This window comes from Paenibacillus tengchongensis, assembly GCF_008973665.1.
GTDB lineage: Bacteria > Bacillota > Bacilli > Paenibacillales > Paenibacillaceae > Paenibacillus_AQ > Paenibacillus_AQ tengchongensis.
This window is the reverse complement of record NZ_WACP01000022.1, coordinates 1-54,613: the sequence shown is the minus strand read 5'-3', so window position 1 is coordinate 54,613 and position 54,613 is coordinate 1. Positions and strand designations below refer to the sequence as shown.

Genomic DNA, 54,613 nt, shown 5'->3' with positions numbered 1-54,613 from the left:
CGGTACGATGATTGTTGTGGAGGGCGGCAGGGATTATATTGGCACGACGATGGAGGTTCTGGTAACCAGCGTGCTGCAGACCTCTGCAGGACGGATGATCTTTGCCAAGCCGAAGCTGCTGGAAAAGGCGCAGTGATGCTCCCGCCGTTCTCCCGGCTTCCGTGAACAGGGCCTTGGAAATGCCCGGCAAACAGGGTATGATGGGGATATACGGAAAGACAGGAGCCTATAACGAATGTCAAACAGTGTGGGAGCCGTCATTGTAGCGGCGGGCAGAGGAACGCGCATGGGAACGGCGGAGAGCAAGCAGTATCTAAGGCTTGCGGACAAGCCGATCATCGTCCATACGCTCGAAGTATTCCAGCGGCATCCGCTCATCACTGAGATCGTGCTGGTAACGGGAGCCGAGGATGTGGAGCGTTGCCGGGAGTGGGTGCACACCTACGGAATGGACAAGGTCAAAGCGATCATCCCGGGCGGCTCCGAACGGCAATACTCCGTGCACCTGGGATTGCGTGAACTGGACACGGAGTGGGTAATGGTGCATGACGGTGTAAGGCCGTTCGTGGCCGCCGGGGAAATTGATGCATGCTATACAAAAGCCAAGGAAACAGGAGCCTCCGTGCTCGCTGTTCCGGTCAAAGATACGATCAAGCAGGTGGACAAGGACGGAATGGTCGTGTCCACTCCCGATCGGCGAAGTCTGTGGGCGATCCAAACCCCGCAGACTTTTCGTCTGTCCGACCTGCTTGCGGCGTATGAGGCCGCCGAGCGGGACGGATATCTGGGGACGGATGACTCCAGTCTGGCCGAACGCAGTGGAATTCCGGTGGCCGTGGTGGAAGGCAGCTACCGGAATATCAAGATTACTACGCCGGAAGATCTGGAATTCGCAGAGTTTACACAAGCACAACAGAGGAGAGGTTAAAGCATGATTGCAGTGGGGCAAGGGTTTGACGTACACCAACTGGTGGAGGGGAGACCGTGCATCATCGGCGGTGTAACGATTCCCTATGAGAAAGGGCTGCTGGGACATTCCGATGCGGATGTGCTGCTGCACGCGGTCAGCGACGCTATACTGGGGGCGCTGGGACTCGGCGATATCGGCCGCCATTTTCCGGATACCGACCCGGCCTTTAAGGATGCCGACAGCTTGAAGCTGCTGGAGCATGTATGGAGTCTGGCCCGCGAACGCGGATACAAGCTTGGTAACATTGATTCGACCATTATCGCCCAGAAGCCGAAGATGGCACCATATATACCGCAGATGGTGGAGGTGATTGCCCGCGCGCTCGGGGCGGAGGTCTCCAAGGTCAATGTGAAGGCGACAACGACGGAGCAGCTTGGCTTTGCCGGCCGCGGCGAGGGAATCGCTGCGCAATCTATTGTCTGCCTGGTTCAAGATGTGATATCATCTTGAGATGGCATGGCAGCATCCTGAATTAACCATTACGGAAGCGGAGGGAATGAAATGGCGGATCAAGTCCGGGTGCGTTACGCACCGAGCCCTACGGGACATTTACATATCGGCAATGCCAGAACGGCAATATTCAACTATCTGTTCGCCCGCAATCTGGGCGGCAAGTTCATTATCCGGATTGAGGATACGGACATCAAGCGTAACATCGCCGGCGGCGAAGAAAGCCAGCTGAAGTACTTGAAATGGCTGGGTGTGGACTGGGATGAGAGCGTCGATGTCGGCGGCGGATACGGCCCTTACCGCCAGACCGAACGTCTGGACCTGTATAAGGTATACTGGCAGGATTTGCTGGACCGCGGACTGGCTTACCGGTGCTACTGCACAGAGGAGGAACTGGAAGCGGAACGCGAAGAGCAGACGGCGCGCGGTGAGACTCCGCGTTACTCCGGCAAGCATCGCAACCTGACCAAGGAGCAGCAGCAGGCCTTTGAGGCTGAAGGGCGCGTTGCCAGCATCCGGTTCCGGGTGCCGGAAGACCGCACTTATACCTTTGATGACATGGTGAAGGGAACCATTTCTTTCACCACCCAGGATATGGGTGATTTTGTCATTGTGAAGAAGGACGGCATCCCGACGTATAACTTTGCTGTGGCCGTGGACGATCATCTGATGGAGATCAGCCATGTGCTGCGCGGCGAAGACCATATCTCCAATACCCCGCGCCAGCTCATGATTTATGAAGCGCTGGGCTGGGAGCCGCCGCTGTTCGGGCATATGACACTGATCGTCGGAGAGGACCATAAGAAGCTGAGCAAGCGCAATGAATCGATAATTCAATTCATTGAGCAGTACGAGCAGCTCGGCTACCTGCCGGAGGCCTTATTCAATTTCATAGCCCTGCTGGGCTGGTCACCCGAGGGAGAAGAGGAAATCTTCACCCGGGAGGAACTGATCGCGATCTTTACTGCCGACCGGCTGTCGAAGAGTCCGGCCTTCTTCGATGCGAACAAGCTGGCGCATCTCAACAACCACTACATTAAGAACGCCGATCTGAAGCGGATCGCCGGCCTGGCCATTCCGCATCTGCAGAAGGCCGGCCGTCTGCCGGCTGAGCTGGACGCCGAACAGCAGGCCTGGGCCGAAACGCTGGTGGCGCTGTACCAGGAGCAGCTGACTGCCGCTTCCGACATCGTGAAGCTGTCGGAGCTGTTCTTCCGCAGTCATGTGGAGCTGGATACCGAAGCCGCCCAGATTCTGGCGGAAGATCAGGTAAACGTGGTGCTCTCAGCTTTCCTCGCCAAGGTGGAAGCAACCGCGGATTTCAGCGCCGCGAACATGGCGGTGCTGATTAAAGAGGTGCAGAAGGAGACCGGGCATAAAGGCAAAGCGCTGTTTATGCCGATCCGTGTCGCACTGACCGGCCAGATGCACGGCCGCGATTTAAATGCAACCATTGCCCTGCTGGGCCGCAGCCGCGTCATTGAACGGCTGAAATCGCAGATTAAAGGTGCTTAGGCTGCCTAGATCGCCGGAGAGCCTCTTGTCAGTCTTTGGTCTTTTCGCTAAGATAGAAGATATTCAACAGCTGTGATCAGGAGAAGTACGCGATAACAGGGCAATTCCCAGAGAGAATAACCGCCGAAGGATTTCCCAGGCAGGCTGAAAGTTATTCATTTGTCCGCGCCGAACATGCACCTGTGAGCTGCGGGGCTGAGCCTTCTTCCAGAGGTTAGGCGTCGCCGGAACGTTGCCGTTATAGACGATCAAGTGGGATGAGTGTGCCTGAGTCCGGTAGATTTGCCGGGTTTCTGGGATCATCCAAGCAGAGTGGAACCGCGGTTACACGCCTCTGCAGCCTTATGCTGCAGGGGCGTTTTTTGTTGCTTAAATCTTCATCCGTATAAAGACTGCACTTTGTGAGACGTTTACCGGGGTCCCCGCAAAGTACCTGAATAAACATCTATGCAAAGACTGCACTTTGTGGGGTGAATTTTGGAACCGGCCATGGCCTGCGGCATACAAATAGAGAGAGCGGGCCGGTGACAATACCTTCCCTGGCGCACCTGTTCACAGGAGGCGGGAAGCTGAAAGAAGAGGGGAACCGTGATGTTTAAGCATATCAAGTCGGACATTCGGGCAGTATTCGACAACGATCCTGCCGCCCGCAGCACGTTCGAGGTTGTTTTTACCTATGCCGGGCTTCATGCGATCTGGGCGCACCGGATTGCCCACCGCTTCTTCAAGCGCCGGTGGTTTACGCTGGCCCGCATGATCTCCCAGTTCAGCCGTTTTATGACCGGGGTGGAGATCCATCCCGGCGCGGTCATCGGCAAACGGTTCTTTATTGACCACGGCATGGGTATCGTAATCGGGGAGACCTGTGAGATTGGCGACGACGTTATTATTTATCAGGGGGTAACACTCGGGGGAACAGGGAAGGAAAAGGGCAAACGCCATCCCACGATCGGAAACAATGTGGTCATAGGCTCGGGCGCCAAAGTACTGGGATCGTTCAGGATCGGCGATAATTGCAATATCGGCTCGAATGCGGTCGTGCTGCGCGAGGTGCCGAACAACTCGACGGTCGTCGGCAACCCGGGCCGTGTCGTGAAACGTAATGGAGAACGGGTATCCGACCGGCTGGATCATACCAAGATGCCGGACCCGGTTATCGATACACTGCGCTTCCTGCAGAAGGAGATAGAGGAAATCCGCGAGCAGCTTGGCAGCGAGGACAAGCAGAAGGCTGAACAGCGCAGGCTGGAAAGCCTGCAATATCTCGGCGATTATGAAATATAAGGAACAGATCTGAACCGGATAACCGGACAACAGAAAGGATTGGGAAAGCATGGCATTGCAAATCTATAACACACTGACACGCAGCAAGGAACCGTTCGTCCCGCTGGAACCGGGGAAAGTAAAGATGTACGTATGCGGACCAACCGTTTACGGATATATGCATATCGGGAATGCCCGGCCGGCCATCGTATTTGACACTGTCCGCAACTACTTGGAGTCTACCGGTTATGATGTGCGGTATGTGACGAATTTTACGGATGTGGACGACAAAATGATTCGCAAAGCCGAGGAAATGAACATCACGGTGGCGGAAGTGGCGGAAATGTTTATCAAAGCCTACGAAGAGGATATTGCGGGGCTTGGTGTAAAGCCGGCAACGCTGAATCCGCGCGTCACGGAGAGCATGGATCAAATTATTGAATTTATCAAGGAGCTTGAAGATAAGGGCTACGCATATGAGAGCGGCGGCGATGTCTTCTACCGTACAGCCAAATTCGCCGATTACGGAAAGCTTTCCCGCCAGAATCTGGAGGAACTGCAGTTCGGTATCCGGGTAGAGGTGGATGCGCGCAAGGAGAATCCGGAAGATTTCGTGCTGTGGAAAGCTGCGAAGCCGGGTGAAGTGCACTGGGATAGTCCGTGGGGACAGGGACGCCCGGGCTGGCACATCGAATGCTCGGCCATGGCCCGCGAGTATCTCGGAGACACGATGGACATTCACGGCGGCGGCGTGGATCTGCAGTTCCCGCATCATGAGTGCGAATGCGCCCAGACGGAAGCGTTGACAGGCAAGCCGCTCTCCAACTACTGGATGCATAATGCATTTCTCAATATCGGAGACGAGAAAATGTCGAAGTCGCTGGGCAACGGCCTGCTTGTGAAGGATATCCGCCAACGCTTCAAGCCGGGTGTGCTTCGCTACTTTATGCTGTCCACCCATTACCGTAATCCGCTGAATTTCACGGAAGAGGCGCTGCTGTCCGCAGAAAAAAGCGCCGAGCGCATCGCATCGGCGGTAAGCAATGTGCAGCACCGGCTGGAGCTGGCCGGTGCGGCGGAGGCAGGAGCGGCAGTTCGTGCCGACGTGGCAGGTAAGATCACCTCCATTCTTGACGTCTACCACAGCAAGCTGCAGGACGATTTCAATACGCCGGATGCCATTACCGCTGTATTCGATTGGGTTAAGCTGGCCAATCATACCCTTGCGGAGGAGGGGGCGGTTCAGGCCGACTTCGCGGCACTGCTTGAGGCATTTACAGAGATGAACCGGGTGCTTGGCCTTGTTGCTGAACAGGCAGGGGAAGCTGCCGGTGAGGAGATTGAGCGGCTGATTGCAGAACGGACGGAAGCGCGCAAGAATAAGAATTGGGCACGCTCAGATGAAATCCGCGATCAGTTAAATGCAATGGGCATTGTGCTGGAAGATACGCCGCAGGGTATCCGGTGGCGGCGCAAATGAGCGGGGGATTCAAGCCGGAGGAGGTCTGGTTTCCTTACAGCCCCTCCAAACCAGCCCACCTTCTCCCGCCGATTGTGCTGGCTTACGCCGGGGATGCAATTTATGAAATAGCTGTACGCCAATATCTGATTTCGCTGCCCAATCTCCGGCCGAACCATCTGCACCGTTCGGCGACCGGGCTTGTCTCGGCCAAAGCGCAGAGTACAATCCTCTCCTTTCTGGAACCGCAGCTGACCGATGACGAACGGGAGGTTGTCCGCAAAGGGCGCAACGCTAAGTCGGGGACCATCCCCAAGAACGCCGATGTGCTGGAATACCGCCACGCCACTGCGTTTGAATGCCTCATGGGGTATTTATATTATACGGGGCAGCTGGCACGAATCCGGGAGCTCGTTCAGGGCAGTATAGAGCATATGATGAACCGGCCCAAATAAGGCCTTGAAGATAGAACAGGAGGTAGGACATGGAAGAAATAAGATCGGAAGAAGAAGTGCTGGCCGGTAAGCATTCGGTGCTGGAGGCGCTGCGCGCCGGCCGGACCTTGAATAAAATTTGGGTGGCCGAAACGGCACAGAAGCATTTGACCGCGCCGATTGTCGCCGAAGCGCGCAAGGCAGGCATCATTATTCAATATGTGGACAAGCGGAAACTGGATCAGCTGGCGCCAGGAGTTCAGCATCAGGGCGTTGTCGCTCAGGCGGCGCCGTTCGCCTATGCCGAGGTGGAGGATTTGCTGGCCGCCGCAGAAGCCAAAGGTGAGCCAGCGTTTCTCATTTTGCTGGATGAAATTGAAGATCCGCATAATCTGGGCTCTATTCTGCGTACTGCAGATTGCACCGGTGTGCATGGAGTCATTGTCCCGAAACGCCGCTCCGCACAAATTACAGCCACGGTATCCAAGACCTCGGCTGGCGCGGTGGAGTATGTACCCGTTGCCCGCGTCACTAACCTGGGGCAGACCATCGACCGCCTGAAGGAGCTGGGAATCTGGGTGGTGGGCACCGATGTCGCTACCGACCAGAACCTGTACGAATCGGATATTTTCAGCGGGCCTGTTGCGGTTGTCATCGGCAATGAGAACAAAGGCATTGGCCGGCTGATCCGCGAGAAATGCGATGTGCTGCTGAAGCTGCCGATGGCGGGAAAAATTAATTCCCTCAATGCCTCTGTCGCAGCCGGCGTGGTCATGTACGAAGTGCTCCGCCGCCGCCAACGGCAGGCATAACGATGGCTGACTGGCGGGACGTGCTGCTTGTAGACGGATACAATATGATCGGCGGATGGTCCGAGCTTGCAGAGTTGTCCCAGGTCGGCATGCAGGAGGCGCGTGACCGGCTGCTGGATCTGCTGGCTGACTATCAGGCGTTCTCCGGGCGGCGCGTCATTGCCGTGTTCGACGCCTACCGGGTTCCGGGACTCGGCCGGTCGTTCGTCCAAGGCAAAGTGCAGGTCTACTTTACCAAGGAAAAGGAAACCGCAGATGAATGCATCGAACGGCTTGTGGGGGAATACAGCCACCGGCGCCGGCAGATTTATGTGGCTACCAGCGATTTTGTAGAGCAGCATGTCATCTTTGCCCAGGGCGCATTGCGGATATCGGCCAGAGAACTGAAGCTGGAGATCGAAGAATCCCAGAAGCAGGTGGCCAAAGCATTGGAGCCAAAAAGCATCGGCCAGAAGCGCCATTCACTGGGTGATAAGCTCCCGCCGGAAATGCGCAGGCGGCTGGAAGATTGGCGCAGGCAATGAACTGCCATATAATGTTATTGAAGATTGTTTTTGGACAATTCCGGTTGACTGTGTAAGGTGACATAATATATACTAATTTTATATTTCGCGAAGTAACGGGATGTCTTGCGTTGCAGCCGGGGGGATTCTTGGTGAGTGTCGACCTCAAGGAAATAATGCTTTCCGAGTATGATTTCATAAGTGATGAAGAAATTGTCGAGATCTTCCGTGGTGGCGACAGTGGCGCATTGGAGCATTTGATCAACAAATACCGTAATTTTGTCCGTGCCAAGGCACGTTCTTACTTTCTGATCGGAGCTGACCGTGAGGATATCGTTCAGGAAGGCATGATCGGATTGTACAAGGCAATCCGTGATTATAAGGGAGATAAGCTCTCATCTTTTAAAGCGTTTGCCGAACTCTGTATTACACGGCAGATTATTACCGCGATTAAGACGGCTACCCGCCAGAAGCACATTCCGCTCAATTCTTATGTCTCTTTGGACAAGCCGATCTATGATGAAGATTCCGACCGGACGTTGATGGATGTTATTTGCGGAACTCAGGTGCTTGATCCGGAAGAACTGATTATCAACCAGGAAGAATTCATCGGGCTGGAAGATAAGATGGCGGAGATTCTGAGCGATCTGGAACGCAAGGTGCTGATGCTGTATTTGGACGGACGCTCTTACCAGGAAATTGCCGTCGATCTGAAGCGGCATGTGAAGTCGATTGACAACGCTCTGCAGCGGGTGAAACGGAAATTGGAAAGATATCTGGAAGTGCGTGACAATTGATGCTATAATAGACGGGAAAGGCTCGGATTTCGAGTCTTTTTTTAATTGTCTGATAGTGAAAGTTTGCATCTGTCCCGGCCGTAAGGCTGTAATTGGAAAGCGGCAGGTTTATTCAAGACAGGAATGCTCAATAATGGAAATTAGAACAGCCGGCTTAGGGAATAGTGTGGGCAAAGACATTAAGTTTGACGGTAAGTTGTACAACCCGAAATCACCCCGTGCGATGGGAATTCTTTTCGTTGACATTGGCGTTGACATTATGCTAAAGTGTTTTAGGTAGGCCTAAATTCGCAGGTTTTTTTAGGATCAATATTTGCGTCTTCTAATTTCATGATTAGAAGGACGTCTTCGGGAGGTGCAAATCGTGCGGGTAATTATTACATTGGCTTGTACAAGTTGTAAGCAAAGAAATTACGCAACTACCAAGAACAAGCGCAATCACCCAGACCGCTTGGAGATGAAGAAATTTTGCAAGTTCTGTAACGCGCAAACTCCTCATCGCGAAACCAGATAGTTTTTGGGAGGTGTAGTCGGGTGAAACGTAGCTTCAAGTCTTTGTTTTCCTTTTTCACTGAAAGCTGGAGCGAGCTTAAGAAAGTTCGCTGGCCTAGCCGTAAAGAGCTGAAGAACTACTCGTTGATCGTATTCGGTACAATTGTAGTGATTGCTGTTTATTTCTGGGTTCTGGACATCGGTATTTCCGCTGTTATTGAAGCGATTATTTAGAGAGGTCCCAGGTGGCTTGATATGGAAAAAAGATGGTACGTTGTTCATACCTACTCCGGGTATGAGAATAAGGTCAAGGCCAATTTGGAGAAACGCGTTGAGTCCATGGGCATGGAAGACAAGATATTCCGGGTTCTTGTTCCGATGGAAGAAGAGCTGGTAAACAAGGATGGCAAGAAGAAAACTGTCATGCGTAAGGTTTACCCCGGATATGTTCTCGTCGAAATGATTCAGACCGATGATTCCTGGTATGTAGTCCGCAATACGCCGGGCGTGACCGGATTCGTAGGTTCGACAGGTTCCGGGTCCAAACCGACCCCTCTGCTTCCGGAAGAGGTTGAACAAATCTTGAAGCACATGGGCATGGTTGAGCCTAAAGCGAAGATCGATTTCGAAATCAAGGAATCCGTACGCATTATGGTTGGTCCCTTTGCGAATTTTGTGGGCTCCGTGGAAGAAATTTTGGCTGACAAGAGCAAGATCAAGGTTCATGTCAACATGTTTGGACGGGAAACCCCGCTGGAGTTGGATTTCACTCAAGTGGAGAAAATATAACAGTATCTGAGGGTTTCTTGTGGGAGGACGCACCTATGCGTTCGAATACCACTACTTTTGCAAGGAGGTGTCACTCATGGCTAAAAAAGTTATTAAAATGGTGAAACTGCAGATTCCTGCAGGGAAAGCGAACCCAGCCCCTCCAGTAGGTCCGGCGCTCGGTCAAGCAGGTGTCAACATCATGGCATTCTGTAAGGAATTCAATGCTCGTACTGCCGACCAGGCTGGTCTGATCATCCCGGTTGAAATCACAGTATTTGAAGACCGTTCCTTTACCTTCATCACCAAAACTCCTCCGGCTGCCGTTCTGCTCCGCATTGCTGCGAAAGTAGAAAAGGGATCCGGTGAACCAAACAAGAAGAAAGTTGCCAAGCTGAACCGTGCCGCTGTGCGCGAAATCGCTGAGCAAAAAATGCCTGACCTGAATGCTGCCAGCGTAGAAGCTGCTATGCGTATGGTTGAAGGTACTGCCCGCAGTATGGGCATCACAATCGAAGACTAATTGTCTCGGTTGCACTGGTCTTTGATAAAGACCGCAATATGTGGGAGGAACTTCCGCTATCACCACAAAGGAGGAACAATTTCATGGCTAAACATGGTAAGAAATACCTGGAATCTGCCAAGCTGATTGACAGCGCGGCGATTTACGAGCCTGCCGAAGCTGTAGAGCTGGTTAAGAAGGCGGCAACTGCCAAATTCGACGAAACCGTTGAAGTTGCAGTTCGTCTGGGCGTAGACCCTCGTAAACAAGACCAAGCCGTTCGTGGCGTTGTTGTCCTGCCGCATGGCACAGGCAAAACAAAACGCGTGCTTGTATTTGCAAAAGGTGACAAAGCGAAGGAAGCAGAAGCTGCCGGCGCCGATTATGTTGGCGATCAGGATATGATCAACAAAATCCAACAGGGCTGGTTTGAATTCGATGTCTGCGTAGCTACACCTGATATGATGAGCGAAGTCGGTAAACTTGGCCGTCTGCTCGGTGGTAAAGGCCTCATGCCTAACCCTAAAGCTGGCACAGTTACTTTCGACGTTACCAAGGCTGTTCAAGAAATCAAAGCCGGTAAAATCGAATACCGTCTCGATAAAGCAGGTCAAATTCACGCGCCTATCGGCAAAGTGTCCTTTGACGCTGAGAAACTGAATGATAACCTTAAATCTCTGATTGACGCATTGAACCGGGCGAAACCGGCTGCTGCTAAGGGCGTATACCTGAAGGGCATTGCGATTTCCTCGACTATGGGACCAAGCGCCCACGTCAATGCTGCTGCTTACAGATAATTAGGGGTTGACTTATATAGTCAACTTTGATATTATGTAACAGTTGTGATTTTAAGATATCTTTCTTAAATTCGAATATGCTTACCGTAGACAGTAGGTGCCTATGGCTTAATTTCCTACCGAGGTGTTGTGATAATATAAGAAGTACCGGCTTCCGTGTGCTTTCCTTTTATCAAGCCTTCGTGATTCTGCGGAGGCTTTTCTAATGCCTGCGTAGGAACGGCGGGTAACCCGAGTTATCTGTCGCAACAATTTTCAGGAGGTGTATACCAATGGCAAATGCAAAAGTAATCCAAGCTAAACAGGATGCTGTGAATGTAATCGCCAGCAAACTGCAAAACAGTGCTTCCACTGTAGTCGCTGACTACCGCGGATTGAACGTTGCCCAGGCAACTGAGCTGCGCAAGCAGCTCCGTGAAGCTGGCGTTGACTTTCAAGTTCTGAAGAACTCGCTGGTTCGCCGTGCGACTGCAGCAACTGAATTGACCGATCTGGACGCAGTTCTTACCGGTCCTACTGCTGTAGCATTCAGTGAAACGGATGCTGTCGTAGCAGCCAAGATTCTGAATGACTTCGCCAAGAAGAATGACGCTCTGAAGCTGAAGGGCGGCGTTGTTGAAGGTCGTGTCGTAGACGCTGACCAAGTGAAGGCACTGGCAGAACTTCCTTCCCGCGAAGGTTTGCTCTCCATGCTGCTTAGCGTGCTTCAGGCTCCAATCCGCAACTTCGCGCTTGCGGTTAAAGCAGTCGCTGAGAAAGAAGAACAAAGCGCGTAAGCCTTTCGTTCTGATCTCGTAACAAAGAATTACAACAAAAATTAATTATAAAATGGAGGTTCAACCATGAGTAAAGAAGCAATCTTGGAAGCAATTAAAGGCATGAGCGTACTGGAACTGAACGACCTGGTTAAAGCAATCGAAGAAGAATTCGGCGTAACAGCCGCTGCTCCAGTAGCAGTTGTAGGCGGCGGAGCAGCTGCCGTTGAAGAAGAGCAAACTGAATTCGACGTAATCCTGGCTAGCGCTGGCGCTTCCAAGATCAACGTAATCAAGATCGTTCGCGAAATCACTGGTCTGGGCCTGAAAGAAGCTAAGGACCTGGTAGACAACGCTCCTAAGCCAATCAAAGAAAAAGTAAGCAAGGAAGACGCCGAAGCTACCAAAGCAAAATTGGAAGAAGCAGGCGCATCTGTAGAAGTAAAATAAGTTCTGTAATATGAACTTGATCCGGGTTGCTTAGCTCAACCTGGTCCCGGCAACCCCCTTGAACTTGTTCAAGGGGGTTGCTCTATAACATATGAATGAAAGGGCGGATAGTATGTCGCAGCATTATTACTCCCAGCAGCCGGAAGCGAAGCACGACAGACGCGACTTAACCACAGTGCTGCGGGGCAAAAGTCTTCGCTTTACCAGCGATACGGGCGTATTTTCCAAAGGGGATATCGACTACGGCAGCCGGGTACTGATTGAAATGATGGAAATCCCGCAGGACGCCAAGGTGCTGGATGTAGGCTGCGGCTACGGACCCATCGGAATCAGTGCTGCCTTGCTGGCCACTAAAGGGCATGTGACTATGGTCGATATTAATAGCCGTGCCGTTGAGCTGTCCCGGGAGAACGCCGGCCGCAACGGAGTCGGTAATGTTACAGTAATGGAAAGCGATATGCTCGCTGCGGTACAGGGGCAGGTCTTTGATGTTATTCTGACCAATCCGCCAATCCGGGCCGGGAAAACGGTCGTCCATCAAATCTTCGAGCAGGCGTATGAGCATTTGCGGGAAGGCGGTTCTTTGTGGGTAGTGATCCAGAAGAAGCAGGGGGCACCGTCGGCGGCTGCGAAGCTGGAAAGTCTATTCTCCCAGGTGGAAGAAGTGGGGAAAGACAAGGGTTACCGGATTCTCAGAGCACAGAAATAAAAAAAGTGAGAAATTGTTGACATGCAATACTGATAGTGGTATTATTATAAAATGTCAGTATTAAGATAGGCTCCATGTCTTTAGTTGACTGAAATGTCAAGTTATTTATTGTCGCGCGGCATGCGCATAGCCGATCGGCAAGTGTGTGTCATTATCCTTCTTCGGCGCCTGATTTAGGGCGGTAATCACCGGGAAATGGAGGATGATGCATAAAACGCTGCCTGACGACGTATAATATGTACATTTTGGGCAAATCTACAGGATAAGGGGCATATTGGCCGTGAATAGATGCGCTCTTTTTTCGAAACTCTCGAGGTAAGGGCTTTTCTTTATTTGTGGCTGAACTCGGTTGTTATGGTTCCATTATACGGTTCCAAACAAGGGTTCGCAATCAATTTTTAAGTGAGTAGACATGAGGGGTGAGTAAAGTTGGCAGGACATCTTGTTCAGTATGGTCGACGCACTCGGCGGAGCTATGCAAGAATTAAAGAGGTACTCGAAGTTCCGAACCTGATTGAAATCCAACAAAAATCATACGATTGGTTTTTGGAAGAAGGATTGCGGGAGATGTTTCAGGATATCTCGCCGATCCAGGATTTCACGGGCAATTTGGTGCTGGAGTTCATTGATTACAGCCTGGGTGAACCGAAATATACGGTTGACGACGCCAAAGAGCGGGACGTAACATATGCGGCTCCTCTGCGCGTGAAGGTCCGGCTCATTAACAAGGAGACCGGAGAAGTCAAAGAGCAGGAAGTGTTCATGGGAGATTTCCCGCTGATGACGGAGACCGGCACATTCATTATCAATGGTGCGGAACGGGTTATTGTCAGCCAGTTGGTTCGCTCTCCAAGCGTCTATTTCAGCACAAAAGTCGATAAAAACGGCAAAAAAACCTACACCGCCACAGTGATTCCGAACCGCGGTGCATGGCTGGAGCTCGAAACCGATGCCAAGGATATCATGTATGTCCGCATCGACCGTACCCGGAAGATTCCGGTGACCGTGCTGCTGCGTGCACTGGGCTTCGGCAGTGATGCCGAAATTCTGGATCTGCTTGGTAATGATGAATATATTCGCAATACGCTGGATAAAGACAATACGGATTCCACGGAGAAGGCGCTGATTGAAATTTACGAGCGTCTGCGTCCGGGCGAACCGCCGACACTTGATAATGCCAAGAGCCTTTTGGTGGCCCGTTTCTTCGATCCAAAGCGCTATGATCTGGCCAATGTCGGCCGCTACAAAATTAACAAAAAACTGCACATCAAGAACCGACTGTTCAATCAACGCCTGGCCCAGCCGCTGGTGGATGAAACCACAGGTGAAATTCTGGCCGAAACCGGGCAAATGGTTGACCGCAGACTGCTTGATCAGTTGATTCCTTACTTTGAAAAGCAAGTGGCTGCCAAGACCTACCGTGTAACCGGCGGGGTACTGGACAGTGAGGATATCCCGCTGCAGACGATTGACGTGTACTCGCCGATTGAAGAAGGCCGCGTGGTGAAACTGATTGCCAACGGCAATATCGACAAATCGGTCAAGCATATTACCCAGGCTGATATTATCTCCTCGATCAGCTACTTTATTAATCTGCTGCACGGTATCGGCAACACCGATGACATTGACCACTTGGGCAACCGCCGTCTACGCTCTGTGGGTGAACTGCTGCAGAACCAGTTCCGTATCGGCTTGTCCCGTATGGAACGCGTGGTTCGTGAGAGAATGTCGATTCAGGATGCCAATGCCATTACACCGCAGGCTCTGATTAACATCCGGCCGGTGATCGCTTCGATCAAAGAGTTCTTTGGCAGTTCGCAGCTGTCCCAGTTTATGGACCAGACGAATCCGCTTGCCGAGCTTACGCATAAGCGCCGTCTGTCCGCCCTCGGACCTGGCGGTCTGACCCGTGAACGCGCGGGCTTTGAAGTGCGTGACGTCCATCACAGCCACTACGGCCGTATGTGTCCGATTGAGACCCCGGAAGGTCCGAATATCGGTCTGATTAACTCCCTGTCCACCTTCGCCCGCATCAATGAGTATGGCTTCATTGAAGCTCCGTACCGTTGGGTGGATCCGAATACCGGCAAGGTTACGGAACATATCGACTATCTGACCGCCGATGAAGAAGATAACTATGTTGTTGCCCAGGCAAATGCGCTTGTCGGAGAAGACGGTGCGTTCCTGGAAGAACAGGTTATCGTCCGTTACAACAAGGATTCCGACAACATTACAACGATGCCGAGCAGCCGTGTGGATTACATGGACGTATCCCCGAAACAGGTCGTGTCCGTCGCTACGGCGCTGATTCCGTTCTTGGAGAATGACGACTCCAACCGTGCGCTGATGGGATCGAACATGCAACGTCAGGCTGTGCCGCTCCTCGTGCCTAAAGCACCGCTCGTCGGAACGGGTATGGAGCATAAATCCGCGAAGGATTCCGGTGTATGTATTGTTTCTAAATATGACGGTATCATCGAACGCTCCTCGGCCAACGAAATTTGGCTGCGCCGGGTAGAGAATGTCGACGGCAAAGAAGTCAAAGGCGATATCGTTAAATATAAATTACACAAATTTATGCGCTCGAACCAGGGTACCTGTATTAATCAGCGCCCGCTGGCCAAACGCGGCGATATTGTGAAGAAGGGTGACATCCTGGCAGACGGTCCTTCCACGGAAATGGGCGAACTCGCCCTGGGCCGCAACGTGGTTGTTGCGTTTATGACGTGGGAAGGCTACAACTACGAGGATGCGATCCTGCTGAGCGAGAAGCTGGTGAAGGAAGATGTATACACCTCGATTCATATCGAGGAATACGAATCCGAAGCCCGCGACACCAAGCTGGGACCGGAAGAAATTACACGCGATATTCCGAATGTCGGCGAAGAAGCGCTGCGCAATCTGGATGAACGCGGTATTATCCGCATCGGTGCGGAAATCAATGCCGGTGATATTCTGGTCGGCAAAGTAACGCCTAAGGGTGTAACTGAGCTGACTGCGGAAGAGCGCCTGCTGCACGCAATCTTCGGTGAGAAGGCGCGGGAAGTGCGCGATACTTCGCTGCGCGTGCCTCACGGCTCTGACGGAATCATTGTTGACGTTAAGGTGTTCACGCGTGAGAACGGCGACGAGCTGCCTCCGGGTGTAAACCAGCTGGTGCGCGTCTATATCGCTCAGAAACGTAAGATTTCCGAAGGTGATAAGATGGCCGGACGCCATGGTAACAAGGGTGTCGTTGCCCGTATCCTTCCGGAAGAAGATATGCCGTTCCTGCCGGACGGCACTCCGGTGCAGGTTGTACTCAACCCGCTGGGCGTACCTTCCCGTATGAACATCGGCCAGGTGTTGGAGGTTCATATCGGTATGGCGGCCTTGCAGCTCGGTATCCATGTCGCCACTCCGGTATTTGACGGAGCGCGCGAGCACGATGTATTCGATACGATGGAAGAAGCCGGTATGCAGCGCAACGGTAAGACCATTCTTTATGATGGACGGACAGGCGAACGCTTCGAACGCGAAGTCACCGTTGGCGTCATGCACATGATCAAACTGGCACACATGGTTGACGATAAGATTCATGCCCGTTCCACAGGTCCTTACTCTCTCGTTACGCAACAGCCGCTCGGCGGTAAAGCCCAGTTCGGCGGACAGCGCTTCGGGGAAATGGAAGTGTGGGCGCTGGAAGCCTACGGCGCCGCTTATACACTGCAGGAAATTCTGACCGTGAAGTCCGATGACGTGGTTGGCCGTGTGAAGACCTACGAGTCGATCGTCAAAGGCGAGAATGTTCCTGAACCGGGTGTTCCGGAATCGTTCAAGGTCCTCATCAAGGAACTGCAGTCGCTCGGTATGGATGTCAAGATCCTGAGCGGCGACGAGCAGGAAATTGAAATGAAGGAATTGGATGACGAAGACGAGACCTCGGGCGACAAGCTGAGCCTCAACCTTGAGGGAGCGGAAGTCGGAATCGACTAATTGGCAGACAGACACAATTTCATTGTATAAAGAACCGTGCCCTCTTTTGATCTGACCATCAATAGAGGGCTATGGTACTAAATCAGGATATAGGTTAAGGAGGGTTGCTCCTTGTTGGACGTTAACAATTTTGAGTTTATGAAAATCGGTCTTGCTTCTCCGGAAAAGATTCGTTCTTGGTCCCGCGGAGAAGTCAAAAAACCGGAAACCATCAACTACCGTACTTTGAAACCCGAAAAGGAAGGCCTCTTCTGCGAACGCATCTTCGGGCCGCAAAAAGACTGGGAATGTCATTGCGGCAAATATAAACGCGTCCGTTACAAAGGCGTAGTCTGCGACCGCTGCGGCGTTGAAGTTACACGCGCTAAAGTGCGCCGTGAACGGATGGGTCACATCGAGCTTGCAGCTCCGGTATCGCATATCTGGTATTTCAAAGGTATTCCAAGCCGGATGGGTCTGGCACTGGACATGTCCCCAAGATCGCTGGAAGAGATCATCTACTTCGCATCGTATGTTGTAACTGATCCAGGCGAAACTCCGCTGGAAAAGAAACAACTGCTGTCCGAGAAGGAGTACCGCAGCTACCGTGAGAAATACGGCTACGGCTTCCAGGCAGGAATGGGTGCCGAAGCGGTGAAAAAGCTGCTTCAAGACATCGACATCGACAAAGAGCTGGAATTCCTCAAAGAAGAGCTGCGCACGGCTCAAGGCCAACGCCGCAACCGGGCAATCAAACGCCTGGAAGTCATCGAAGCCTTCCGCAACTCCGGCAACAGACCGGACTGGATGATCATGGATGTGCTTCCGGTAATTCCGCCGGAGCTCCGTCCGATGGTTCAGCTCGACGGCGGCCGTTTTGCTACGTCCGACCTTAATGACCTGTACCGCCGGGTAATCAACCGTAATAACCGCCTCAAGAGACTGCTGGATCTTGGCGCTCCCGATATTATCGTGCAGAACGAGAAGCGCATGTTGCAGGAAGCTGTAGACGCCCTGATCGACAACGGCCGCCGCGGCCGTCCGGTAACGGGCCCCGGCAACCGTCCGCTCAAATCCCTCAGCCATATGCTGAAAGGTAAACAAGGCCGTTTCCGTCAGAACTTGCTCGGTAAACGTGTTGACTACTCCGGACGTTCCGTTATCGTTGTAGGACCTTATCTGAAGATGTACCAATGCGGCCTGCCGAAGAAAATGGCGCTGGAGCTCTTCAAACCGTTCGTTATGAAAGAACTGGTGAACAAGGGTCTTGCCCATAACATCAAGAGTGCCAAACGCAAGGTTGAACGTGTCAGCCCTGAAGTTTGGGATGTGCTCGAAGAGGTTATCAAGGAGCATCCGGTTCTTCTTAACCGTGCCCCTACGCTTCACCGTCTCGGGATTCAGGCGTTCGAGCCGATTCTCGTAGAAGGTCATGCGATCCGTCTGCATCCGCTCGTATGTACGGCTTATAACGCCGACTTTGACGGTGACCAGATGGCCGTTCACGTTCCGCTGTCGGCAGAAGCTCAAGCGGAAGCCCGTCTCCTGATGCTGGCATCCGGCAACATCCTGAACCCTAAGGACGGCAAGCCGGTTGTTACTCCTTCGCAGGATATGGTTCTTGGTACGTACTACCTGACCATGGACAACAAGGAAGAGAAGGGCACAGGTATGATTATCCGCAACGTCAACGAAGCGGTGTCTGCCTACCAGCGCGGAACAGCAGGTCTGCATGCGCGTGTGGCTATTCCGGTTAAAGCACTGGGCAAAACCAGCTTCACCGAAGAGCAGCAGAATGCCATGCTGATTACTACCATCGGTAAGATCATCTTCAATGAGATCTATCCGAGCAGTTTCCCGTATATCAACGAAGCTACCAAAGCCAACCTGCTGCAAGGCACGCCGGAGAAGTACTTCATCTATGAGAAGGGCGCGGATATCCGCGAACGGATCATGGCTGCCGCTGACGCCAGCGCTGTAGGCAAGGAATATCTGGGCCTGATCATTGCCCGCTGCTTCGAAATCTATCATACAACACAGACATCGATGATTCTCGACAGAATCAAACAGCTCGGCTTTACGTACTCCACGCGTTCCGGGGTTACCGTTGCCGTGGCTGACGTTGTCGTGCCGGAAGAAAAGGTTGAACTGCTGAAGGAATCCGAAGCCAAGGTCAACGTGGTTGCCAACCAGTACCGCCGCGGTCTGATTACCAACGATGAACGCTATGACCGCGTCATCGAAATCTGGTCGAAGACCAAGGACGATCTGACCAACGTCCTCCTCAAATCGATGGACCGCTTCAATTCCATCATGCTGATGGTTGACTCCAAGGCGCGCGGTAACAAATCGCAGATCACCCAGCTCGGCGGCATGCGCGGTCTGATGGCGACGCCATCCGGCCGAATCTTCGAGTTGCCGATCAAAGCAAGCTTCCGTGAAGGTCTGACCGTCCTCGAGTACTTCATCTCGACGCACGGTGCGCGTAAAGGCCTGGCCGATACCGCGCTTCGTACCGCGGACTCCGGTTACCTGACGCGCCGTCTCGTTGACGTAGCCCAGGATGTAATCGTCCGTGAGGAAGATTGCGGTACCGATAAAGGCTTCACTGTCAGCCGTATCCAGGACGGCAAGGAAGTTATCGAGGATCTCTACGACCGTATCGAAGGCCGTTACTCCTTCGAGACTGTCCGCCATCCGGAGACGAAAGAGATTATCGTTCACCGCAATGATCTGATTGATTCCGACAAAGCGGAAGAAATCGTCAATGCAGGTGTTACCAAATTGCAGATCCGCTCTGTACTGAGCTGCCGTGCCCGTCACGGGGTCTGCAAGAAGTGCTATGGCCGCAACCTGGCTACCGGCAAATTCGTTGAAATCGGCGAAGCTGTAGGTATCATTGCTGCCCAGTCCATCGGAGAACCGGGAACCCAGCTTACCATGCGTACCTTCCATACCGGCGGTGTTGCCGGTGATGACATCACGCAAGGTCTGCCGCGTATCCAGGAATTGTTCGAAGCCCGTAACCCTAAAGGCCAGGCTACGATCAGTGAAATCGACGGGGTGATTAAGGAAATCCGTGAAACCAAGGACCGCCGTGAAATCGAGGTTCAAGGGGAAGCGGAATCCAAGGTGTACGGTATTTCCTACGGTTCCCGCCTGCGTGTAACCGAAGGCCAGGAGATTGAAGCCGGCGACGAATTGACTGACGGCTCCATTGACCCTAAGGAAATGCTGCGTATTAAGGGTATCCGCGGAGTACAGAACTACATTCTGCAGGAAGTACAGCGCGTATACCGTAACCAGGGCGTAGAAATCAACGATAAGCACGTTGAAGTTATGATCAAGCAAATGCTGCGCAAGATCCGTATTATCGACGCCGGTGATACGAACCTGCTGCCGGGTTCATTTGCGGATATTCATGAATATGAAGCTGCGAACAAAGAAGCCATCCTCTCCGGCAAGGAGCCTGCAGTGGCCAAACCGGTCCTGCTGGGTATCACGAAGGCTTCCCTGGAGACTGATTCCTTCTTGTCTGCTGCATCCTTCCAGGAAACCACTCGCGTCCTGACCGACGCCGCCATCAAGGGCAAAGTGGATAAACTGATGGGTCTGAAAGAAAATGTCATTATCGGCAAGCTGATTCCTGCCGGCACCGGTATGAACCGCTACCGCAGTGTCAAGCTGAGCGATCCGAACGAGGAAAGCGAGCAGGAATCGCTGGAAACCGTTTCGGCTGAATAAAAAAAGACAGATAGCAGCCGTCCCGCTTCAGAGACTGCAAGAGGTCCTGGGGCGGGGCGCCGCTATGTTTTTGAAGAAAAGTTTGATTAGTTTCTTGACATCGGGATTTGATAATGCTAATATGTCTAAGGTGCGTGAGTAGCCTTGTTATTCTTATTCATTGGAGGCAATGGATATTATGACTGATGATAGAGGACTGCAAGATGCTCAGGTCAAGATCGGCACTAAGCAAACCGTCAAGGCGGTTGAATTAGGCCAAGCCGCAGAAGTCTATGTGGCAAAGGACGGAGATCCACGGCTTACTTCGAAGATTGTGTTGCTGTGCAGCAAGCAAGGCGTAAAGGTCAACTATGTAGACACTATGCTGGACTTGGGCAGAGCCTGCGGAATAGAAGTTGGCGCTGCGATGGCAGCCGTCTTAAAACAATAGCGACAGGAACGTTTTTGTACCGGGGGTTGTCCCGGCAGCAAAAACTTTTCATTTGTCTTTTTATGAACCACCTGGGTCTGTGGACTTAAAGTTCGTAAATGGATGATTATTTCAGGAAGGGGGTGGCACTACAATGCCAACTATTAATCAACTGGTTCGTAAAGGCCGTCAAGCCAAAATCGATAAGTCCAAATCTCCTGCTCTTCAAAAGGGATTCAACGCCCTGAAGCGTGAGGCTACTGACATCAGCGCCCCGCAAAAACGCGGTGTGTGCACTCGTGTAGGCACAATGACTCCGAAGAAACCAAACTCTGCACTTCGTAAATACGCCCGTGTGCGTTTGACGAATAAGATCGAGGTTACTGCTTACATTCCAGGGATCGGACACAACCTGCAAGAGCACAGCGTGGTTCTGATCCGCGGCGGACGCGTTAAGGACCTTCCAGGGGTTCGTTACCATATCGTTCGCGGCGCTCTGGATACTGCAGGCGTGAACAACCGGATGCAAGCTCGCTCCAAATACGGCGCGAAACGTCCTAAGGTGAAGAAATAAGCAACAAACATTATGAGAACCATTCATTCAAGAAAGGGGGATATCCATGCCACGCAAAGGTCCAGTGACTAAGAGAGACGTACTGCCGGATCCGGTTTATAATAGCAAGTTGGTTACTCGTTTGATCAACCGCATTATGCTGGATGGCAAGAGAGGTGTCGCTCAAAGCATTCTGTACAATTCGTTCAAACTGATTCAAGAGCGTACGGGTAAAGATCCGATGGAAGTTTTCGAAGCAGCCATCAAGAATATCATGCCGGTATTGGAAGTTAAAGCTCGTCGTGTCGGCGGTGCCAACTACCAAGTACCAATCGAGGTTAAGCCAGAGAGACGTACTGCTCTCGGATTACGTTGGCTCGTGAACTACTCCCGCAACCGCGGCGAGAAGACCATGGAAGAGCGTTTGGCGGCTGAGATTATCGATGCTTCCAACAACACAGGCGCTTCCGTTAAAAAACGCGAAGACACGCACAAGATGGCTGAAGCCAACAAGGCGTTCGCACACTACCGCTGGTAGGATTAAGCTGTTTCAACTAACTTATATTTTGAAGGGAGACCCAATTCATGGCAAGAGAGTTCTCCTTAAAAAATACACGTAATATCGGGATCATGGCGCATATTGATGCTGGTAAGACTACTACCACAGAACGTATTCTGTTCTACACAGGCCGTACGCACAAAATCGGTGAAGTTCACGAAGGTGCTGCGACAATGGACTGGATGGAGCAGGAGCAGGAGCGCGGAATCACGATTACGTCCGCTGCGACTACGGCTTCGTGGAAGGGCCACCGCATCAATATCATTGATACCCCTGGACACGTTGACTTCACAGTTGAAGTTGAACGTTCCCTGCGTGTATTGGATGGGGCAGTAGGCGTATTCAGTGCGAAAGAGGGCGTGGAGCCTCAGTCTGAAACTGTATGGAGACAGGCTGACCGTTACGGCGTTCCACGTATCGCTTACGTTAACAAGATGGATATCATCGGTGCCGACTTCCTTAACGTTGTTAAGGATATGCGTGATCGTCTCCAAGCCAACTCGGTTGCTATTCAGCTTCCGATCGGTGCAGAGAATGATTTCGTAGGCATCATCGACCTGGTTGAACAGAAAGCTCATATGTTCAAAGACGATCTGGGTCAAAACATTGAGGTTACAGAGGTTCCTGCGGAATATCTGGAACAAGTCGAAGAGCTGCGTCTTGAGCTGATCGAGAAAGTAGCGGAACTCGACGAGGACCTCACTATGAAGTACCTGGAAGGCGAAGAGATTACAGTTGACGAGATTAAGGCTGCACTGCGCAAGGGCGTATGTGACGTTAAAATCTTCCCTGTAATCTGCGGCTCTTCCTACCGCAACAAAGGGGTTCAGCTGATGCTGGACGCTGTCGTTGATTATCTGCCATCTCCACTGGACGTACCGGCGATTCAAGGTCACCTTGAAGACGGTACTGAAGCGGTTCGTCATTCTTCGGATGAAGAGCCATTCTCCGCGCTGGCATTCAAAATCATGACTGACCCTTATGTTGGTAAGCTCACGTTCTTCCGTGTATACTCCGGTATCCTGGAATCCGGTTCTTATGTAGTCAACGCTACTAAGGGCAAACGTGAACGTATCGGCCGTATCCTGCAGATGCATGCAAACAGCCGTCAAGAAATCTCCATCGTATACGCTGGTGATATCGCAGCCGCTGTTGGTCTGAAGGACACAAGCACTGGTGATACTCTTTGCGACGAGAAACATCCGGTTATCCTGGAATCGATGAACTTCCCTGATCCGGTTATCGAAATCGCGGTTGAACCAAAAACCAAAGCCGACCAAGATAAGATGGGCGTTGCTCTCGGCAAGCTGACCGAAGAAGATCCTACACTTCGTGCACATACCGATGAAGAAACAGGCCAAACGATCCTGGCTGGTATGGGTGAGCTTCACCTCGACATTATCATCGACCGTATGCGCCGTGAATTCAAGGTAGAAACCAACGTGGGTAAACCACAGGTAGCTTACCGTGAAACATTCAGAGCCCCTGCACGCGTCGAAGGTAAATTCGTTCGCCAATCCGGCGGCCGTGGTCAATACGGTCACGTATGGGTTGAATTCGAGCCACTCGAAGCAGGTACTGGCAGCCAGTTCGAAAGTAAAGTTGTCGGTGGTTCTGTACCAAGAGAATACATCGCTCCTGCACTGGCCGGTATCGAAGAGCAAATGAAGAACGGCGTACTCGCGGGCTTCCCGCTGGTAGACGTTAAGGCAACCATCGTTGATGGTTCCTACCATGACGTTGACTCCAACGAAATGGCGTTCAAAATTGCCGGCTCGATGGCACTCAAAGCAGCTAAAGACAAGTGTAAGCCTGTCCTGCTTGAGCCAATCATGAAAGTGGAAGTAACTGTTCCTGAGGAATATATGGGCGATGTTATGGGTATGCTGAACTCCCGTCGTGGTAGAATCGAAGGTATGGATTCCCGTGGCGGTGCGCAGATTATCCGTGCCAAAGTGCCTCTTTCCGAAATGTTCGGATATTCCACAACTCTGCGTTCCGGTACGCAAGGACGCGGCGTATTCTCGATGGAGCTTTCGCACTACGAAGAAGTGCCTAAGACAATCGCAGAAGAAATCGTAGCCAAGCATAAAGGCGCTGAATAATAACGTTTCACTCGCTGCCCGGCGCCTCCACTCAGTCAACTCAGAATTAGAGCCGGCGCGGCTTCTAAAATAAAGAAACCCCATTATAAGGAGGAACTGTTCAAATGGCAAAGGCAAAGTTTGAACGTAATAAACCGCACGTTAACATCGGTACTATCGGTCACGTCGACCATGGTAAAACGACTCTGACTGCTGCAATCACAACTGTACTGTCCAAGAAATACGGCGGTGCTGCTGTAGCATTCGACCAAATCGACAAAGCTCCAGAAGAACGCGAACGCGGTATTACTATCTCCACCGCACACGTTGAATATGAAACTCCAGCTCGTCACTACGCACACGTAGACTGCCCTGGACACGCCGACTATGTTAAAAACATGATCACCGGCGCTGCCCAAATGGACGGAGCGATCCTGGTTGTATCCGCAGCTGACGGCCCAATGCCACAGACTCGCGAGCACATCCTGCTGTCCCGTCAGGTAGGCGTTCCTTACATCGTCGTATTCCTGAACAAATGCGACATGGTTGAAGACGAAGAGCTCCTGGAACTGGTTGAAATGGAAGTTCGCGACCTGCTGAACGAATACGAATTCCCAGGCGACGACACTCCAATCGTTCGCGGTTCCGCTCGTGAAGCGCTGCAGAACCCAGACGGCGAATGGGCTAACAAGATTGTCGAAATGTTCGAAACTATCGACACTTACATCCCACTGCCAGAACGTGACACTGACAAGCCTTTCCTGATGCCAGTCGAAGACGTATTCTCCATCACTGGCCGCGGTACCGTGGCAACTGGCCGTGTAGAACGCGGAACAGTTAAAGTTGGCGAAGAAGTCGAAATCGTTGGTATCCACGAAGACAAGAAGAAATCCGTCGTTACGGGCGTTGAAATGTTCCGTAAATTGCTGGATTCCGCTCAAGCTGGCGACAACATCGGCGCCCTGCTGCGCGGTGTAGACCGTAACCAGATCGAACGCGGTCAAGTTCTTGCAAAGCCGAACTCCGTTAACCCACACACTGAGTTCACTGCACAGATCTACGTTCTGACTAAAGAAGAAGGTGGCCGTCATAAGCCTTTCTTCACTGGATACCGTCCACAGTTCTACTTCCGTACAACTGACGTAACTGGTATCATCAACCTGCCAGAAGGTACTGAAATGGTTATGCCTGGTGACAACATCACCGTAACTGTTCAACTGATCTCGCCAATCGCGATCGAAGAAGGAACTAAGTTCTCCATTCGTGAAGGTGGCCGTACAGTTGGCGCCGGTACTGTAGCATCCATCCAAAAATAATACGGCTCTATCCGCGAGGATAGCTCCATATTAATAGGACAAGGCCCCTTCGATCGAAGGGGCCTTGTTGTTGTTTTACTACATAGTTCGCTTTACACTTCCCGGGCATACTCTGGACTCGGAATCTTGGCGAGCACCACGTATAAGCTTGCAGGCTCTTCACCGCTGTTGCGGTAAGAAAATCTTTCGTCTCCTGCCACGTGAATAACTTCTCCTTCGCTGAAGGCTTCCTCTGCATCATTCACTTGAATCGTCCCGTTTCCCTTGAGGCAAAGAATATATACATCCGATCCAGGATGCTGATGTGCCGGCAGCTCTTGTCCGGGAACCAGGTTCAGGACAAAGGCCACACTGTCCCCTTTTTGGAATAGGATCTTCTTCGTAAGACGCTCTTCCCGGTATTCCACAGCTTCTTGAACTGTTTTCTTGTCCATAATATTAATCGCTCCTCTAATAGTATTTGAAATTATAATTTTACCTCGTACTCACAATGCTCATGGCCCGCCGCATTACATTTGATCTCTCTGACCGTAACACGGTGGCCTCTAATTTTGGTGAGCGCCCCTTCGAGAATGGCTCCCTCCAGATCACAGATCATTTTCTCCTCTTCCAAGGTCGGCAGACCTTTACAGAAACAGTCCTCCACAGCAATATTCAGCTTATGCTCATCCGCATAAATAATCCGCGGGATTCCAATTTTCAGCTCTTCAAACAGCTGCAGCAGTTCTTCAAGCGAGGTGATCGGCAGACTTTCGCCGATTTTTCGGCCAATTGTCAAGGTAGTGCCTTTGCCGCCCAGCGGCAATGCCTGCTGCAGACCAATCAAACGGATCGTCCGGAACCATTCCAGCGGGACAGTGTCTCCAAGAACGGGGCGGTTCATTTTTTTCATATCGGCAAAATTGTAGTTCATCATTGCAGTTCCAGCTCCTTATTACTCTGTATAACCCTATTGTGAGGGAGCGGAGGTGTGGAATCCTTGATGTGCATCAAGTTTTCGCAAAATAAGTGAGAGCAATCACTGGGAGGAAAGCGATTTGCTGATAAGTTAAAATTAAATTATTTATATAAGGGAGGAGAGCGGATGGTCTGCACAACATGCAATTCTCATTCATGTGTCCGTGGAGTACCGTTATTCCGGTTGCTGAATGACCGGAACATGGCTGCAGTGGAGCAAATGGTGGATTCTGTTCATGTTGAAAAAGGGAGCTTTGTCGTTAGGGAAGGGGAACTCTCGGACTCCTTATTTATAGTGAAGAGCGGATTGGTCAAGCTTACCCAGAGCACACCCGAGGGGAAACAGCATTTAGTGCGCTTATTGTTCCCCGGGGACTACTTCGGTCAATATTCCCTGCTTCATCATCAGGCCAGTGATGTTTCTGCAGAAGTGGTGAAGAGCGGATTAATATGCCAATTGCACAGAGAGGATTTCTTGCCGCTTCTGCGGGAGAATGCGGAGCTGTCGTTTCACTTTTTGCTTGCGTTAAGTAAACAATTGCATGACGCGGAAGAACAAGCGGGAGTGCTGCAGATGCTGGATGTAGAAAAGCGTTTAGCCAGGCTGCTGCTTCATTTGTATGAAAAAGAAACAGCGCAACCGCCTGTTCCGGAAATCCGGCTTCCTTCTGCCAAGAAAGAAGTAGCCGCCATGATCGGCACTACTGCAGAAACGTTCAGCCGCAAGCTAAGCAAATTTGCCGACTTAAAACTCATCGCTGTACACCAAAGACGCATTGAGTTAAAGGATATAGAGGCACTGCAGCAAATGGCGGAGACGGAGTGCGGAAGGGGATAACTAAGGGAAGTCCTTTCACCTGGTACAAAAGACCTAATTAGCTAGAATATTCAGTATGTTTTACGTTTAAATTCGACAAATAGAGACGAAAATCCTATGTTTTCTAACAAATTTCAACAAAATTTTAATTAAAATTCTTTACTTTCTGCTAGTCCCTAAGGTAGAATGTGTGTAGATTGCGATGTTATTTTTTAGGAATTCAGGGAGAGTGGAAGTATGGGTAAATGTCCTTTTTCAATCATGCATGGTTTAGTATCTCGAAATGCCCATCAGGAACCTCCCGCCGTTCACACAACGGACAGCAAGAAGCTTGTACCCATCACCACGCCGTCTTTTCATTCCTTGGAGGGGCATGAAGAGCTAAACGAACAGATGCGAATGATCGAACTGACCGAAGAAGACTTGGCTTTACTAAGAAGGCTGAAACCGGGCGTTGAGCAGGAGATCGACTACATTACAGACCAGTTTTACAATACCGTACTGGGTGTAGACAAGCTGGAAGCAATTATTCTCGAACACAGCAGCATTGAACGGTTGAAAAAGACGCTGAAGCAGCATATTATCGAAATCTTTGATGGCGACATCAATGAGAGCTATATCGCCAAACGGCTGAATATCGCCAAAATACACAAGCGCGTGGGGCTGGAGCCGAAATGGTATTTGTCCGCTTTTCAGAACCTGCAAAATGTATTTATAACGGCGATTTATAAAGAGAGCCTGCAAGAGCATGAGCGTCTCCGCGTTGTGCAGACTATTACCAAACTGTTAAACCTGGAGCAGCAGCTTGTACTTGAAGCGTATGAGAAAGAGAATATCCGCGAGAAAGAAGAGCAATATCTGATCGTCAAAAATGAGCTGAAGCAAAAAATCGCCGAATTCAGCGGTGAATTGATTGATCTCAGCATGGATACCAATGCCGCTGTGGAGCAACTGGTGGCGAGCAGCAATGAGGTGAATGATACCTTCCAGCGCACGGCCCTTTCGGCCAAAGAGTCGCAGGGTATTGCCCGCAGCGGTCATCAATACCTGGACGGCCTTTCCGATCAAATCGGACTGATTTATGAAAGTACCAATGAGATGGAACGTTCGGTCACTGAACTCAGCCAATCCTCACGGCAAATTCAGAAGATCGTGTCAGCTGTTCAGGAAATTGCCGACCAGACCAAGATCCTCTCGCTGAATGCCACCATTGAAGCAGCCAGAGCGGGTGAGCACGGCAGAGGTTTCAGCGTAGTGGCCCAAGAAGTCAACCGCCTGGCGGAAGACACTAAGAATACCGTATTCCGCATCGGTGAACTGACCCGCAAGTCAGGCACACTGACGGATCAAGTCGTTGGGGAGATCCGCAAAGTACAGGAGCTGACCCGCAGCGGCAAAATACAATCTGACGAGACCAGCCGCATGTTCACTGACATTGTAAGTGCCCTGCAGAGCAGTACGCAGGAAATTGTATTTGTTGAGGAAGAGATCAAGGCGCTGATCCAGACGATTGAGGGGATCGGCGGTACCACCGCTCAAACAGCGGCCTCAGCCGAGTACTTCCGAACAGCGACGGAGAACCTGTAATAAACGTTCTTATAATAATAGAAGGAACACGATGCTGATAAATGATGCTGAGGATAGCGGCAAGTAAGCTTTTTGAAAAAAAATGCATTGTTTTTGTAATTTCTCTTGCAAAGTATTCGCCTATTCTATATAATAATGAATGTTGTTCTGAGACGTTGCGATGAAGCGAGAGGTTACTGACACACCCGGCCCCTTTGCCATGAGGTCGATGTTAGAAAATTTTCGCTGAGTATGTCCGATAATAAATTGGGCGATAGAAGGAGGGACTAAAATGGCAAAGCAAAAAATTCGTATCCGCTTGAAAGCATACGACCACAGAATTCTTGATCAATCCGCAGAGAAAATTGTTGAAACAGCAAAACGTTCCGGTGCAGGCGTATCCGGGCCGATCCCGCTGCCAACCGAGAAGCAAGTGATTACTATTCTCCGCGCGGTACACAAGTACAAGGATTCCCGTGAACAGTTTGAAATGCGGACTCACAAGCGTTTGATCGACATCGTGAATCCGACACCACAAACTGTGGATGCCTTGATGCGCTTGGACCTGCCGTCCGGTGTAGATATCGAAATCAAACTGTAATTTCAAATCTTAAGCAACTAGGAAAAGAAAAGAGGTGTCAACATGAAAGGTATCTTGGGAAAAAAACTCGGTATGACTCAAGTGTTCACTCCGGAAGGTAACGTAGTAGCTGTTACTGTTATCGAAGCTGGTCCTTGCGTGGTACTGCAAAAGAAAGACCTGAATACAGACGGATACGAAGCGGTTCAGCTCGGTTTCTCCGACAAGAAAGTAAGCCGCTCCAATAAGCCTGAAGAAGGTCACGCCAAAAAGGCAAATGCAACACCTAAGCGCTACGTTCGCGAAATTCGCGGTGTTGACCTCGGGTCCCTCGAGGTTGGACAAGAGCTGAAGGCTGACATTTTCGCAGAAGGCGAATTTGTTGACGTAACCGGCACAACCAAGGGTAAAGGCTTCCAAGGCGTAATCAAGCGTTGGGGACAAAGCCGCGGACCAATGGCTCACGGTTCCCGTTATCACAGAAGACCGGGTTCCATGGGTTCCATCCAAGCTAACCGTGTTCCTAAGGGCAAACACCTGCCAGGACATATGGGTCATACGACTGTAACGGTTCAAAAGCTGGAAATCATCCGCGTGGACGTAGAACGCAACGTGCTGCTCGTTAAAGGCGCAATTCCGGGCCCTAAGAACAGCTTCGTGAAAGTGAAACAAACCGTTAAGAAATAACTAATACAGAAAGGAGGAACATGAAATGCCAAAAGTAACACTTTTCAATATCAGCGGCAACGAAGTGGGCGAAGTTGAACTGAGCGAAACAGTATTCGGTGTTGAACCGAACGTGCATGTAATGCATGAAGCTGTATTGCTGCAGAGAGCATCCCTGCGCCGCGGTACTCACAAAGTTAAAGGACGTTCTGAAGTTCGTGGCGGCGGACGTAAGCCTTGGAAACAAAAAGGTACAGGTCGCGCTCGTCAAGGCTCCATCCGTTCTCCGCAATGGAAAGGCGGCGGCGTAGTCTTCGGACCAACACCACGCAGCTATTCCTGGAAACTGCCTAAGAAAGTTCGCCGTCTGGCCATCAAGTCCGCATTGTCCTCGAAAGTGCTCGAGCAAGACATTATCGTACTTGACAGCCTGACACTGAATGCTCCGAAGACTAAAGACTTTGTAGCGATTCTGAACAATCTGAAGGTTGGCAGCAAGGCTCTTGTTGTAGCTCCTGCTTACGACGATAACGTTGCTCTTTCCGCCCGTAACATCCCTGGAGTGAAATTTGTAGCAGCCGACGGCATCAATGTTCTTGATGTGCTGACGCACGACAAACTGATCATCACCAAGGAAGCAGTACAGAAGGTAGAGGAGGTGTTCGCGTAATGAAAGATCCTCGTGATATTATCAAACGTCCGGTGATTACGGAACGCACATCCGACTATATGAGCGAAATGAAATACGCTTTTGAAGTGGACATTCGTGCCAACAAAACCGAAATCAAGCAAGCCGTTGAGGCTATCTTTAAAGTGAAAGTAGTTAGTGTGAACACTATGCGCGTACCTGGCAAGCTGAAACGCTACGGCAGATACTCCGGATACACTCCAGAGTGGAAGAAAGCCATCGTGAAGCTCAGCCCGGACAGCAAGCCGCTGGAATTCTTTGAAGCGGTAGAATAATACTCTTGAAGTAAGGAGGGAACTCAAGTGCCAATCAAAAAGTACAAACCGACCTCTCCGGCAAGACGCGCAATGTCCGTGTCTACGTTTGAAGAAATTACAACAAACCAGCCAGAGAAATCGTTGCTTGCACCGCTGAGCAAAAATGCCGGCCGCAACAACCAGGGTAAAATTACGGTTCGTCACCATGGCGGCGGACACAAACGTAAATACCGTATTATCGACTTCAAACGGACGAAAGACGGCATACCAGGAACCGTTGCTACGATCGAGTATGACCCGAACCGTACGTCCAACATCGCTTTGATCCACTATGCTGACGGGGAGAAACGTTATATCATCGCTCCTAAAGGCCTTAAAGTTGGGGATAAAGTGGAATCCGGTCCTAGTGCCGATATCAAGATCGGCAACAGCCTTCCTCTGGAAAACATTCCGGTAGGTACAGTTATCCACAACATCGAGCTGAAACCAGGCAAAGGCGGACAATTGGTACGCGCTGCCGGCACAGAAGCTCAGCTTCTTGGTAAAGAAGAAAAATATGTTTCCGTTCGTCTGACTTCCGGTGAAGTACGCAGAATCCTGAGCGTATGCCGTGCAACTATCGGATCCGTAGGTAACGGAGACCATGAATTGGTTAAGATCGGTAAAGCCGGTCGCAGCCGCTGGCTGGGCCAACGTCCTGAAGTTCGCGGGGTAGTAATGAACCCTAACGATCACCCTCACGGTGGTGGTGAAGGCCGCGCTCCAATCGGACGGAAATCTCCTATGTCGCCATGGGGCAAACCAACCCTCGGCTACAAGACTCGTAAGAAAAACAAGGCATCTGATAAATATATCGTTCGCCGCCGCACGAAATAAGACGCTTCTAGCAGTTTAGAATAGCGCGAAGCGTCGTTTCGCGGTTTGAAAGAACCGGAATGAAGGGAGGATTTACACATGGGTCGCAGTTTAAAGAAGGGGCCATTCATTGATGGCTACCTGCTGAAAAAAGTTGAGGAACTGAACGCGGCAGACAAGAAAGTCGTAGTTAAAACCTGGTCCCGTCGCTCGACGATTTTCCCTCAGTTTATCGGACATACGTTTGGTGTATATGACGGCCGCAAACACGTGCCTGTATACGTAACGGAAGATATGGTAGGTCACAAGTTGGGCGAGTTCGCGCCAACACGTACTTACAAAGGCCATGCGAATGACGATAAGAAAACAAGAAGATAATTAACAGGTCTTCGTCTGAGAGGAGGGTAAACACATGGAAGCAAAAGCGCATGCAAGATCGGTGCGGATTTCCGCTCGTAAAGCGAAACTGGTTGTTGACTTGATTCGCGGCAAGCAGGTTGGTGAAGCCATCTCCATCCTTCGCCACACTCCGAAATCCGCTTCTCCGGTAGTTGAAAAGCTGCTCAACTCGGCCATTGCCAACGCTGAGCACAACTACTCCATGGACGTGAACAATTTGTTCATTAGCGAAATTTTCGTTAACCAAGGTCCAACAATGAAACGTTTCCGCCCGCGCGCGATGGGTCGCGCCAGCCGGATCAATAAACGCACGAGCCACATTACTCTGGTGGTATCCGAGAAATAAGGAGGGATAACTAGTGGGTCAAAAGGTTAATCCAGTCGGACTCCGGATCGGTATCATTCGCGATTGGGAATCCAAATGGTATGCAGGCAAAGAATTCGGGACACTCTTGATGGAAGACGTCAAAATCCGTGAATACCTTAAAGGCAAATTAAAGGATTCCGCAGTTTCCCGTATCGAAATCGAAAGAGCGGCAAGCCGCGTGAATGTTACGATTCACACTGCCAAGCCAGGTATGGTTATCGGTAAAGGCGGAGCCGAAGTTGAAGTACTGCGCAGTGCGGTTACAGCAATCGCTGGCGGCAAGAAAGTACACATCAACATTAACGAAATTAAGCATCCTGAAATGGACGCAATTCTGGTTGCCGAAAGCATCGCACAACAGCTGGAACGCCGTGTATCGTTCCGCCGTGCGCTGAAACAAGCGATTCAAAGAACTATGCGTGCAGGTGCAAAAGGAATCAAAACTCAAGTTGGCGGACGTCTTGGCGGTGCCGAAATCGCCCGTTCAGAAGGATACAGCGAAGGAACAGTTCCACTTCATACGCTTCGTGCCGATATCGACTACGGAACGGCTGAAGCACATACAACTTACGGCCGTATCGGCGTAAAAGTATGGATCTACCGTGGAGAAGTTCTTCCCCCAGCTAAGAAACAAGCTGCTCAGGAAGGAGGCAACTAATCATGTTGGTACCAAAGCGCGTTAAACACCGCAAACAGCAACGCGGTCACATGAAGGGTATGGCAAAAGGCGGTACCGAACTGAACTTCGGCGAATTCGGTCTGCAGGCTCTTGAGCCATCCTGGATCACCAACCGTCAGATCGAAGCTGCCCGTATTGCGATGACACGTTACATCAAACGTGGCGGTAAAGTATGGATCAAGATTTTCCCTGACAAACCAATCACTCAGAAGCCTCTCGAAGTTCGTATGGGTAGTGGTAAAGGTAACGTAGAGAAGTGGGTAGCGGTAGTTAAACCGGGCAAGATTATGTTCGAACTCGGAGGCGTATCGGAAGAAATCGCTCGTGAAGCGATGCGTCTTGCTGCTCACAAGCTTCCTGTTAAGACTAAGTTTGTGAAACGTGAAGAATTGGGTGGTGAAGCAAATGAAAGCTAATGAACTTCGCAACTTAACCACTGCCGAGATTGAACAAAAGATCGCGGGCTTCAAAGAAGAACTCTTCAATCTCCGTTTCCAATTGGCTACCGGCCAGCTGGATAACCCGACTCGGATTCGTGATGTGCGCAAGGAAATAGCTCGTGCTAAAACCGTTATCCATGAAAGAGTACTTGGCATTAGTTAAGCGAGGCCGGATGTAGATCCGTAATCAGGAAGGAGGCTAACTATGAGCGAAGAACGTAACGCACGTAAAGTGCAAATCGGCAAAGTGGTCAGCGACAAAATGGATAAAACCATCGTAATTGCTGTTGAAACTTATAAAAAGCATGACCTGTACCACAAGCGCATCAAGTCCACGAAGAAATTCAAGGCACATGATGAAGAGAACATCGCTAAAATCGGTGACACCGTGAAAATCATGGAAACTCGTCCGCTCTCCAAGGACAAACGCTGGAGATTGGTCGAAGTGATTGAAAAAGCGGTTATCATCTAAGATAATCAGATAGTTTTCTCGGAAGGAGGAAAATAATAATGATTCAACCATTTACACGGTTGCAAGTGGCTGACAACTCTGGTGCGAAGGAACTGATGTGTATCCGCGTGCTGGGTGGTACTGGACGCCGTACAGCGGCTATCGGTGACTTGATCGTTTGCTCTGTCAAACAAGCAACACCAGGCGGCGTTGTCAAAAAAGGTGATGTAGTTAAAGCGGTGGTTGTTCGCACGAAACGTTCGGTACGCCGTAAAGACGGATCTTACATTGCTTTCGACGAAAACGCAGCTGTTATCGTAAAAGAAGACAGAAGCCCGCGCGGAACACGTATTTTCGGACCAGTTGCTCGCGAACTCCGCGATAAAGACTACATGAAGATCGTTTCCTTGGCACCGGAAGTAATTTAAGACTTTCCAAGAAGATTTGTACACAGTGTCATAGGAGGTGTAATGAATGCCTAGAGTGAAAAAAGTTCTGGAATCCCATAGCAATCAACTGCACGTGAAGAAAGACGATGTGGTGATCGTGATCAGCGGTAAGGACAAAGGCAAAAAGGGCCGTGTCATCGCTGCATACCCTCGTGAAAACCGCGTGCTGGTAGAAGGCGTTAATATGGTGAAGAAACACCAGAAGCCGAACCAGTTGAATCCGCAAGGCGGAATCATTGAACAGGAAGCTCCGATCCATGTGTCCAACGTGATGCACGTAGATCCGAAGAGCGGTAAGGTTACACGCATCGGATACAAAGTGCTCGACAACGGCAAGAAGGTTCGTGTAGCGAAACGTTCCGGAGAGATTATCGACTAATATAGTCCTTAAGAAAGGAGGCTAATCTTCATGGCAGCAAGAATGAAAGAACGGTATTTGAACGAAATTACTCCTGCGTTGATGCAGAAGTTTAACTATACGACTGTTATGCAAGTACCTAAGATCGAGAAAGTGGTCATCAACATGGGTGTGGGTGACGCTGTTCAGAACTCCAAAGTGCTTGACTCTGCAGTGAATGACATGCAGCTGATTTCTGGCCAAAAGCCGGTTATCACCAGAGCAAAGAAATCCATCGCCGGTTTCAAACTGCGCGAGAACATGCCGATCGGGGTTAAAGTAACATTGCGCGGTGACCGCATGTATTACTTCCTGGACAAATTGTTCAACGTAACGCTTCCACGCGTACGTGACTTCCGTGGTGTATCGACCAAGGCTTTCGACGGCCGCGGCAACTACACACTGGGTCTGAAAGAACAATTGATCTTCCCTGAAATCGAGTATGATAAAGTAGATAAGGTCCGCGGTATGGACATCGTTATCGTAACAACGGCTAAGTCGGATGAGGAATCCCGCGAGCTGCTGAATCAGCTGGGAATGCCTTTCGCCAAGTAAGATAGATTCTCCGAAACTGTTTAGGAGGTGTCAGGCTAAAGTGGCAAAAACTTCGATGAAAGTAAAACAACAACGCGAGCCTAAGTTCAAAGTGCGTGCATACACACGCTGCGAGCGTTGCGGTCGTCCACATTCGGTACTGCAAAAGTTCAAAATTTGCAGAATTTGCTTCCGTGAATTAGCTTATAAAGGCCAGATTCCTGGCGTGAAAAAAGCAAGTTGGTAAGAAGTTTATAAACGGGAAGGAGGTTTACACACATGACTATGTCTGATCCTATTGCAGATATGCTTACTCGTATTCGTAACGCCAACATCGTGCGTCACGAAACAGTAGAAATGCCTGCTTCTACTATGAAGAAACAAATCGCGGACATTCTGAAGCGTGAAGGCTTCATCCGTGATGCGGAATTCGTTGAAGATAACAAACAAGGGATTATCCGTATTTTCCTGAAATACGGCCCTAACCAGGAGCGCGTTATCTCCGGTCTGAAGAGAATCAGTAAACCAGGTCTTCGCGTTTACACGAAGAGCAATGAAGTGCCTCGTGTACTCGGCGGTCTGGGCATCGCGATTATCTCCACGTCCAAGGGAGTAATGACCGACAAAGAAGCTCGTCAATCGAAATCGGGCGGAGAAGTTGTCTGCTACGTTTGGTAATTAACGTCACAAGATAAGGAGGTGCAACACATGTCTCGTATTGGTCGCAAACCAATCGCAGTACCTAGCGGTGTGGACGTTACTGTCGACAACACCGTTATTACCGTAAAAGGCCCTAAAGGCACGTTGACTCGTGAACTTCATAAAGACATGAAGATCACGGTTGAAAATAACGAAATTAACGTTGTTCGTCCTTCGGACAACAAACTGCATCGCTCTCTTCACGGCACAACCCGCTCCGTTGTCAACAACATGGTGAGCGGTGTGACTGAAGGTTTCTCGAAATCTCTGGAACTGGTTGGGGTCGGATATCGTGCAAGCAAGTCCGGAGATAAGATCGTCCTCAACGTTGGTTACTCCCACCCGGTTGAAATTACACCGGAAGCGGGCATCGAATTCGAAGTTCCTTCGAACACGAAGATCATCGTTAAAGGCATCGACAAAGAACGCGTTGGCGCATATGCCGCTCAAATCCGTTCCGTTCGTGAACCTGAACCGTACAAAGGCAAAGGTATCAAATATGAAGGCGAGCGTATCATCCGTAAGGAAGGTAAAGCCGGTAAGAAGAAATAACAACGGCTCGGTTACCCGGGATAAGATACTTCTTGCATCGTAAAGCGATTTTGCCCACGGCAAACTGAAGGGAGTGAAATGGAAGTCATGATTACTAAAGGCGATAAGAACAAGGCTCGTCTCAAAAGACATCTGCGTGTACGCACGAAAATCCAGGGTACTGCTGAGCGTCCACGTTTGAACGTGTTCCGTTCTTCGAAACATATCTACGCTCAACTGATCGACGACGTGAAGGGTGTTACTCTGGTATCCGCCTCCACGCTGGAAAAAGAACTGAGCGCAAACATCGGTAATGGCGGCAGCGTTGAAGCTGCTGGCAAAGTGGGTCAGCTGATTGCTGAACGTGCTACTGCCAACGGCCACAAGGTTGTAGTATTCGACCGCGGTGGATACTTGTACCATGGACGGATTCAAGCACTGGCTGATGCAGCTCGTGAAGCTGGTCTTGAATTCTAGAACAATTCTTAAAAGGAGGTTAACGACTTGCGTATAGATCCGAACAGTTTAGAGCTGACAGAAAGAGTTGTACACATCAACCGTGTTGCTAAAGTTGTAAAAGGCGGACGCCGCTTCAGCTTCAGCGCACTTGTTGTTGTGGGCGACGGCAACGGACATGTCGGTGCAGGTATCGGTAAAGCCGGCGAAGTGCCGGATGCGATCCGCAAAGGCATTGAAGACGCCAAGAAAAACCTGATCCACATCCCAATCGTTGGAACTTCGATTCCTCACCTGGTTACCGGACATTTCGGCGCAGGACGCGTGCTGCTGAAACCGGCATCCGAAGGTACCGGTGTTATCGCCGGCGGTCCTGTTCGTGCGGTGCTCGAGTTGGCAGGTATTGGTGACATTTTGACAAAATCTCTGGGTTCTTCGAATTCCATGAACATGGTCAATGCTACTCTGGAGGGACTTTCCCGCCTGAAACGCATTGAAGAGGTCGCGAAGCTTCGCGGCAAATCTGTCGAAGAATTGCGCGGTTAAGGAGGGGAACGTCAATGGCAAAACTGCAGATTACCCTCGTTCGCAGCGTAATCGGACGTCCGGAAACACAACGTGTTACCGTTAAGACGCTCGGCCTGCGTAAGACCAACTCCACAGTGGTTCACAATGACACTCCTGCAATTCGCGGAATGATCAACAAAGTGAGCCATCTGCTGTCCGTAACGGAAATTGAAGGCTAAGCAGCCTACTATACACTACCAAGAATAAGGAGGTGCAAACGATGAAGTTACATGAACTTGCTCCAGCTCCAGGCTCCCGCAAAGAACGCAACCGTGTAGGTCGTGGTCCAAGTAGCGGTAACGGTAAAACTTCGGGCCGTGGTCACAAAGGTCAAAACTCCCGCTCCGGCGGCGGTGTGCGTCCAGGCTTCGAAGGTGGACAAAACCCACTCTATCGTCGTCTGCCTAAACGTGGTTTCCTCAATCCTACCCGTAAAGAGTATGCGATTGTAAACCTTGAAGATTTGAACAGCTTTGCTGAAGGAACTGAAGTGACTCCACAGTTGCTCGTTGAAACTGGTGTAGTCAAGAATTCCAAGAGCGGCATCAAGATCCTCGGCAACGGTGAGCTGACCGTAAAATTGAACGTTCAAGCAAATAAGTTCTCTCAATCTGCGGTAGAGAAAATCGAGGCTGCCGGCGGTAAAACCGAGGTGATCTAATGTTCAAGACGCTTAAGAATATATGGCATGTTGAAGATTTGCGCAAAAAGATCCTGTTCACCCTGTTCGTCCTGATCATCTACCGCATCGGTTCATTCGTACCGGTGCCCGGTGTGAATAAAGAAGTGCTGGAAGCAACGAATCAGAGCGGCGACGCTTTGATGGGTCTTTTGAACACCTTTTCGGGCGGAGCGCTCAAAAACTTCTCCATTTTTGCAATCAGTATTTACCCGTACATTACAGCATCCATCATCGTACAGCTTTTGTCGATGGATGTCGTTCCTAAGTTCGCTGAATGGGCGAAACAAGGGGAGCACGGGAAAAAGCAGCTTGCACAGGTTACACGTTACGGTACCGTGGTGCTCGGTTTGATTCAAGCTTTTGCGACTTCCATTGGTTTCAACCGGATTTATGACACGGAGATGATTCCAAATGCTACCTTTGCGGATTATCTGCTTATCGCGATTATCTTGACGGCAGGTACATCCTTCTTGATGTGGCTGGGCGAGCAGATTACCGAAAAGGGAATAGGAAACGGGATTTCGATCCTGATTTTTGCGGGGATCGTCGCTGCCATTCCGGGGTATATCCAGACTACGGCGGAATCAAGCTTTATCCAGCCGGACCAGGTGTTCCTGAATATTCTTAAAGTCGTTATCGTAGTGCTCGTGGTTGCAGCGATTATTGTCGGAGTGATCTTCGTACAGCAAGGTATTCGGAAGATCCCTGTGCAATACGCTAAACGCGTGGTCGGTAACAAAATGTACGGTGGACAGAATACACATATTCCGCTTAAGATCAATGCGGCAGGTGTTATTCCGGTGATCTTCGCCATTTCACTGCTTCAGTTTCCAATTGTACTCTCCAGCTTCTGGTCGACGCATGCCTGGGCTCAATGGGTTACCAACAACCTGGATCATACGAAACCTCTCGGCATGGTCCTGTATGTGGTAATGATCATCGGATTTACGTTCTTCTATACGTTTGTCCAGATGAATCCTCAGCAAATGGCTGACAACATGAAGAAGAATGGCGGGTACATTCCGGGAATCCGGCCAGGAAAAGCTACTGAGAAGTATCTCACCAGAGTCATGTCGCGCCTGACGATGTCCGGTGCCCTGTTCCTGGCGTTCATCTCTGTATTGCCGGTAATCTTCGGAACGTTGTCCGGGTTACCGAAGCAAGTGCAGATTGGCGGTACCTCACTCTTGATCGTGGTCGGGGTTGCCTTGGATACGATGAAGCAGATCGAGAGCCAACTGATCAAACGCCATTACAAAGGCTTCATCAATAAATAGGCGATAGGTTCCGGCGAAGCATTAAGATTGATGGACTTCCCGGCACCTATTGTGCTGTTTCTTGCTTGGTGGCGAACTTTGGAGGGAGAAGAGAGAATCGTGAACATACTATTCATGGGCCCTCCTGGGGCAGGCAAGGGGACGCAGGCAGGCGTAATCGTGAAAGAGTTCGGCATTCCGCATATTTCGACAGGAGATGCCTTCCGCTTGGCGATCAAGCAGGAGACTCCGGTCGGGCTGAAGGCCAAGTCTTATATCGATCAAGGCTTACTTGTGCCTGATGATGTGACCATTGGAATCGTTGAGGAACGGCTTCAGCAGTCCGATTGCGAAAAAGGTTTCTTATTGGATGGTTTTCCAAGAACCCTTTCGCAAGCGGAAGCGCTGGAGGATATCTTAAGCCGGCTCAACACTTCGCTGGATCATGTAATCAACTTGAATGTGGACCGCAGCCTGCTGATGGCGCGTCTGACTGGACGCCGGATCTGCAGTACCTGTGGTGCATCCTACCATCTGATTTTCAATCCGCCGAAGCAAGCAGGCATCTGCGACATTGATGGCGGCGAATTGTATCAACGTCCGGATGACAATGAGGAAAGCGTAGGCAAGCGTCTGGATGAGTACGACAACAAGACAGCGCCTCTGCTGGCGTTTTACGATGATAAGGGTCTTTTGCGTCAGGTGAACGGAGAGAACGAAATTGATGTCGTGACTTCCGAAATCGTATCGTTGCTGCGGGGTTAATGTAATGATCATTTGTAAATCCGAACAGGAACTTGCCTTTATGAGGGAAGCTGGTCGAATTGTTGCCGAGTCTCACCGGCTGATTAAGCAGGCCATTGAGCCTGGGATCACGACAGGCGAGCTCGACCGAATCGCCGATCAATACATTCGCAGTCAAGGTGCTGTGCCGTCTTTCAAGGATTACAACGGTTTTCCTGCCAGCATTTGCGCTTCAGTCAACGAACAATTGGTGCATGGATTTCCAGGGAAACGCAAACTGATCGAAGGCGACATTGTGACGCTGGACATTGGGGCCGAGTACCGCGGTTATCACGGTGACTCCGCCTGGACCTACGGGGTAGGACCAATTTCCGCAGAAGCCCAGCGGTTGCTGGACGTAACGGAAGGCTCCCTGTATGCTGGACTGGCGCTGGTCAAACCGGATGTGCGCCTGTTTACAATCTCCCATGCGATCCAGCAATATATCGAGGAGGCGGGCTTCTCCGTCGTCCGCGAGTATGTGGGTCACGGCATCGGGGCAAAACTGCATGAAGAACCGCAAATTCCGAATTATGGCATAGCGGACCGCGGGCCACGTCTGAAGCCGGGTATGGTACTCGCGATTGAGCCGATGGTAAACGCCGGGGAAAGATATGTCAGAACGCTGGAAGACAACTGGACGGTCGTTACGGTTGACGGCTCGCTGTGTGCCCATTTCGAGCACACGGTAGCAGTGACACCGGACGGCATGGAAATTTTCACGAAACTGAATGCGTAGGTGAACTTCACATGAAACTTGGGAGCAGCCCGCAGGTTGGTCAATTAGTGAGAATTCTCAAAGGCAAAGATGCCGGAGAGGCTGCCGTTGTTATCAAGGTTATAGATAGCAGATTTGTATACATTGCCGATGGAGACAAACGCAGGTTTGATGCCCCGAAGAAGAAGAATATTCAGCATTTGGAGCTCATACCCTTCATCAGCAGTGAGGTTGTAGACAGTTTGGAAGAAACCGGCCGGGTCACAAATGGAAAGCTGCGTTTTGTGGTAATGAAGTATGGGGCTTCCGCCGGATCCAGTGCAAATGAGAGAGGAGACTAACTGTGGCTAAGGAAGATGTCATTGAAGTGGAAGGCACGGTCATTGAACCGCTGCCGAATGCAACGTTTAGAGTCGAACTTGAGAACGGTCATCAGATTTTGGCCCATGTGTCGGGTAAACTGCGGATGCACTTCATCCGTATTCTGACCGGGGACAAAGTCGTTGTGCAGTTATCGCCTTACGATCTGACTAAAGGCCGTATAACTTACCGTAAATAGATGTGAACTTTTGGCACAGTTTTGCTTCGCAAAACTACACGCAAGTTTCGAACCCAGTTTTACTCCGTGTAAAACGATTAGGAGGGAATTAACATGAAGGTAAGACCTTCTGTAAAGCCCATTTGCGAAAAATGCAAAGTCATCCGCCGCAAAGGGACTGTTATGGTAATCTGTGAAAATCCGAAGCACAAACAAAAACAAGGTTAAAGAAGGGGGTGTAGCGTAAATGGCTCGTATAGCTGGTGTGGATTTGCCACGTGACAAACGCGTTGAGATCGCCTTGACTTACATTTTCGGAATCGGTAAAACGACTTCCCAGAAAATTCTGAAAGAAACAGGCATTGATATTAACACACGTGTCCGTGATTTGACGGAAGATGAAGTCAGCAAACTGCGTGAAACGATCGACAAATCGGTCAAGGTTGAAGGTGACCTGCGTCGTGAAATTTCCTTGAATATTAAGCGTCTTACTGAGATCGGCTGCTACCGCGGTGTTCGTCACCGTCGTGGATTGCCTGTTCGCGGTCAACGTACCAAGACCAATGCCCGTACCCGGAAAGGCCCGCGTCGTACGGTAGCAAACAAGAAGAAGTAATAAGGGGGGATAAGAGACAATGGCTAAACCAAAGAAAGTCGTTCGTACCAAACGTCGTGACCGTAAGAACGTTGAAGCTGGAGTGGCACACATCCGTTCCACATTCAACAACACCATCGTTACTATTACGGATCCGCACGGTAATGCAATTTCCTGGGCAAGCTCCGGCGGCCAAGGATTCAAAGGTTCCCGTAAATCGACTCCGTTTGCAGCGCAAATGGCAGCCGAAACTGCAGCAAAAGCAGCTATGGAACACGGCATGAAGTCCGTTGAAGTTATGGTTAAGGGACCGGGCGCGGGCCGCGAAGCAGCCATCCGCTCCCTTCAGGCCGCAGGCCTGGAAGTTAACCTCATTAAAGACGTAACTCCAGTTCCTCACAATGGATGCCGTCCGCCAAAACGTCGCCGCGTATAGTGAAATCAGTTTGGTGATTGTGGTATAATTCTGACGCATCTGCTAATAATAGGTGTTTAGGCATACTACATGATACACCTGATGGGTGAACGTTTCATATAGGAGCGACGTTTGAAGGAGGGGTAACTCGTGATAGAAATCGAAAAGCCGAAGATTGAGACCGTAGAAGTCAATGATGAAGGAACCTATGGGAAATTCGTAGTTGAACCGCTTGAACGTGGATATGGCACGACTCTGGGGAATTCGCTTCGTCGGATTCTGCTTTCGTCCCTTCCAGGGGCTGCAGTGACTTCGGTGCAAATTGACGGCGTTCTGCATGAGTTCTCGACTGTTCCTGGCGTAATGGAAGATGTAACGGAGATCATTTTGAACCTTAAGGCTCTTTCGCTCAAGATTCATTCTGACGAAGAGAAAGTGTTCGAGATTGATGCTGAAGGTGAAGGCATCGTTACCGCAGGTGATATCCGTGCGGACAGCGACGTTGAGATCCTCAATCCGGATCTTCATATTGCCACGCTGGGTCCTGGCGCGAGACTTCACATGCGAATTTTTGCAGGCCGCGGACGCGGCTATGTTCAGGCTGACCGTAACAAACGCGAGGACCAGCCGATCGGTGTTATTCCGGTGGACTCCATTTACACGCCTATTTCCCGCGTGAACTACGTGATCGACAACACGCGTGTCGGTCAGGTGACCAACTATGACAAGTTGACGCTGGAAGTATGGACTGATGGCAGCATCAGACCGGAAGAGGCCGTCAGCCTCGGCGCCAAAATTTTGAACGAGCACCTCGTTTTATTCGTGGGTCTCACGGACGAAGCGAAAGACGCCGAAATTATGGTGGAAAAAGAAGAAGACAAAAAAGAAAAAGTGCTTGAGATGACAATCGAAGAACTCGATCTGTCTGTACGTTCCTACAACTGCCTCAAACGTGCCGGTATCAATACCGTGCAGGAGCTGACCACGAAGACGGAAGAAGATATGATGAAGGTCCGTAACCTGGGCCGCAAATCTTTGGAAGAAGTTCAAGAGAAGCTCGAGGAGCTCGGTTTGGGACTGCGTACTGAAGAATAGTTCACGATTGCTTGAGTAAAGGAGGGAAAACAAATGGCATACCAAAAATTGGGCCGTGATTCCAGCGCGCGCAAAGCGTTGTTCCGCGACATGGTAACGGATCTGTTCTTGTACGAGCGCATCCAGACTACGGAAGCTAAAGCGAAGGAAGTTCGTTCCATCGCTGAGAAGCTGATCACTAAAGCGAAAAAAGGTGATCTGCATGCCCGTCGTCAAGTAGCTGCTTTTGTTCGTCGTGAGACTGTGGATGGTGAACAAGATGCAATCCAAAAATTGTTCTCTGACATTGCTCCTCGTTACACTGAGCGTCCAGGCGGATACACCCGTATCCTGAAGCTGGGACCTCGCCGTGGCGATGCTGCGCCTATGGTATATCTTGAGCTGGTAGACCGTGCGTAGTTAGCAAGCAATGATTTCCGGTTGGGATCAAACTCGTTATTGTGCAGCAGGGGCTTTCAGGCCCTGCCGTACCAATAACCGCGGGAATCACCTTGTATAGAGTAGAAGGAGCTCCCGCCGGGGCTCTTTTTTTTTGGATCGGCGGGGGAAAGGAAGGGTAGCATGCGCAATCTGTTCATGAAAGTCAACTATGACGGAACCCGTTACGATGGCTTTCAGACCCAGCCCAGCGGGAATACCGTCCAGGACCGCCTGGAGGAAGCGATCCGGCTGCTGACAGGTGAAGAGTTGAAGATTACTGCTTCCGGACGTACGGATGCAGGAGTTCATGCCTATGGCCAGCCGTTCAACTTTACTACGGCCTCGCTGATTCCGGTGGAGCGCTGGTGCCTGGCGCTGAATGCCCGGCTTCCGGAAGACATCGTGGTTACGGAAGCACGGGAGGTCCCGCTTTCGTTTCACTCTCGCAGAGGGGCGAAGCGGAAAACGTACCGGTATACGATCAACGGGAACCAGTTCCCCGATCCTTTTCTCCGGCGCTGGCAATACCACCATCCCGGTAAGCTGGATATATCGTCGATGGAACGGGGGCTTTTGCATCTGCTCGGGACGCATGATTACACTTCCTTTGCCTCCCGCAAATCCACCAAAACCTCACATGTACGGACCATTTATGAGGCCCGCATTGAGGTTGACCGCAGTCTTTGCCGGCCGGATACACGGGATCAGGGCATTATTCATACGTATATTACGGGCAGCGGCTTTCTGCAGCATATGGTCCGCATCATTATGGGGACGCTGATGCAAGTGGGCGAAGGAAAGTATCAAGCGGACCGGATAGCTGATATTCTGACTGCATGCGACCGCGGGGCAGCAGGGCCTACGGCAGTGGCCAACGGCCTTGCGCTGTGGAGCGTTGAATACGATGAGCTGGATAGTTGAATCAGGGTTTTTTTTAGAAAATGTTGACCGCTATTCTTAAAAACCGCTTGCGCTTGGCGTAGTTATACTGTAATATAAAAGTTGTGTTTTCTTGATGGCTATCCCACAGCCCCGCTCAAGAAAATGCCCAAAACATGCTTTACCAACTTACAACAATGTAATTCTAATCGTGAAACTTGACATACGAATAAGAAGATTTTCGTACGAGAACTAAGGAGGATACTTTCATGCGTACCACTTATATGGCGAAGCCGAACGAAGTTGAGCGCAATTGGCATATCATCGATGCCGAAGGCAAAACGCTCGGCCGTTTGGCGAGTGAAGCCGCTGCTCTGATCCGCGGCAAGCACAAACCACAATTCACTCCACACGTTGACACTGGCGATTTCGTTATCGTTATCAACGCGGAGAAGATTCATCTGACCGGCAAGAAACTGCAAAACAAAAAATACTACCGTCACTCTTTGTATCCAGGCGGCCTGAAGGTTACTACTGCTCAGGACCTCTTGAACAGCAAACCTGAACGTGTAATCGAATCTGCCGTTCACGGCATGATTCCTAAGACTCGTCAAGGTAACCAAATGAAGCTGAGACTTAAAGTATATGCCGGCGCCGAGCATCCACATGCAGCACAAAAACCTGAAGTTTACGAACTTCGCGGATAAGAATAGGGGAGGACAGTTTCATGGCACAAGTACAATACTATGGGACAGGTCGTCGTAAACATTCGGTAGCACGTGTTCGCCTTGTACCGGGTGAAGGACGCATTGTCATTAACAAACGCGATATGGACGAATATTTCGGTTTGGAAACACTCAAACTGATCGTAAAACAACCGCTGACTCTGACCGAAACACTGGGCAGCTACGATGTGCTGGTTATCGCACACGGCGGCGGCATCTCCGGCCAGGCCGGCGCAATCCGTCACGGCATTGCCCGCGCTTTGCTGAAGGTTGATCCTGAATACCGCGGATCGCTGAAGAAAGCCGGATTCCTGACTCGTGACCCACGCATGAAGGAACGTAAGAAATACGGCCTCAAAGCCGCTCGTCGCGCTCCACAGTTCTCGAAACGTTAATATCTCCTGGTATCCGGGACAGCAAGCCTCCGACCTCTGGTCGGGGGCTTTTCTGTTTTTCACCAGAAAGTCATTGACTTCACTCCTGAAAGCCTTATACTATTTCATATAGATTTAGTTGGGATTGTACTCATTTCACATTAATATATTCATGATTTAATTCGAAAACGGAGGAATATCGTAATGAATCTGCTTGAGAAGGAAGACTTAATTAAGGTGCAAGCCGAGGAACTGGAAAATGCCACACCGGAAGAAATTATCCGCTTTGCGGTTGAAACGTTCCCCAATATAACTTTTGCCTGCAGCTTTGGAGCCGAAGACGTAGTGCTTGTTGATATGCTGCAGAAGATCAGCCCGTCGACTGATGTTTTTTATCTGGATACCGATTTTCATTTTAAAGAAACCTACGAGACCAGGGACGCAATGGTTGATAAATACGGCATGGAGTTCGTCCGTGTTTCCCCACAGATGACTCCTGAGGAACAGGCGCTTCAATACGGTGATTCGCTGTGGACTGTGGATGCCAATCAATGCTGCGCCATCCGCAAAGTTGAGCCGCTGACCCGTATTCTCGGGCAGTATGAGGCATGGATTACCGGTATCCGCCGCGACCAGGCGCCAACCCGGGCCAATGCCAAGAAGATTGAATATGACAGCAAATTCGGGCTGGTGAAATTCAATCCTCTGGCCAGTTGGACTACTGAGGATGTGTGGAATTATATCCGCGAGAACAATGTAATATACAACCCGCTGCATGACCGTAACTTCCCTAGTATCGGCTGCGAATATTGCACCCGAGCAGTAATGCCTGGTGAAGATCCCCGCGCCGGAAGATGGTCGGGTAGCGAAAAAACAGAATGCGGACTTCATAAATAATATTGCAGATGAATCACAGAAGGAGAGAGCGCAGATGACTTCAATACTTCCTCACGGAGGAACGCTGATTCAACGGGTTGCCGAGGGAGCGGAAAGAGAACGGTTGTTGCAAGAGGCTGCCAAGCATAAGAGCATCCCGATTAATACATGGACGATTTCAGATCTTGATTTGATTGGTGTGGGTGCCTTTTCTCCGCTGACTGGTTTTTTGAATGAAGAGGATTACCATTCTGTAGTGACAAGTATGCGTCTTGCGGACGGTATCGTTTGGAGTATACCTGTAACACTTGCTGTAGAAGACAGCACTGCTTCCAGCTTGAACGTTGGAGATACTGTTACACTCGTGGGCGAGAATGACGGCGTGGTGTACGGTCTCTTGGATGTAGAGAGCATTTATAGTGTGGACCAGCAATTTGAAGCGCAAAATGTGTTCAAGACTACCGATCCTGAGCATCCCGGTGTCAGCAAGCTGCTGGCGCGTCCAAGCACCTATGTGGGCGGCCCGATTACGGTGCTGAACCGGCCGCAGCCGGAGAAATTTGCCGACTTTTATTTCGATCCGGCTAAGACCCGGCAAATCTTTGCCGAAAAAGGCTGGAGAACCGTTGTCGGCTTCCAGACCCGCAATCCGGTCCACCGGGCGCATGAATATATTCAGAAATGTGCCATGGAAGTGGTTGATGCCCTGTTTCTCAATCCGCTCGTAGGCGAGACTAAGTCGGATGATGTCCCGGCCAACGTGCGTATGAAGAGCTACCTGACACTGCTAGAGAACTACTATCCGCAGGACCGCACCTTCCTCGGCGTATTTCCGGCGGCGATGCGCTATGCCGGACCCCGGGAAGCCATTTTCCATGCGATGGTACGGAAGAATTACGGCTGTACGCATTTCATCGTCGGCCGCGACCATGCCGGTGTGGGCGATTACTACGGCACCTATGAGGCACAGGAGATTTTCTCCAACTTTAGCGCCGAAGAGCTGGGTATCACTCCGCTGTTCTTCGAACACAGCTTCTTCTGTGTTAAGTGCGGTAACATGGCATCGAACAAGACCTGTCCGCACCCGGCCGATCAGCATCTGACGTTGTCGGGCACGAAGGTGCGTGCGCTGCTGCGTTCCGGTGAATGTCCGCCTCCGCAGTTTACGCGTCCGGAAGTGGCACAAATCCTGATTGAAGGAATGCAGGAAGTTACAGCTTAAATTATCCCTGGGCGTACTAATTGGCCCTCTTGTCCCATATAGATGAGTAGAATCTATGTGGACGAGGGGGTCTTTGTTATGTCTGGCCGACAGCGCAATAAGGTATCGGTCTGGATTTCCTGGAGCGGAATCAAGAAAGGCATGCTCGCCGGCGTACTACTTGCTGCCATCATCAGTATAATCGCTTACGATATGCCAGGCGCCAAACCGGCGAACTACTGGAGCCTGCCACTTTCCGGCAAGGTCATTGCAATCGATGCCGGCCACGGGGGCCCGGACGGGGGAGCTGTCAGCCGCGGAGGACTGATCGAGAAAGACATTAATCTCGCAGTATCGCTTTATTTGCGTGATTATTTGCAGCAGGCCGGCGCAATTGTAGTAATGACGCGTGAAGGCGACTATGACTTGGCCCTTGAAGGAACCAAAGGATATTCCAAACGGAAGACCCAGGATTTGCAGCAGCGGGTGAGAAGCATAGAGGAGAAGGGTGCGGAGCTGTTTGTAAGCGTGCATATGAACAGCGTGCCTTCGGACCGCTGGAGCGGAGCGCAGACTTTCTATTATCCGGCCACTGAGGGGAACAAGGTATATGCCGACTATGTTCAGGAAGAGCTTCGAACCATTCTGGAAAATACGGACCGTGTGGCCAAGACGGCGAATACCGTCTATTTGCTGAAGGCGCTCAAAATGCCTGCTGTACTGGTGGAGGTGGGCTTTCTATCCCATCCGCAGGAATCGGCGCTGCTTGGAGACGATGTCTATCAGCGAAAAGTAGCAACTGCAATCTACCGCGGCATTTTGCGTTACAGTGCGGAGCAGCCGTAAGTGTAGACTACTCTTTCCGGAGAGGGTAATGCTATAATATAACCTAATCCCCGGAGAGTTACCCCATCCGGAAGAAACAGAGGTGTTATCCATGCTGACCAGAGAACAGATTCAGCAAATTCTACAGCCGCTTACCGACCCGGTGTCTGGAAAAAGCCTTGTGGATGCGCAACTGATCCGCGATATTATGGTAAAAGAGGACCGGATCTCACTATCGGTTGCCTGCCTGGATACCGATGAGCAAAGCCGGATGCAACTGGAACAGGAGGTTCGCGATCTGCTGGCAGAAGGCGGGGCGGGCAATGTACATATCCGTCTGCGCGATGCCACCGACTATGAGCGCGCTATATTGCGCGGAGAGAGCGTAGAGGATCAACCGGAACATAATGAGGGGGACAAGCTGAAAGGCCACGCAGCAGGGCTTGAGGGCCATGAATTGCTGAGCGAGGACTCAGGTGTCCACTTCATCGCGGTAGCCAGCGGCAAGGGCGGCGTCGGAAAATCGACGGTTACTGTAAATTTGGCAGTGGCGCTGGCCCGTAAGGGCAAGAAGGTCGGCCTCATTGATGCCGATATCTACGGCTTCAGTGTTCCCGATATGATGGGCATTGAAGAGGGGCCGGTCGTCGAGGATGGAACGATTATTCCTGTAGAGCGTTTCGGGGTTAAAGTAATGTCTATGGGCTTCTTTATCCGGGAGAACAGCCCCGTCATCTGGCGCGGTCCGATGCTCGGCAAGATGCTGCGGCAATTCTTCAGCGATGTAGGCTGGGGAGAGCTTGACTATATGCTGCTCGACCTGCCTCCGGGAACGGGGGATGTGGCCCTGGATGTCCATCAGATGCTGCCGGGCAGCAAGGAGATCATCGTGACTACCCCGCATGCCACAGCGGCCTTTGTAGCGGCAAGAGCAGGCTCTATGGCACTGCAGACAGACCATGAAGTGCTGGGAGTAATCGAGAATATGTCCTATTATGAATGCTTCGGCTGCGGGAAGAAAGACTATGTCTTCGGCAGAGGGGGGGGAGCACGGCTCGCAGAGACGCTGCATACCGAACTGTTGGCCCAGTTGCCGCTAGGCGCACCCGATAACCACATCTCAGAACCCGATTTCTCCCCTTCCGTATATAAAGCGGGTACAAGTGCGGCTGAGATCTTCGCCGAAGTGGCGGATAAACTAATTGCCAAATTTGAATAGGTACAAATCACTAGTATATGCCGACGCTGAAGAGGCCATTTCCTTTAAAGGGAGATGGCCTCTTCCTTGAGCTATCGAAAGATTTTATGAACCGGATTCCTGGCCGCCTTCTTCGCCGCCCCCACCGCCGCCCTGTTCTCCGCCGTCCTGGCCGCCTTCTCCTCCGCCTTTTTTCTCGACTTTAGGCTGCAGCTCATCCTGGACGACTGTCTTCAAGAGGCCCAGCACTTCCATACGGAACAGCGGATTTTGCATGGCTTCCTGCATAATGGTCATTGACTGCTTGCGGTAATCCGGTGTTTTGGTAAGATCCAGGAACATTTTCATCATTTCAGGGGACTTCATAATTTCTGCGACCGATTTCTGATACGTAGGGTCCTTAATCAGCTGCAGGTGCAGCTCTTTGCTCTGCGAGTTGACGGCCTTGGCGAAATCGCCGGCGAACTGCGGATCGGTCATGATCTTTTCGATTTCCTTCTGGTACTCTGGGGCTGTAATTGTATCTTTAACCGCTAGCCGGATTTCTTCCGTGGTCTGCAGCGGCATCATTTTCATGCTGAGTCCGCCGCCTCCGGACGAGCCGGAGCCCGAGCTGCCGCTGAGTGCTTCCTCGACCGCTTTTTTCCCATCATCGCTTTTAAGAATATCGACCACCATGGTCTTCATTTCCTTATATCCCATTTGGCCCGATGAGCTGCTCTGTTCTCCTCCGCACGCAGTTAAGGTTAACACCAGAGTAAGTGCCAAGCCGTAAATCCCCACACGCCTCCACTTCATTGCGCTGCCCTCCTTAGATCGGATTCCTGACTGTAGTATGCCGCGCACCGCAGGTTTTATGAGGGGTGACCGCAGTTTTTGACGGAAGGACTGGCAAGATTATTCTGCTAAAGCTAAAGGTCAGAAAACACCGTACATCCGGAGTGGACAATACGGAGCCATTGCTTAAATTCGGTGCCTAAGGGTTAATCTTAAAGGACAGGTACCCAAGCGAAGGACGATTTTTTGGAGGTGGAATATATGAACATCAAGCGCTATATGATAAAAGACACAGCCGATAAGCTGCTGCACCGGCTCGATCCGGATGACACCGGTGAGCTGAATAATAAAGAAGAGGCGTTGCTCAAGACAGAAAAGCTCAAGGAACGCCTCGCCGAACTGCAGGATATTCTGTTTGCCCAGAAAAAGCACTCACTGCTCGTGGTTCTCCAAGGTATGGATTCCAGCGGGAAGGATGGAACTGTAAAGCATATTTTCTCGGGCATCAACCCTCAGGGGTTCATCGTGACCAGCTTTAAAAAGCCGTCACTTGAAGAAGAAGCGCATGATTTTCTGTGGCGCGTCCACATGAAAACACCGCCCAAGGGCTACATTGCCGCTTTCAACCGTTCCCACTATGAGGATGTGCTGGTTCCCCGGGTGCACGGTACGCTCGGTGCCGGGGAGCTGAAGCGGCGTTTTCGTTATATCCGCCAGTTTGAGGAAATGCTGGCTGAAGAGGGTACGACCATTATCAAGCTTTTTCTGCATATTTCTAAAGAAAAGCAGCTGGAGAAAATCCAGGAGCGGCTGCAGGATCCCGCAAAACACTGGAAATTTGATGCCAGTGACCTGCAGGAGCGGAAATACTGGGATGATTACCAACGGGCCTACGAGGATGTTTTTAAAGAGACTCATATTGAAAAAGCGCCCTGGTACTGGATACCGGCCAACCACCGCTGGTACCGCAATTACTTGGCGCTAAGTATTGTCGTTAAGACACTGGAGACGCTGGATCTCAGTTATCCGAAGCTGGATGCGCCAACGCCGGAGATCTCAGAACTGATTTCTCCCCGGCATTGACCAGGCTGATCGCTTACATGCCGGCTGCATCCTCAAGACTGTCATCCAGCCAAGCGGAGTCGCGAACTTCGGTGCCGTCGGCGCTGCTTTGGCTGATCAGCTCGGAAACGGTCACAAATTCGTAACCCTGAGCCCGCAAATTGTCGATAATGAGCGGAAGCGCCTCATGTGTCTGTTTGCACGAATCGCTCGCATGTAACAGGACAATATCCCCGGGATGGGCTTTAGAGGTGACGCGCTTGACAATATTGTCGACGCCAATGTTCTTCCAGTCCAGGGAATCGGTATCCCACTGGATCACCTTATAGCCGAGATCGCTGGCCACCTGAAGCACTCTTTTATCAAAATCGCCGTTGGGCATGCGGATCAGGTTGGGCGCTTTACCGGTCATTTCGGTCAGGATCGTATGTGCCGTCGAAATTTGCGTACGGATTTCCTCGTTGCTGAGTGTGCTGTAGTTGACATGCTTGTGGCCGTGGCTGCCAATTTCAAAGCCTGCATCCTTGATGCTGGTGACGATATCCGGGTGGGTTTTGCTCCAGGGTGATGAGAGGAAGAAGGTGGCCTTATCCACTTTTTTATCCTCCAGCACCTTCAGAATCGGTTCAGGCCGTTTCTCTCCCCAGCTAATATCGAAGGTTAAGGCGATCAGCTTCTTTTCCGTCGGCACGCTGTATATTGCGGAAGGACCGGATTCAGAGAAAACGGTAATATTGCCCCTCTCGACATATACGACACCGGCGGCCAGAAGCGCAGCGGCAAAAAGGTACAGAAACCGTTTAATCTTTTTTCCGCTGAATACATAAAACGAATTCATACTGACAGCGCTCCTCTCCCATGACGAAATGCTTGTTTACTCTAAATGTATGCTCGTACCTGCTGCTTAGACCTATTCCGGAGTAAATCATGGACAGGAGAATATACAATACCGGGAGGCCGCTATGCTTTCATTGCCTGCTTTTGTTAGAGATTTGAAAAGTATGAGCGCTGCGCTGTGGCTGGCGTTTATATTGTTTGTTCTTGGGGGAGGCATCGGCTGGATCGGAACGGGAAGCATTGAGCGGCTACTGGCCGGACAGCTTGAGGGGTTAAGCACGATTGCGGGGGAATTGAGGGAGTCGGCCAATCCGCAATGGAGCTTCTTTTGGTTCATTTTCATGAACAACAGCATCAAGTCTGTTCTAATCATTTATCTTGGTGCGCTGTTCGGGGTGCTGCCGGCGTTCTTCTTACTCATTAACGGGGCAGTTATCGGATACTTGATTCATTTGTCCCTGCTGCAAGGACAAGATTTGTTCGAACTGATCATAAAAGGACTGCTGCCCCATGGCGTTATTGAGATTCCAGCGCTATTGATCGCTTGTGCGTTAGGGCTGCAATTCGGGGGAACGGTAGCCGCCAGGTTATTCAGTGCAAATACCCGGGATGAGACATCTCGGTCACTTACGGCAATGCTGAAGCGAACTGTGACCGGATCATTGTGGGTTGTAGTAATGATGCTTATCGCCGCTGTAATCGAAAGTACAATAACCTTTGCCCTCTTATCATAAAATCCGGCGGAAATGTGCATACCATATAAAGCCAAAGGCTTCAGGGCTGGAAGCAGGCATCCCTTGTCTTCAGGAGCTGAGGGGAATTTTAATATTTGTGGTTATAGGTACCGTGCTTCGGGTTAATCTAGTGTAAGCGGATAGATAGACCTGCGTTTCCCACCCAATGGACTAACTTCGATCGCACAAGCGGAGGTATCTAAGACTTTTTCAGTTCAATTTATGAAGGAGGCCAAGCATATGTTGGGAATGTTGTTCAATGAGAAAGAATGCAAGGAGCTGGATTATGTCTTGCGCAAAGAGCTTGACGAGATGCTTCTGGATTTAAGCGATCAACGCTTGGACCAGAATATCAGGCATGCCATTGCCAATCGATATAAAACGGTATTCCGCATGTATGCCCGTTTCGCTCCGCAAAAAGAACTGTCCAAGTATGCGTGGGGTGGACGAACGTCGCAGTTCAAACACTGAGAGCTCGAGCATTCAGGGGGACACATAATGGATATTCGCAAAAAAATGAAAACTAATAGTTGACTAATAAGGAGCTGCTGTGATACATTATATCTCGCGCTCCTTTTCATTTTGAAAAAGAAGAACGCAGGCGAGCAAAAAACGAAAAAAACTTTTTCAAAAAAAAGCTTGCCAAAACAAACGAGGTTATGATATATTATAAAAGTCGCCGCTGACAAACAGCGAAGACGAAAATGATAGCTTTGATCTTTGAAAACTGAACAACGAGTGAGTATCGGGATTCACTTCGGTGATTCCAAAATGAGAATTTATTCTCGTCAGTTTCAAAATGAGCTATCAGCTTATTCGATAAATTTTCGGATGGTTATTTTCCCGGGGTAATTCGGGTGAAGTAGGCGCTCGAAAAAAACCTTATTGGAGAGTTTGATCCTGGCTCAGGACGAACGCTGGCGGCGTGCCTAATACATGCAAGTCGAGCGGAGTGATGAGGGAGCTTGCTCCC

At 50.7% G+C, this 54,613-nt stretch carries 72 protein-coding genes, 1 rRNA gene and 1 other annotated feature (1 of these 74 cut by a window edge); of the genes, 69 read left to right on the top strand and 4 right to left on the bottom strand.

Going from position 1 to position 54,613, the window contains the following annotated elements:
* The 25 genes from F1381_RS26765 to tuf all read left to right on the top strand — a co-directional run.
* A protein-coding gene (locus F1381_RS26765; protein ID WP_151737879.1) for a PIN/TRAM domain-containing protein crosses the window boundary here: on the top strand, positions 1 to 136 show its 3' end. The gene continues 953 nt to the left of window position 1, outside the view; the window shows 136 of its 1,089 coding nt (coding positions 954-1,089); its start codon lies off the left edge, out of view; its stop codon occupies positions 134 to 136.
* Between the two features lie 99 nt (positions 137 to 235).
* Positions 236 to 928, top strand: a complete 693-nt coding sequence (gene ispD / locus F1381_RS26760; RefSeq protein WP_151737865.1) for a 2-C-methyl-D-erythritol 4-phosphate cytidylyltransferase — start codon at positions 236 to 238, stop codon at positions 926 to 928.
* 3 nt (positions 929 to 931) lie between these two features.
* Entirely contained in the window at positions 932 to 1,420 is a 489-nt protein-coding gene (gene ispF / locus F1381_RS26755; RefSeq protein ID WP_151737864.1) for a 2-C-methyl-D-erythritol 2,4-cyclodiphosphate synthase, read from the top strand.
* Positions 1,421 to 1,471: 51 nt separating this feature from the next.
* The gene (gene gltX / locus F1381_RS26750) at positions 1,472 to 2,935 is read left to right on the top strand and encodes a glutamate--tRNA ligase (RefSeq protein ID WP_151737863.1); all 1,464 of its coding nucleotides are present in this window, start codon (positions 1,472 to 1,474) and stop codon (positions 2,933 to 2,935) included.
* 591 nt (positions 2,936 to 3,526) lie between these two features.
* The gene (gene cysE / locus F1381_RS26745) at positions 3,527 to 4,219 is read left to right on the top strand and encodes a serine O-acetyltransferase (RefSeq protein ID WP_151737862.1); all 693 of its coding nucleotides are present in this window, start codon (positions 3,527 to 3,529) and stop codon (positions 4,217 to 4,219) included.
* Positions 4,220 to 4,268: 49 nt separating this feature from the next.
* Positions 4,269 to 5,678: a cysteine--tRNA ligase gene (cysS, locus tag F1381_RS26740; RefSeq protein ID WP_151737861.1), complete on the top strand. Its 1,410-nt coding sequence runs from the start codon at positions 4,269 to 4,271 to the stop codon at positions 5,676 to 5,678.
* Positions 5,675 to 6,112, top strand: coding sequence for a Mini-ribonuclease 3 (locus tag F1381_RS26735; RefSeq protein ID WP_151737860.1), 438 nt, complete (start codon positions 5,675 to 5,677; stop codon positions 6,110 to 6,112). Before cysS ends, F1381_RS26735 begins: the two co-directional genes overlap by 4 nt.
* A gap of 29 nt (positions 6,113 to 6,141) precedes the next feature.
* A complete protein-coding gene (gene rlmB / locus F1381_RS26730; protein ID WP_151737859.1) occupies positions 6,142 to 6,903 on the top strand; it encodes a 23S rRNA (guanosine(2251)-2'-O)-methyltransferase RlmB in 762 nt (253 codons plus the stop codon).
* Between the two features lie 2 nt (positions 6,904 to 6,905).
* The gene (locus tag F1381_RS26725; protein ID WP_151737858.1) at positions 6,906 to 7,427 is read left to right on the top strand and encodes an NYN domain-containing protein; all 522 of its coding nucleotides are present in this window, start codon (positions 6,906 to 6,908) and stop codon (positions 7,425 to 7,427) included.
* Positions 7,428 to 7,558: 131 nt separating this feature from the next.
* On the top strand, positions 7,559 to 8,203 hold the full coding sequence (gene sigH, locus F1381_RS26720; protein WP_150275520.1) for an RNA polymerase sporulation sigma factor SigH: 645 nt from the start codon (positions 7,559 to 7,561) through the stop codon (positions 8,201 to 8,203).
* 364 nt (positions 8,204 to 8,567) lie between these two features.
* On the top strand, positions 8,568 to 8,717 hold the full coding sequence (rpmG, locus tag F1381_RS26715; protein WP_151737857.1) for a 50S ribosomal protein L33: 150 nt from the start codon (positions 8,568 to 8,570) through the stop codon (positions 8,715 to 8,717).
* A 20-nt stretch (positions 8,718 to 8,737) separates the two neighbouring features.
* Positions 8,738 to 8,929: a preprotein translocase subunit SecE gene (secE, locus tag F1381_RS26710; RefSeq protein WP_151737856.1), complete on the top strand. Its 192-nt coding sequence runs from the start codon at positions 8,738 to 8,740 to the stop codon at positions 8,927 to 8,929.
* Between the two features lie 21 nt (positions 8,930 to 8,950).
* The gene (nusG, locus tag F1381_RS26705; RefSeq protein WP_150275522.1) at positions 8,951 to 9,484 is read left to right on the top strand and encodes a transcription termination/antitermination protein NusG; all 534 of its coding nucleotides are present in this window, start codon (positions 8,951 to 8,953) and stop codon (positions 9,482 to 9,484) included.
* A 76-nt stretch (positions 9,485 to 9,560) separates the two neighbouring features.
* The gene (gene rplK, locus F1381_RS26700; RefSeq protein WP_025691673.1) at positions 9,561 to 9,986 is read left to right on the top strand and encodes a 50S ribosomal protein L11; all 426 of its coding nucleotides are present in this window, start codon (positions 9,561 to 9,563) and stop codon (positions 9,984 to 9,986) included.
* 83 nt (positions 9,987 to 10,069) lie between these two features.
* Positions 10,070 to 10,762, top strand: coding sequence for a 50S ribosomal protein L1 (gene rplA, locus F1381_RS26695; protein ID WP_151737855.1), 693 nt, complete (start codon positions 10,070 to 10,072; stop codon positions 10,760 to 10,762).
* Between the two features lie 66 nt (positions 10,763 to 10,828).
* Positions 10,829 to 10,975 (top strand) — a sequence feature (ribosomal protein L10 leader region).
* 59 nt (positions 10,976 to 11,034) lie between these two features.
* Entirely contained in the window at positions 11,035 to 11,538 is a 504-nt protein-coding gene (gene rplJ / locus F1381_RS26690; protein ID WP_151737854.1) for a 50S ribosomal protein L10, read from the top strand.
* 66 nt (positions 11,539 to 11,604) lie between these two features.
* Positions 11,605 to 11,967: a 50S ribosomal protein L7/L12 gene (rplL, locus tag F1381_RS26685; protein WP_151737853.1), complete on the top strand. Its 363-nt coding sequence runs from the start codon at positions 11,605 to 11,607 to the stop codon at positions 11,965 to 11,967.
* A gap of 112 nt (positions 11,968 to 12,079) precedes the next feature.
* On the top strand, positions 12,080 to 12,676 hold the full coding sequence (locus tag F1381_RS26680; RefSeq protein ID WP_151737878.1) for a class I SAM-dependent methyltransferase: 597 nt from the start codon (positions 12,080 to 12,082) through the stop codon (positions 12,674 to 12,676).
* Positions 12,677 to 13,105: 429 nt separating this feature from the next.
* Entirely contained in the window at positions 13,106 to 16,651 is a 3,546-nt protein-coding gene (gene rpoB, locus F1381_RS26675) for a DNA-directed RNA polymerase subunit beta (protein ID WP_151737852.1), read from the top strand.
* Positions 16,652 to 16,762: 111 nt separating this feature from the next.
* Positions 16,763 to 20,374: a DNA-directed RNA polymerase subunit beta' gene (gene rpoC / locus F1381_RS26670; RefSeq protein ID WP_151737851.1), complete on the top strand. Its 3,612-nt coding sequence runs from the start codon at positions 16,763 to 16,765 to the stop codon at positions 20,372 to 20,374.
* 178 nt (positions 20,375 to 20,552) lie between these two features.
* Complete coding sequence (locus F1381_RS26665) at positions 20,553 to 20,804, top strand: ribosomal L7Ae/L30e/S12e/Gadd45 family protein (RefSeq protein ID WP_151737877.1); 252 nt, start codon at positions 20,553 to 20,555, stop codon at positions 20,802 to 20,804.
* A 133-nt stretch (positions 20,805 to 20,937) separates the two neighbouring features.
* A complete protein-coding gene (gene rpsL / locus F1381_RS26660; protein ID WP_151737850.1) occupies positions 20,938 to 21,357 on the top strand; it encodes a 30S ribosomal protein S12 in 420 nt (139 codons plus the stop codon).
* Between the two features lie 46 nt (positions 21,358 to 21,403).
* Positions 21,404 to 21,874: a 30S ribosomal protein S7 gene (gene rpsG / locus F1381_RS26655; RefSeq protein ID WP_127606534.1), complete on the top strand. Its 471-nt coding sequence runs from the start codon at positions 21,404 to 21,406 to the stop codon at positions 21,872 to 21,874.
* 47 nt (positions 21,875 to 21,921) lie between these two features.
* The gene (fusA, locus tag F1381_RS26650) at positions 21,922 to 24,000 is read left to right on the top strand and encodes an elongation factor G (RefSeq protein WP_151737849.1); all 2,079 of its coding nucleotides are present in this window, start codon (positions 21,922 to 21,924) and stop codon (positions 23,998 to 24,000) included.
* 104 nt (positions 24,001 to 24,104) lie between these two features.
* Positions 24,105 to 25,295, top strand: a complete 1,191-nt coding sequence (gene tuf, locus F1381_RS26645; protein WP_151737848.1) for an elongation factor Tu — start codon at positions 24,105 to 24,107, stop codon at positions 25,293 to 25,295.
* A 92-nt stretch (positions 25,296 to 25,387) separates the two neighbouring features.
* Here the strand turns inward: tuf and F1381_RS26640 are convergent, their stop codons facing one another.
* Both F1381_RS26640 and F1381_RS26635 read right to left on the bottom strand, forming a co-directional pair.
* Positions 25,388 to 25,729 carry a cupin domain-containing protein gene (locus tag F1381_RS26640; protein ID WP_151737847.1) on the bottom strand — a complete coding sequence of 114 codons (342 nt, stop codon included), beginning with the start codon at positions 25,727 to 25,729 and terminating at the stop codon, positions 25,388 to 25,390.
* 32 nt (positions 25,730 to 25,761) lie between these two features.
* A complete protein-coding gene (locus F1381_RS26635) occupies positions 25,762 to 26,211 on the bottom strand; it encodes a V4R domain-containing protein (RefSeq protein ID WP_151737846.1) in 450 nt (149 codons plus the stop codon).
* 243 nt (positions 26,212 to 26,454) lie between these two features.
* On the opposite strand from F1381_RS26635, the gene F1381_RS26630 reads away from it, so the two are divergent.
* From F1381_RS26630 to F1381_RS26435, 40 genes are all read left to right on the top strand, one after another.
* Entirely contained in the window at positions 26,455 to 27,090 is a 636-nt protein-coding gene (locus F1381_RS26630) for a Crp/Fnr family transcriptional regulator (protein ID WP_187355586.1), read from the top strand.
* 240 nt (positions 27,091 to 27,330) lie between these two features.
* Positions 27,331 to 28,656 carry a globin-coupled sensor protein gene (locus F1381_RS26625; RefSeq protein ID WP_187355585.1) on the top strand — a complete coding sequence of 442 codons (1,326 nt, stop codon included), beginning with the start codon at positions 27,331 to 27,333 and terminating at the stop codon, positions 28,654 to 28,656.
* Between the two features lie 271 nt (positions 28,657 to 28,927).
* Entirely contained in the window at positions 28,928 to 29,236 is a 309-nt protein-coding gene (gene rpsJ / locus F1381_RS26620) for a 30S ribosomal protein S10 (RefSeq protein WP_006676490.1), read from the top strand.
* A 42-nt stretch (positions 29,237 to 29,278) separates the two neighbouring features.
* Entirely contained in the window at positions 29,279 to 29,902 is a 624-nt protein-coding gene (gene rplC / locus F1381_RS26615) for a 50S ribosomal protein L3 (protein ID WP_151737843.1), read from the top strand.
* A 25-nt stretch (positions 29,903 to 29,927) separates the two neighbouring features.
* Positions 29,928 to 30,551, top strand: a complete 624-nt coding sequence (gene rplD, locus F1381_RS26610; protein WP_151737842.1) for a 50S ribosomal protein L4 — start codon at positions 29,928 to 29,930, stop codon at positions 30,549 to 30,551.
* Positions 30,551 to 30,844, top strand: coding sequence for a 50S ribosomal protein L23 (rplW, locus tag F1381_RS26605; RefSeq protein WP_151737841.1), 294 nt, complete (start codon positions 30,551 to 30,553; stop codon positions 30,842 to 30,844). The genes rplD and rplW overlap by 1 nt, the downstream gene beginning before the upstream one ends.
* A 27-nt stretch (positions 30,845 to 30,871) precedes the next feature.
* On the top strand, positions 30,872 to 31,702 hold the full coding sequence (rplB, locus tag F1381_RS26600) for a 50S ribosomal protein L2 (RefSeq protein WP_151737840.1): 831 nt from the start codon (positions 30,872 to 30,874) through the stop codon (positions 31,700 to 31,702).
* Between the two features lie 78 nt (positions 31,703 to 31,780).
* Positions 31,781 to 32,059: a 30S ribosomal protein S19 gene (gene rpsS, locus F1381_RS26595; RefSeq protein ID WP_151737839.1), complete on the top strand. Its 279-nt coding sequence runs from the start codon at positions 31,781 to 31,783 to the stop codon at positions 32,057 to 32,059.
* Between the two features lie 34 nt (positions 32,060 to 32,093).
* Positions 32,094 to 32,426: a 50S ribosomal protein L22 gene (rplV, locus tag F1381_RS26590; protein WP_151737838.1), complete on the top strand. Its 333-nt coding sequence runs from the start codon at positions 32,094 to 32,096 to the stop codon at positions 32,424 to 32,426.
* 13 nt (positions 32,427 to 32,439) lie between these two features.
* On the top strand, positions 32,440 to 33,105 hold the full coding sequence (rpsC, locus tag F1381_RS26585; RefSeq protein WP_151737837.1) for a 30S ribosomal protein S3: 666 nt from the start codon (positions 32,440 to 32,442) through the stop codon (positions 33,103 to 33,105).
* A gap of 2 nt (positions 33,106 to 33,107) precedes the next feature.
* Positions 33,108 to 33,542 (top strand): 50S ribosomal protein L16, encoded by a 435-nt coding sequence (gene rplP / locus F1381_RS26580; RefSeq protein ID WP_150275544.1) that lies wholly within the window; start codon positions 33,108 to 33,110, stop codon positions 33,540 to 33,542.
* Positions 33,532 to 33,729, top strand: a complete 198-nt coding sequence (rpmC, locus tag F1381_RS26575) for a 50S ribosomal protein L29 (RefSeq protein WP_091072758.1) — start codon at positions 33,532 to 33,534, stop codon at positions 33,727 to 33,729. Before rplP ends, rpmC begins: the two co-directional genes overlap by 11 nt.
* 42 nt (positions 33,730 to 33,771) lie before the next feature.
* On the top strand, positions 33,772 to 34,038 hold the full coding sequence (gene rpsQ / locus F1381_RS26570) for a 30S ribosomal protein S17 (protein ID WP_151737836.1): 267 nt from the start codon (positions 33,772 to 33,774) through the stop codon (positions 34,036 to 34,038).
* A gap of 38 nt (positions 34,039 to 34,076) precedes the next feature.
* Complete coding sequence (gene rplN / locus F1381_RS26565; RefSeq protein WP_151737835.1) at positions 34,077 to 34,445, top strand: 50S ribosomal protein L14; 369 nt, start codon at positions 34,077 to 34,079, stop codon at positions 34,443 to 34,445.
* A gap of 46 nt (positions 34,446 to 34,491) precedes the next feature.
* Complete coding sequence (gene rplX, locus F1381_RS26560) at positions 34,492 to 34,845, top strand: 50S ribosomal protein L24 (RefSeq protein ID WP_222850492.1); 354 nt, start codon at positions 34,492 to 34,494, stop codon at positions 34,843 to 34,845.
* Between the two features lie 30 nt (positions 34,846 to 34,875).
* Positions 34,876 to 35,418, top strand: coding sequence for a 50S ribosomal protein L5 (gene rplE, locus F1381_RS26555; RefSeq protein WP_151737834.1), 543 nt, complete (start codon positions 34,876 to 34,878; stop codon positions 35,416 to 35,418).
* Positions 35,419 to 35,458: 40 nt separating this feature from the next.
* The gene (locus tag F1381_RS26550; protein WP_036589425.1) at positions 35,459 to 35,644 is read left to right on the top strand and encodes a type Z 30S ribosomal protein S14; all 186 of its coding nucleotides are present in this window, start codon (positions 35,459 to 35,461) and stop codon (positions 35,642 to 35,644) included.
* 32 nt (positions 35,645 to 35,676) lie between these two features.
* Positions 35,677 to 36,075 (top strand): 30S ribosomal protein S8, encoded by a 399-nt coding sequence (gene rpsH / locus F1381_RS26545; protein ID WP_150275547.1) that lies wholly within the window; start codon positions 35,677 to 35,679, stop codon positions 36,073 to 36,075.
* Positions 36,076 to 36,105: 30 nt separating this feature from the next.
* Complete coding sequence (gene rplF, locus F1381_RS26540) at positions 36,106 to 36,648, top strand: 50S ribosomal protein L6 (protein WP_151737833.1); 543 nt, start codon at positions 36,106 to 36,108, stop codon at positions 36,646 to 36,648.
* Positions 36,649 to 36,735: 87 nt separating this feature from the next.
* Positions 36,736 to 37,104, top strand: coding sequence for a 50S ribosomal protein L18 (rplR, locus tag F1381_RS26535; protein WP_151737875.1), 369 nt, complete (start codon positions 36,736 to 36,738; stop codon positions 37,102 to 37,104).
* A 27-nt stretch (positions 37,105 to 37,131) separates the two neighbouring features.
* On the top strand, positions 37,132 to 37,629 hold the full coding sequence (gene rpsE / locus F1381_RS26530; RefSeq protein WP_150275549.1) for a 30S ribosomal protein S5: 498 nt from the start codon (positions 37,132 to 37,134) through the stop codon (positions 37,627 to 37,629).
* A 14-nt stretch (positions 37,630 to 37,643) separates the two neighbouring features.
* Positions 37,644 to 37,829, top strand: coding sequence for a 50S ribosomal protein L30 (rpmD, locus tag F1381_RS26525; protein ID WP_150275550.1), 186 nt, complete (start codon positions 37,644 to 37,646; stop codon positions 37,827 to 37,829).
* Positions 37,830 to 37,870: 41 nt separating this feature from the next.
* Positions 37,871 to 38,311 (top strand): 50S ribosomal protein L15, encoded by a 441-nt coding sequence (gene rplO, locus F1381_RS26520; protein ID WP_150275551.1) that lies wholly within the window; start codon positions 37,871 to 37,873, stop codon positions 38,309 to 38,311.
* Positions 38,311 to 39,609: a preprotein translocase subunit SecY gene (gene secY / locus F1381_RS26515; protein ID WP_151737832.1), complete on the top strand. Its 1,299-nt coding sequence runs from the start codon at positions 38,311 to 38,313 to the stop codon at positions 39,607 to 39,609. The genes rplO and secY overlap by 1 nt, the downstream gene beginning before the upstream one ends.
* 99 nt (positions 39,610 to 39,708) lie before the next feature.
* Complete coding sequence (locus F1381_RS26510) at positions 39,709 to 40,353, top strand: adenylate kinase (RefSeq protein WP_151737831.1); 645 nt, start codon at positions 39,709 to 39,711, stop codon at positions 40,351 to 40,353.
* A gap of 4 nt (positions 40,354 to 40,357) precedes the next feature.
* Positions 40,358 to 41,110 (top strand): type I methionyl aminopeptidase, encoded by a 753-nt coding sequence (gene map, locus F1381_RS26505; protein ID WP_151737830.1) that lies wholly within the window; start codon positions 40,358 to 40,360, stop codon positions 41,108 to 41,110.
* A gap of 11 nt (positions 41,111 to 41,121) precedes the next feature.
* Positions 41,122 to 41,430: a KOW domain-containing RNA-binding protein gene (locus F1381_RS26500; protein ID WP_151737829.1), complete on the top strand. Its 309-nt coding sequence runs from the start codon at positions 41,122 to 41,124 to the stop codon at positions 41,428 to 41,430.
* Positions 41,431 to 41,432: 2 nt separating this feature from the next.
* Positions 41,433 to 41,648, top strand: coding sequence for a translation initiation factor IF-1 (gene infA, locus F1381_RS26495; protein ID WP_007132547.1), 216 nt, complete (start codon positions 41,433 to 41,435; stop codon positions 41,646 to 41,648).
* 93 nt (positions 41,649 to 41,741) lie between these two features.
* Positions 41,742 to 41,855, top strand: a complete 114-nt coding sequence (gene rpmJ / locus F1381_RS26490; protein ID WP_003322638.1) for a 50S ribosomal protein L36 — start codon at positions 41,742 to 41,744, stop codon at positions 41,853 to 41,855.
* Between the two features lie 19 nt (positions 41,856 to 41,874).
* Positions 41,875 to 42,243, top strand: coding sequence for a 30S ribosomal protein S13 (gene rpsM / locus F1381_RS26485; RefSeq protein ID WP_150275556.1), 369 nt, complete (start codon positions 41,875 to 41,877; stop codon positions 42,241 to 42,243).
* Positions 42,244 to 42,262: 19 nt separating this feature from the next.
* The gene (gene rpsK / locus F1381_RS26480) at positions 42,263 to 42,658 is read left to right on the top strand and encodes a 30S ribosomal protein S11 (protein WP_151737828.1); all 396 of its coding nucleotides are present in this window, start codon (positions 42,263 to 42,265) and stop codon (positions 42,656 to 42,658) included.
* A 129-nt stretch (positions 42,659 to 42,787) separates the two neighbouring features.
* Positions 42,788 to 43,732, top strand: a complete 945-nt coding sequence (locus tag F1381_RS26475; RefSeq protein WP_150275558.1) for a DNA-directed RNA polymerase subunit alpha — start codon at positions 42,788 to 42,790, stop codon at positions 43,730 to 43,732.
* Positions 43,733 to 43,765: 33 nt separating this feature from the next.
* A complete protein-coding gene (rplQ, locus tag F1381_RS26470) occupies positions 43,766 to 44,131 on the top strand; it encodes a 50S ribosomal protein L17 (protein WP_019908254.1) in 366 nt (121 codons plus the stop codon).
* Positions 44,132 to 44,293: 162 nt separating this feature from the next.
* Positions 44,294 to 45,073: a tRNA pseudouridine(38-40) synthase TruA gene (truA, locus tag F1381_RS26465; RefSeq protein WP_151737827.1), complete on the top strand. Its 780-nt coding sequence runs from the start codon at positions 44,294 to 44,296 to the stop codon at positions 45,071 to 45,073.
* Between the two features lie 227 nt (positions 45,074 to 45,300).
* Complete coding sequence (rplM, locus tag F1381_RS26460) at positions 45,301 to 45,738, top strand: 50S ribosomal protein L13 (protein ID WP_151737826.1); 438 nt, start codon at positions 45,301 to 45,303, stop codon at positions 45,736 to 45,738.
* Between the two features lie 20 nt (positions 45,739 to 45,758).
* Positions 45,759 to 46,151 (top strand): 30S ribosomal protein S9, encoded by a 393-nt coding sequence (gene rpsI, locus F1381_RS26455; RefSeq protein WP_151737825.1) that lies wholly within the window; start codon positions 45,759 to 45,761, stop codon positions 46,149 to 46,151.
* 183 nt (positions 46,152 to 46,334) lie between these two features.
* Positions 46,335 to 47,027, top strand: coding sequence for a phosphoadenylyl-sulfate reductase (locus F1381_RS26450; protein WP_151737824.1), 693 nt, complete (start codon positions 46,335 to 46,337; stop codon positions 47,025 to 47,027).
* Between the two features lie 34 nt (positions 47,028 to 47,061).
* Entirely contained in the window at positions 47,062 to 48,228 is a 1,167-nt protein-coding gene (sat, locus tag F1381_RS26445) for a sulfate adenylyltransferase (protein WP_151737823.1), read from the top strand.
* 78 nt (positions 48,229 to 48,306) lie between these two features.
* Complete coding sequence (cwlD, locus tag F1381_RS26440; RefSeq protein ID WP_151737822.1) at positions 48,307 to 49,053, top strand: N-acetylmuramoyl-L-alanine amidase CwlD; 747 nt, start codon at positions 48,307 to 48,309, stop codon at positions 49,051 to 49,053.
* A 91-nt stretch (positions 49,054 to 49,144) separates the two neighbouring features.
* Entirely contained in the window at positions 49,145 to 50,251 is a 1,107-nt protein-coding gene (locus tag F1381_RS26435; RefSeq protein WP_151737821.1) for an Mrp/NBP35 family ATP-binding protein, read from the top strand.
* Between the two features lie 84 nt (positions 50,252 to 50,335).
* Here F1381_RS26435 and gerD read toward each other — a convergent pair whose 3' ends face one another.
* Positions 50,336 to 51,028, bottom strand: coding sequence for a spore germination lipoprotein GerD (gene gerD / locus F1381_RS26430; RefSeq protein WP_151737820.1), 693 nt, complete (start codon positions 51,026 to 51,028; stop codon positions 50,336 to 50,338).
* Positions 51,029 to 51,268: 240 nt separating this feature from the next.
* Between gerD and F1381_RS26425 the strand changes: the two genes are divergently transcribed.
* A complete protein-coding gene (locus F1381_RS26425) occupies positions 51,269 to 52,090 on the top strand; it encodes a PPK2 family polyphosphate kinase (RefSeq protein WP_151737819.1) in 822 nt (273 codons plus the stop codon).
* Positions 52,091 to 52,103: 13 nt separating this feature from the next.
* Here F1381_RS26425 and pdaB read toward each other — a convergent pair whose 3' ends face one another.
* The gene (gene pdaB / locus F1381_RS26420; protein WP_151737818.1) at positions 52,104 to 52,907 is read right to left on the bottom strand and encodes a polysaccharide deacetylase family sporulation protein PdaB; all 804 of its coding nucleotides are present in this window, start codon (positions 52,905 to 52,907) and stop codon (positions 52,104 to 52,106) included.
* Between the two features lie 163 nt (positions 52,908 to 53,070).
* Between pdaB and F1381_RS26415 the strand changes: the two genes are divergently transcribed.
* The 3 genes from F1381_RS26415 to F1381_RS26405 all read left to right on the top strand — a co-directional run.
* Complete coding sequence (locus tag F1381_RS26415) at positions 53,071 to 53,640, top strand: stage II sporulation protein M (protein WP_246188208.1); 570 nt, start codon at positions 53,071 to 53,073, stop codon at positions 53,638 to 53,640.
* 240 nt (positions 53,641 to 53,880) lie between these two features.
* Positions 53,881 to 54,111: a hypothetical protein gene (locus F1381_RS26410; protein ID WP_054943997.1), complete on the top strand. Its 231-nt coding sequence runs from the start codon at positions 53,881 to 53,883 to the stop codon at positions 54,109 to 54,111.
* A gap of 411 nt (positions 54,112 to 54,522) precedes the next feature.
* Positions 54,523 to 54,613 (top strand): 16S ribosomal RNA (locus F1381_RS26405); the annotation flags it as partial.

Bases quoted from the DNA above. Each gene is read 5' to 3' on its own strand.
- cwlD (WP_151737822.1), top strand. From the start codon at position 48,307: ATGTCTGGCCGACAGCGCAATAAGGTATCGGTCTGGATTTCCTGGAGC.
- cysS (WP_151737861.1), top strand. From the start codon at position 4,269: ATGGCATTGCAAATCTATAACACACTGACACGCAGCAAGGAACCGTTC.
- gltX (WP_151737863.1), top strand. From the start codon at position 1,472: ATGGCGGATCAAGTCCGGGTGCGTTACGCACCGAGCCCTACGGGACAT.
- fusA (WP_151737849.1), top strand. From the start codon at position 21,922: ATGGCAAGAGAGTTCTCCTTAAAAAATACACGTAATATCGGGATCATG.
- rpsJ (WP_006676490.1), top strand. From the start codon at position 28,928: ATGGCAAAGCAAAAAATTCGTATCCGCTTGAAAGCATACGACCACAGA.
- gerD (WP_151737820.1), bottom strand. From the start codon at position 51,028: ATGAAGTGGAGGCGTGTGGGGATTTACGGCTTGGCACTTACTCTGGTG.
- F1381_RS26500 (WP_151737829.1), top strand. From the start codon at position 41,122: ATGAAACTTGGGAGCAGCCCGCAGGTTGGTCAATTAGTGAGAATTCTC.
- rplR (WP_151737875.1), top strand. From the start codon at position 36,736: ATGATTACTAAAGGCGATAAGAACAAGGCTCGTCTCAAAAGACATCTG.
- sat (WP_151737823.1), top strand. From the start codon at position 47,062: ATGACTTCAATACTTCCTCACGGAGGAACGCTGATTCAACGGGTTGCC.
- rplP (WP_150275544.1), top strand. From the start codon at position 33,108: ATGTTGGTACCAAAGCGCGTTAAACACCGCAAACAGCAACGCGGTCAC.
- rpsL (WP_151737850.1), top strand. From the start codon at position 20,938: ATGCCAACTATTAATCAACTGGTTCGTAAAGGCCGTCAAGCCAAAATC.
- cysE (WP_151737862.1), top strand. From the start codon at position 3,527: ATGTTTAAGCATATCAAGTCGGACATTCGGGCAGTATTCGACAACGAT.
- F1381_RS26450 (WP_151737824.1), top strand. From the start codon at position 46,335: ATGAATCTGCTTGAGAAGGAAGACTTAATTAAGGTGCAAGCCGAGGAA.
- rplA (WP_151737855.1), top strand. From the start codon at position 10,070: ATGGCTAAACATGGTAAGAAATACCTGGAATCTGCCAAGCTGATTGAC.
- pdaB (WP_151737818.1), bottom strand. From the start codon at position 52,907: ATGAATTCGTTTTATGTATTCAGCGGAAAAAAGATTAAACGGTTTCTG.
- rplX (WP_222850492.1), top strand. From the start codon at position 34,492: ATGCCTAGAGTGAAAAAAGTTCTGGAATCCCATAGCAATCAACTGCAC.
- truA (WP_151737827.1), top strand. From the start codon at position 44,294: ATGCGCAATCTGTTCATGAAAGTCAACTATGACGGAACCCGTTACGAT.
- rplO (WP_150275551.1), top strand. From the start codon at position 37,871: ATGAAGTTACATGAACTTGCTCCAGCTCCAGGCTCCCGCAAAGAACGC.
- rpmC (WP_091072758.1), top strand. From the start codon at position 33,532: ATGAAAGCTAATGAACTTCGCAACTTAACCACTGCCGAGATTGAACAA.
- rplN (WP_151737835.1), top strand. From the start codon at position 34,077: ATGATTCAACCATTTACACGGTTGCAAGTGGCTGACAACTCTGGTGCG.
- rplF (WP_151737833.1), top strand. From the start codon at position 36,106: ATGTCTCGTATTGGTCGCAAACCAATCGCAGTACCTAGCGGTGTGGAC.
- rplJ (WP_151737854.1), top strand. From the start codon at position 11,035: ATGGCAAATGCAAAAGTAATCCAAGCTAAACAGGATGCTGTGAATGTA.
- F1381_RS26425 (WP_151737819.1), top strand. From the start codon at position 51,269: ATGAACATCAAGCGCTATATGATAAAAGACACAGCCGATAAGCTGCTG.
- F1381_RS26640 (WP_151737847.1), bottom strand. From the start codon at position 25,729: ATGGACAAGAAAACAGTTCAAGAAGCTGTGGAATACCGGGAAGAGCGT.
- F1381_RS26635 (WP_151737846.1), bottom strand. From the start codon at position 26,211: ATGATGAACTACAATTTTGCCGATATGAAAAAAATGAACCGCCCCGTT.
- rpsI (WP_151737825.1), top strand. From the start codon at position 45,759: ATGGCACAAGTACAATACTATGGGACAGGTCGTCGTAAACATTCGGTA.
- F1381_RS26435 (WP_151737821.1), top strand. From the start codon at position 49,145: ATGCTGACCAGAGAACAGATTCAGCAAATTCTACAGCCGCTTACCGAC.
- rpsH (WP_150275547.1), top strand. From the start codon at position 35,677: ATGACTATGTCTGATCCTATTGCAGATATGCTTACTCGTATTCGTAAC.
- tuf (WP_151737848.1), top strand. From the start codon at position 24,105: ATGGCAAAGGCAAAGTTTGAACGTAATAAACCGCACGTTAACATCGGT.
- rplL (WP_151737853.1), top strand. From the start codon at position 11,605: ATGAGTAAAGAAGCAATCTTGGAAGCAATTAAAGGCATGAGCGTACTG.
- rpsM (WP_150275556.1), top strand. From the start codon at position 41,875: ATGGCTCGTATAGCTGGTGTGGATTTGCCACGTGACAAACGCGTTGAG.
- rplQ (WP_019908254.1), top strand. From the start codon at position 43,766: ATGGCATACCAAAAATTGGGCCGTGATTCCAGCGCGCGCAAAGCGTTG.
- F1381_RS26680 (WP_151737878.1), top strand. From the start codon at position 12,080: ATGTCGCAGCATTATTACTCCCAGCAGCCGGAAGCGAAGCACGACAGA.
- ispF (WP_151737864.1), top strand. From the start codon at position 932: ATGATTGCAGTGGGGCAAGGGTTTGACGTACACCAACTGGTGGAGGGG.
- map (WP_151737830.1), top strand. From the start codon at position 40,358: ATGATCATTTGTAAATCCGAACAGGAACTTGCCTTTATGAGGGAAGCT.
- rplM (WP_151737826.1), top strand. From the start codon at position 45,301: ATGCGTACCACTTATATGGCGAAGCCGAACGAAGTTGAGCGCAATTGG.
- F1381_RS26410 (WP_054943997.1), top strand. From the start codon at position 53,881: ATGTTGGGAATGTTGTTCAATGAGAAAGAATGCAAGGAGCTGGATTAT.
- rplE (WP_151737834.1), top strand. From the start codon at position 34,876: ATGGCAGCAAGAATGAAAGAACGGTATTTGAACGAAATTACTCCTGCG.
- rpsK (WP_151737828.1), top strand. From the start codon at position 42,263: ATGGCTAAACCAAAGAAAGTCGTTCGTACCAAACGTCGTGACCGTAAG.
- ispD (WP_151737865.1), top strand. From the start codon at position 236: ATGTCAAACAGTGTGGGAGCCGTCATTGTAGCGGCGGGCAGAGGAACG.
- secY (WP_151737832.1), top strand. From the start codon at position 38,311: ATGTTCAAGACGCTTAAGAATATATGGCATGTTGAAGATTTGCGCAAA.
- rpsS (WP_151737839.1), top strand. From the start codon at position 31,781: ATGGGTCGCAGTTTAAAGAAGGGGCCATTCATTGATGGCTACCTGCTG.
- F1381_RS26625 (WP_187355585.1), top strand. From the start codon at position 27,331: ATGCATGGTTTAGTATCTCGAAATGCCCATCAGGAACCTCCCGCCGTT.
- rpmD (WP_150275550.1), top strand. From the start codon at position 37,644: ATGGCAAAACTGCAGATTACCCTCGTTCGCAGCGTAATCGGACGTCCG.
- nusG (WP_150275522.1), top strand. From the start codon at position 8,951: ATGGAAAAAAGATGGTACGTTGTTCATACCTACTCCGGGTATGAGAAT.
- F1381_RS26735 (WP_151737860.1), top strand. From the start codon at position 5,675: ATGAGCGGGGGATTCAAGCCGGAGGAGGTCTGGTTTCCTTACAGCCCC.
- rpsQ (WP_151737836.1), top strand. From the start codon at position 33,772: ATGAGCGAAGAACGTAACGCACGTAAAGTGCAAATCGGCAAAGTGGTC.
- rplD (WP_151737842.1), top strand. From the start codon at position 29,928: ATGCCAAAAGTAACACTTTTCAATATCAGCGGCAACGAAGTGGGCGAA.
- F1381_RS26630 (WP_187355586.1), top strand. From the start codon at position 26,455: ATGGCTGCAGTGGAGCAAATGGTGGATTCTGTTCATGTTGAAAAAGGG.
- F1381_RS26725 (WP_151737858.1), top strand. From the start codon at position 6,906: ATGGCTGACTGGCGGGACGTGCTGCTTGTAGACGGATACAATATGATC.
- rplK (WP_025691673.1), top strand. From the start codon at position 9,561: ATGGCTAAAAAAGTTATTAAAATGGTGAAACTGCAGATTCCTGCAGGG.
- rplV (WP_151737838.1), top strand. From the start codon at position 32,094: ATGGAAGCAAAAGCGCATGCAAGATCGGTGCGGATTTCCGCTCGTAAA.
- rpsG (WP_127606534.1), top strand. From the start codon at position 21,404: ATGCCACGCAAAGGTCCAGTGACTAAGAGAGACGTACTGCCGGATCCG.
- rplC (WP_151737843.1), top strand. From the start codon at position 29,279: ATGAAAGGTATCTTGGGAAAAAAACTCGGTATGACTCAAGTGTTCACT.
- rplW (WP_151737841.1), top strand. From the start codon at position 30,551: ATGAAAGATCCTCGTGATATTATCAAACGTCCGGTGATTACGGAACGC.
- F1381_RS26415 (WP_246188208.1), top strand. From the start codon at position 53,071: ATGAGCGCTGCGCTGTGGCTGGCGTTTATATTGTTTGTTCTTGGGGGA.
- F1381_RS26665 (WP_151737877.1), top strand. From the start codon at position 20,553: ATGACTGATGATAGAGGACTGCAAGATGCTCAGGTCAAGATCGGCACT.
- rlmB (WP_151737859.1), top strand. From the start codon at position 6,142: ATGGAAGAAATAAGATCGGAAGAAGAAGTGCTGGCCGGTAAGCATTCG.
- rpmJ (WP_003322638.1), top strand. From the start codon at position 41,742: ATGAAGGTAAGACCTTCTGTAAAGCCCATTTGCGAAAAATGCAAAGTC.